A 57,410-nucleotide genomic window follows, 5' to 3' on the forward strand; every position below is an offset into this window, starting at 1 on the left:
TACCATGCCGCACTCTCTGGAATAGACCCAAAGTCAGCAATCACCACATCGGCATTCTCCACAGCTTGGGCAAGCAGATATTCAATCTCCTCTTCCAGATAATCCTGAACACTTAAATAATCAAAATTACCTGGCAGATAGGCGTAACCCTCCTGTTTAACCAATCCATCAAAATCCGCTGCCTGCAGCATTTTACCAGTCAACCGGGGACGAAGCCGGTCGAGGCTGATGGCCGTCTTACGGTCGAATCCGGGATCATACAGATCAAGTCCGAGCAGAATCACACGTTGTCCCGCAGCAGCAATCCGCCGGGCAAAGAGTTTGGCTATACTTGTACAGCCGATGCCTGGGCCAGAGCCGAAAAATCCGACAAGATTGCCGCTCCCTTCGCGCTCCTCCTCCAGAATGAAGCGAAGCTTGTCCACAATCGCCGAAGTGGTCGCCCGTGGCGGGATGAAGAAGATCCCCAGACTTTCACATAACATATGAATCGCCTGATAGCTCCTCACCCCCTTTTGCCGGTAAATATATAATATGGAGGAGCCCGGATATCCCTGCCGCAGTTCACTTAAGCCTGAAAAGGGCACCTGTTCGCTTGTAACCATCAGCAGTTGCCCTTGAGTCTGGGAAGGCTCAGGCAGGACATTTTGCGTAACTACCGTAAACCCCGCAAGCTTAATCTCATTGATGGTAAGCTGATCCATCCCATAACTGAATATTTTCATTTCATCCTCCTCCTTCCTTCTTACTCAACGCGCACAATCCACAGCTTTTTACCTTGCTCCAAATATTGCCCAAGCCGTTCACCGTCACTTTTTTTCAGCTTTAGTTCAGGTGTTGCCACTTTGCCGGTCGAGGTGAAGCGGTTGTTCGTGTTGCCGTTATCGGAATCCTGGACATCGTTGTTGTCCTCAGTTCTCACATAATTAACAGTCACACCGGTGAGAAACACCCTGCGCGGGGGTACGGAAGGCTCTGAGTCTTTGTCTCCTATCCCCGTTGTTGAACCAGCTGTTCCTGAGATTTCACTACTCGCAGCTGTTGATTCGTAGCCGCTTCGCCGGGCGGGGTTCGCCGTGTCCCCTTCGACCAGATAAATATCCACCTTGTCTCTGCTGCGCAGTGAACCGTTAATCGCATAGATCGCTTCCTTGGGAATCGGAAAAATCCCCTCGTCCTGCTGCGGCTCCAGATCACTGACATCCACAAGAGATGCCGTCAGAATACTTCCGTTCGTCAGATTCACATTAGTAATCTTGTGCTCCACCTGGCTGATATCCGTGATTACCCCTGAAGGAATGTCCTTGGTCTGGACAGAATCCAGATAAAGATCGCCTGGCTTAAGTTCATAATTTTTCGGCAAAAAGCTGTCTTGAGCCACTTTGATCTTCACTACAGTCTGCGACAGGACGTATGGCTTGAAGTAAAGATCGTAGCCAAGCAGACCACCGAAGCCAATAACCAAAATGAGAATAGCCAACAAATAATTGCGTCTTAACAAATGTCCCCGTTGTGAAGCCATACTTCTTACCCCCTTATTAATGCAATAGTGAACATGACAAAATACACTTTGGCATAGTGCGCCAAAATGTCGGTAAAATGCTTTTTCACCTGTGATAGTTGAGAAAAGTATTAGATTATCAATGTGGGGTTTCTAAGCTTGAGGTTAACTGCGGGAGTGAGTTCCCGGCCGGAGAAGGAATCCGGTGAACCGCAGACATTGCCCATATGCAGGCAAGGCTGCTGATATTCACCGGAGTAAAGCCATTAATTAAATACTACTGTCTTATTATGGTGGACAAGGATTCTGTCTTCGATATGCCATTTGACCGCCCGGGCCAGAACAACCCGCTCAATGGTGCGTCCGATACGTTTCAGTTCATTCACGTCATCACTATGGCTGACCCGCTGCACGTCCTGCTCAATAATCGGACCACCGTCCAGCTCTTCAGTAACATAGTGGGCGGTTGCGCCGATGATTTTGACCCCACGCTGATAGGCCTGTGCATAGGGCTTGCCCCCAACGAATGCAGGAAGGAACGAATGATGAATATTAATGATCCGGTGGCGGTAATGTTCTATGAACGACGGTGAGATAATCTGCATGTAACGCGCCAAAATAATCACGTCAATATCATCCCCGATGACCTCAAGCTGGCGTTGCTCCGCTTCCGCTTTGGTGTCTGCTGTGACCGGAATATGATGAAATGGGATGCCGAAGGATTCCACATAGGCCTGCATATCCGTGTGGTTGCTGACAACCAGTGCGATATCTGCATCGAGATCCCCTGCCTGCCACTGCCAGAGCAATTCCACCAGACAATGGTCCTCTTTGGACACAAAGATAGCCAGCCGCTTCTTGTGGCTAACACTAAAAATTTGCCAGTCCATCTTGAACCGTTCAGCAACCCCGCCGAAGATGGAACGCACCTCATCAATCCGCTCATCCAGCTTGGGCAGATCAAACTCCACTCTCATAAAAAACATTCCGCCATCCGGGTCCATGGTGTATTGATCCGATTGAACAATGTTTGCGCCATGCTGGTACAGAAAATGCGATACTGCGGCTACAATTCCCGGACCATCCGGACAGGAGATGAGCATGCGTGCCCGGTCCGGGTATTGTCCGCTTGACGAATGATCTCTTTTCACATGCAACTCCATAATTCTCTTTCCATCCTCTCATCTACGTTGCGTAATCTATAGGTTGACTTAAGCATTCACTAAGAGTTGCTTGCCTGCAAGCCAGGCAATAAGCCTCTGATTGATGGCTTCCTCGCTTAGCTGTGAAAATAACTGGGCCTCGGCAACCGTATCGTACAGACGTTCCAGCGGCTCACGCGGATCAGCCTTTTTGGCTTTGGCATCGTTCTTCAGCAATTCCCATACATTCAGCACATACTGGCGGGGATCAAGCTCCTGTTTGGCAAAAAAAGCTTGCAGCTGCTCAACCTCATTCAGAAACTCTGCTCCAAACCGTTCAGCTACATTCCCGCGCAGCAAGGCAATTTCCACTTCATACATTGGACGTAGTGTCTTCGGATCTTTTCCGATCCAAGGCGTCTCCAGAATGAATGGCAGACCTGCAAGAGCTTCGTGATGAACTACCTTGTTGATAGTCTCAAAGCCTATATATCCTGAGCCAATAGGAGTATGGCGGTCTTTGCCTGCCCCGCGCGGATTTTTACTGTCGTTAATATGGATGACACCCAGCCGATTCAGGCCAATGATCCGGTCAAATTGCTGAAGCACACCATCCAGGTCGCCGACAATATCGTATCCGGCATCATGAATGTGACAGGTATCCAGACAGATGGACAGCCGCTCGTTATGTGTGACTTTGTCGATAATCGAGGCGATTTCCTCGAAGCTGCGGCCCACCTCTGTTCCTTTACCGGCCATCGTTTCGAGTGCAATATGCACTTCCGTCTCGTTAGTACCGCCAAGCACCTCATTCAGGCCATCAGCAATCCGCTGCACGCCATATTCAGCATCCTTGTCTGTGTATGCTCCCGGATGGAGTACAATATGTTTCACCTCAAGCGCATGGGTACGGCGGATTTCCTCCTGCAGAAAATCAACAGCCAATTGAAACGTGCTTTCCTTATAGGAACCCAAGTTGATGATATAGGGGGCATGGACTACAATTTCTTCCACACCGTTCTCCTTCATCGCCAGCTTGCCCTCAGAGGGATACATCGATTCAATCGGTTTGCGGCGCGTGTTCTGCGGCGCACCTGTATATATCATAAATGAGGTCGATCCGTACTCATTGGCTTCATTGGCCGCACTCAGGAGACCCTTGTCCGCACAGGACACATGTGAACCTATTTTCAGCATGCTTTTTTCCCTCTTTCCTTCACGAATTAACCCTTATTCTACCGTGATCGGGAAAATAAATCTAGGCAAGCTCCATGTGTCTGCTTCCGCTTCGCAAAACTATGGAAATACGCTATACTTTAAATGAGAATGAAGTTTGTGACAATCATCATTGTCAAAGGCGGTGTAATCATGTCATTTAAATCAGGCTTAAGCTTGTTATCCGCAGCACCAAGCAATTGGTTTATGAACTCCATCGCATTTTGGACTTTTTTGCTGCTGGGCTGCATGTGCATCGGCGGCTATTTCATGTTCCGCAAATTCCTCAAAGTATTGCCCAAAGCCGATGGCAAATCTAAGCTGGACTGGCAAAATTATTGGGTCGAGCGCAGCCGTCCTCTGTGGAGCGACGAAATGAAGGCTTTCCTGGATCAGCTTGTCCAGCCTGTGCCGGGTCCCTTCCGCGATATCGCCAAGCACTCCATAGCTGCCGAGATCGGCAGGATCGCTGTGGAGAGTCAGGCGCCGGAAGTCACACGCGAGCATTGTATCAGAGGTTATATAGTAGCTACACCACGGCGCGACAACCGTTTTCTCATCAGCTTCCTTGAAAAGAACGGCATTGACTACTCTCCTTACCAGCATCTGATCAAGTAATTGAAGGAGCGATTGTATGAAATACGTAATCTGCGGCGGCAGCGGATTTATCGGACGCGAGCTTACTGAATACTGGCTGCAGGCCGGGCATCAGATCATCGTTGTCGGCCGCAAAAAGCCTGAATCCCAAACCGCTGCCCATCCAAGCCTTAGCTTCCTCACCTGGAACAATCTGACCTCAAATCCTGAGCTAGCTGAAGGTGCAGATGCTCTAGTCAATCTTGCCGGTTCCTCGCTCAGTCAGCGCTGGAGTCCAAGCGGCAAGAAGGCCATTATGCAGTCACGTCTTGAAACCGTTTCAGCGGTAGCCAAACTGTTGAATGCTCTGCAAAATAAGCCTGCGGTGGTTATCCAATCTTCAGCAGTAGCTATCTATGGCACATCACTGCAGGATACGTATGACGAGAACTCACCAGCCCATGTCATGGACTTTCCGTCCGAGGTTGTTAAGGCTTGGGAAGCGGCTGCGGACGAAGCTTATAAGAACGTAAGAGTGGTAAAGCTGCGCACAGGAGTAGTGCTGGGCAACGAAAGCGGCGCTTTCCCCAAAATGAAGCTGCCCTACATGCTCGGCTTCGGCGGTAAAATCGGCAGTGGACAGCAGTGGCTATCCTGGATTGATCTCACAGATATTGTCCGGTTGATCGATTTCTGCGTTCAAACTCCCGGAATTGAAGGTCCTGTTAATGCCACTACCCCGCACCCTGTTACCAATGAGGCTTTTGGCAAAATGATCGGCAAGGTTTACCATCGTCCGCACTGGTTCCCCATCCCGGCATTTCTGCTGAAGACTGCCGTCGGCGAGCTGTCGGAAATCTTACTGGAAGGGCAGAAGGTACTCCCTACCAAAGCCTTGGAACACGGATTTGTTTTTACTTACCCTGCCTTGCAATCTTCATTGGAACATCTGAAATCGGAATAAACGTCTGCTCCCCTCTCAAGCGGACCGGAAGGTGTAGCAACCTTTAACTATGGTAAACATTGCTCCCTCAGTCAGCGGATACTCCTTGTAGGGAATCATGGCCTCTCCTTGAAACATTGTTCCGTTTCTGGAATCCAGATCCTTCAGGATATACCCTCCTGCGCTCTTGGAAATCTCTGCATGCACTCTCGAGACCCCCTCGGATTTCTCTACATATTGGGCTACATCAGGGGACCGGCCAATAAGAAAGCTGGGACGGTTCAGTTCGATTTTCTCAGGAATTCCGCCTGCATTTTCCTGAATTCTTTCAAGATAGGGCGCTCCCCGCAGCCTTCCTTCCTGCTCCTGTTCCTTTTTAGAGGGATGCTCATGCTGCAGCAGTGCTGTAGCTTCTACAAACATTGCAGGCTTTGGAATAGGTGGTTGGATTAGACTACGTTCCGGCAATTCGGCTTTCATCACTGTATTTTGAAGGTCAGTGTGGGTAGCCGTATCCATATTCCGTGCCGGCAAGGGTACCCCTGGAGCAGCGGATCCATTGGGAGGAACTACAGTACTTCGGCCAAAATCCCATTCCAACTCTTTTGAATTCCTCCAGCCCTTAGCCGTAATTTCGCTCTCTACCCCTTCTTCTTCCTTCGAACCACCCAAAATCAGTCTTCTACTCCACACCAGCCAGCAGAATATACCTAATAGGAGTGTCATTAGTACACAGATGGCCATCCAAAGCGGTTTGGGATGATTCAAATATAGAAACTTCCACAGTACCGCATCAGCCAAAACACCGCCCAGCATCGCATAGGTTCTGTAGGCAGAGGAATCAGAAGCTGTATTGCTCTCAAGATCCCTATCATCCGGCTGCAACTGCAGCTGTTCCTCTTTGAGCTTAAGCCGCGGATAACCGCTCAGCCCTGAAGCCGGCTTGGGGGATTCTGCAGCCACATTTCCGAAGCTCAGATCCGGCCTGCGCAACTCAGCACCAACGGGAGCAATGCCATACACCGCGCCGCTTCTTCCCTGTATACTCCGTTCTGCAGCAGATACATGCACATCAGGCACACGGGTATTTGATGTGGGTCTGGCAGTATCCGTATGCCATTGTGTCCCTTCACCTTCTGTCAACAGCTCAGCCAGCAACTCCTTTAGTCCCCCCGGAGTGAAACCCTCTTCCCCACAATATTGCAGCAGCCTCTGAACCCCGTCACCAGACAGCTCTCTAACAGACGCCATAAGCGCCATAATCAATGTTTTTAGCGCACTCCCTGTATTTACCGAAACGTCTGCCGATTGGATAGGTAGGTAAGTGAGGTATACTTTGCCGCCTTGCAGCGGACCATCGATAAAAATATAGTCCTCATGCAGCGCATACTGCTCTGCCTGCAGCATGTACAGTCGCCCTTCCTCCATCCCTGAAGCAATCTGCAGCAGCAGTCCAAAAAAATCAGTCATGCCGAGCTTCTCACCCTTCAGTAGATGACTGAGCATTTTCCTGCGGGACAGCGAATATTCCAACGTTACCTCCAAATCTATTTCCCTGAGCTGCAGCCGCAGATGTTGGGGAATTCCGGAATTCATCAGCATCTGGGCCTGAACCATGTTGAGCTCAACCGGCTTCAGACCTCCGGGCTTGCTGAGCAGCATCGAGATGCCATCCTGCTGTACAAAATCACGGCTTAATCCAAACAATACCCCTCACCTCTTCATTATAAGTACAAATAAGCGCAGATGAAGCCTGGCATAACCGCCAGCATAAAAGGGAATTTCAACGCTTCCTTGCTGCCTATCTTCAATATCCGGGAATCCCGGAGCATGAGAAACCCGGCACTTCTGCTGATCATTCCCCTTACACGGCTCCCCGTTTCTCGCCTGGCGAGGACGATGATCCAACCAATCACTGCGCCGAACAGAACAGAATATACAGTGACCTGCAGCGTAAATAATATTCCAGTCCAGGCACCAATCCCTGCAAAAAGCTTTACGTCCCCGGCACCAACTGCCCCCAAGAGATGCATGATCAGCAGCAGTAACAACCCTGTACCTGCACCGCATATAGACATTAGAATTCCGTGACGTCCGGCAATCACCCCTTGTGCAATCAATCCGGCAATCAGCAGCGGAAGCGTAATCCAGTTCGGTATTCTCATGAAACGGATATCCATAAGGAGTGCTACTGTCAGGAATGGCAGGCAGCCCCAGAATGCCCATACCGTCATTATCCTTTCCCTTCTTCCACTTGATTTCTTTTCACCACAGTAAAAGTCGCCTCCAGAGAGGTTCCATCCTCCAGTTGAATAACAAAAGGCCAGGTTCCCGGTGTTGTGTTAACCCCGATTTTCCATTCCCACTCGAGATATCCGTTCTCATCCGCCTGCTTCGACCCCAGATATTTAGCGGTACTCTGGCCGCTTTTATAGAAGATAGACAAGCTCGCAGAAGCATTTGGCGGAATCTTGACCCGAATCATGCCCTGGTGATTCGCTATTCCAGGATTGGGTTTCTCCAGAATCACAATGTTACTATGCTCTTCTTCACCTTCTGCGCTGCCTTCATTCCCTACCGCATCTACATTCCCTATCCACAACCGTTCCACCGCACTGGCCTCAAGCACAATGCGCTGATTCAGAAAAGGAACCTTCATCGGCAGCGCATAGCTCATAACGAGTCCAAAGTATGGCTTCTCCCCCGTCTTCAGGTCCGGAACAATCACATTCGAAACATGTATGCGGTCATAATCCAGCCAGTCCGTTGAAAGATAAGGCTTTATTACAGGTTTGAGCGCCAGATCTAGCGCTGCTTCAGATGCCTCTGCCTGCAATTCCTGCAAAGGTTCCTCGCCCCGCTTCACGGCCGTGCTGACCCAATCCGCTATGGGCTGCGGCAGATCAGCCACATAGCTATCACTCCATTCTTCAAGTGAGAGCCGTGGGACGCTCCATTTATCCGGTGATGCGGCATCACCCGGAACCTCTCCTGATTCATCAGACCCGCTGACAGTATCTCCTTTCTCCCCCCATTTCTGCGCTGCCAATGCAGCAGGGTACATATGAGTCGAGATTACCTTAACTGTATCTGAAGCCGTGCTCTGCAGAGCCGTCGAATATAAGGTCATTTGCACGATGAAGATCAGGAACAGAACAAAGAGCAGAAACATAGGCAGGACCATTGCGGCTTCAACTACCATACTGCCTTCAGTTCCCGGATTTTCTTGTCTCCGATTCCTATATCCCACCTGGTTCAACCTCCCGCTAGTAAGAAAAATCAGCCTGCACATTCCGGAAATATAATTTGCCCTTCACTTCACCGGAAAGACCTGCGCTATAGTCCAGCAGCTTCACCACTCCCGGCAAAAACCATAACGGCATAGCCATTTTGATATTTGCTGCTGTGTATGTGAATTTCTCATCCGGATTACTTCCGGTATTCAGCCGGATTAAGGCGAGCATACGCGACAATTGAACATCACCGCCTCCATGCAGTACCAGAAACAAACGCAGGTAGTCCCGGTAGCTCAGTTTGACGGGTATGTACTTGGACAATGGAATTTCACCATTCGTGCATAACATCAGCATATCCTGTACAGCCTGCTCAACTCCGTACAGAAGTGCTGAAGCCAATATAAGCAAGGGATTGGCAAGTCCAGCGCATTCTGTGAATCCTTCCATAGTACGTATAGCCAGCCGTACTGCAAAAATCTCTCCGTAAGCCGCCGCTATATTCCCCGCAGGATTATAAAATCCATACAGAATATACTCTAGCTCCTGGGCATTTGGATCAAGCTGATCCGCCAGCATACCAGCGCTTTCATCTATAGAGCTTGAAGCCAGACCAGCCAGCCGGGAAATATCAAAGGGAGGAAAATACAGCGCTGAATACTCTGTCTGAAACAGTCTGTCCCTGGCCCCTTCCATCATATTGCCCATTGCACTGTAGAGACTGTCCACTTTGACCATCGCGGTGCTCCCGGCAGTATAGGGATTCTGATCGGACATTCCTGTCTCTGTTCCCTGGTCAGCTCCCGAGTTGAAAGCAATATTATCCTTGTAATACTCATGCAGGCTCTGATACCGCTTCATAGCTTCGCCAGCACTCGCGCCAAGCCCGCGGATCTGGTCCAGCAGCTTCATCGCATCGCTAAGCTTGCCTTTCGCTTCCTGCTCTATCTGCTTGCGCTGAGCATCATAGGTGCGATGGGCTTCAATTTGAGCACTTTCACCAGCAATGAGCGTCCCCGCGTTTCCATAATTGCTTATATAATTGCTTACCGCTTCTGAAGCGTTGAGAATACTGGCGTTCATACTGGAAATATCAGCATTCAGTCCAGAAGCTGAGCTCAAGCTGCCTGGTATAAGGGCCGCCTTCTCTACCACAGTCTGCGAAGCCGCCCGCTGTGCCGACAAGCTGTTATCCATCGTGCTGATCTCACTTGCCTTGAGGATAAGCGAATCCTCCTGCTCCCGCAGCTTTTTAATAGGATCTGCACTTAATTCAGCAGAAGTGTTCGGGATATCCCAATCACGTGCTGAGTCCTGAGCAGAATCCGGCCCACTGTTCCGGGACTGCTCAAGCAGGCTATTCATTTCACCATTCAGAGTTTTCACATTATCCAGTGCGGCTTCCGCTTCCTCTAAATAACGTACCTGTTTCTCCTGATAAGCAGCCTGTGTACCGGAAAAGCGGGCAAGCAGTTGACTGGATTGCTGTAGATATGACGCCAAAAGCCCCTGGTATCGTGCAGGCTTCTTCTCTTCACGATACAAATCGGCATTATATTTATCTACATAGTCTCCGTACATAGCTGGAATATCTGCTGCAGTGCCAATGTTGCCTATGGGAGCAGACAAGATACTTCCACCAGGCGGATTCATGATAAGCTCCTGTAGTGCTTGTCCACTCTCCCCTGCCTGCTTCCGCAATTTCATCATCTGATCCAATGCTTCCTCACGCTCATCGTACAACGGCTGCAGCTTGCCGAGTACTTTGGTTGTCCGTGAAGCTTCGCCCATGGCCGTCGACATGGGCTTGAACTTGCCGGCCAGCTCCAGGGCAAAATCAATCGGTGCCTTGTATTTCATCTCTTCCACAATCTGACGGCGGAAGATGTCATAGCTTCCAAGCGGACGGCTCCAGCTCAAGGAGGAGGAATCCAGACCCAAAGGCAGCAGATTAAAAGAATCGCCCCGTCCGCTCTCATACAGATTATCATTCAGCACACTGGCCAAAAGCTGATCACCATCATTGCCGCCATAGGCAAACAATCCGTACTTATCTTTCAGTTCGATATCATAAGAAGACATGACTGAGCGGACCGCAGCCCTGGCCAAACGCTCTTCCTGCACATTTACAGCGGCAATGCGCGCATAGTCGATCAGTACCGCGGTAAACAGAAAGACAAATGCCAGCACCATAATTAAAAAGATAGAGACTGAACCTTCAGATTTCCTGAACATACGCCCTACGACCTTCTTCAATCCATCTTCTCCTCCTTCCTTGCCGCTGTTGCTGCTCCCAGCCATTGATAATGGATCCCTGTATTTCAATACGGATCCTCGTGTTCAATGCAGCTTGTTCAGCATGACGGCAGCATTTTTCCTATCCATGCCTGTCCCTGACTTAGCGTTTTCCGTATTACCCTTAAATTTGGCCCCATAGTAACGCATAAGATCAATGGTCCGAATGAACTCTACAGGTTCGGCAACCACGGAACGGGCCTGCACCACCGGCACTGCCTTATCTGACAGAATCTCATCCAGCACAGGCAAATTCAGCATCCGCTTCAGCTCTGCGCTGACTTTACGCCCCGTAAGGCTATAAGCATAGTTCATCTCTCCTGGCATATTTTCCGGAATCATAGCAGATGCATGCGTTAGCTTGACCACAGGCAGTGCACCCTCTTCCCCGGCTGCAGGCAGCGTAATCGATGCTCCACCATTTGGTGCATCGATACCGAACAAAGAGGAGAGCAGATCATCGTCTCCAATGCGCCAATAGAGAGAGTCGTATTCGCCAATAGCGTAAGAACCTTTGGTTTCTTTGCGGCTGTTATCCCAATTGTAGGCGGCACGTTCCGTAGCGGCTGAAGCTACCTGCAGCAGCATCGACTTCTGATAGCTGTACAAGCAGAAGAACAGCAGCAGCATAGTGATGCACATAATGATCGGCAACAGTAGAGAGGCTTCAATCGTAAAGCTGCCCTCGTCTTTCCGGAGTGTGCTCACTCGAAAACTTCCTGGCTCTTTTCACCGGCTGTTTTAATCAAAGCTTCAACTACGTCCTGTATTTTGTCCTTAAAAAGAAGCACTACCGCAATCAACACAGCGATGATCATAATCATCTCCAATGTACCCAACCCTTCCTCATCCTTCCAAAAGCTCTTTGCAGCCTCCACCATCATTGAACTCATCATCAGCTTCCTCCTTTTACATTTTGAGCATCATGAACGCCGGTGTTCCCACCAGCACAATAACAATCAGAAAGATAACCACCATTGGAAAAACCAGTTTCGAGGAAGCCTGCTCCCCACGTGTCCGGCTGATAGATTTCCGTTTCTCCCAGAGTATCCGCGAAAGATCACGCAGCGACAGGACAAAATCCGCTCCGCCCCTGCGGTAATTAAGCAGTACCGTGGTAGTGAATAACGAGACTTCCTGCACCGCACAGCGTTTACTGAAATTCTCAAAAGCCTGCTGAAACGAATAGCCACTGTCCCACTCATCAGTCATTTTGTATAACTCCTTATAGAGCGGGTGTGTCATATCTCCTCTGCGGCTTTCCACACAACGGATGATTGCCCGCTGCACCGTCTCTCCTGCACCCACCAGAAGCACAATGCTGTTCAGCAGTTCCGGAAGCTCAAGCATGATATTCTGTTCCCGGAGCCGAACCTTCTTATGCAGGTCACTAACCTGGGCAACCGGTAATATAACCGCCAGTACCCCACCTAGTGCCACTCCGGTTGTCTCCCCGCTAAATAGCGTATACGCACATCCAGCTGTCAGGAACAGCCAACTATAAGTGATCATCTCTCCCATAAAAAGCAGTGTGCGCTCCGCGCTGTAACGGTTTCCGTAGGTCCGCTGAAGTGAACGTTGCATCCGGAACATGACAGTTGGAGCATGGCTTCCAAGCTTCCATCTGTCGATCAGCCAAAGGAACGGTTCACCAAGCCGCCGCAACCGCAGCCCTTCCATGGGAATGGCACGTAATCCCGCGTAGCGGTTGCCGCATTTCAGGCGGAGCAGGCCCCATCCGAGTGTCAATAACAGCATGATGGCTCCGCTTAGCCAAATCATTTATTTCACCTCCTTTACAGGGGAATATTCATGATTCTGGATGTCCACAGATAACATAAGAACAGCACCCCGAGAGCTAGCGTAGAAATAGCTATCCCTGCACCTGTATACATAGGCTCCATATAATCACCTGCTGTAAGACTCATGAAAATCACCATAATGAGCGGCGAAACCAATAGGGCCTTGGCCTCAAATTTCTTCTGGGCGATACTGACGGCAATATCCTGCTGAATATCCAGCTTCTCGCCGATGATGGTTGAAGTACGCCTCACGATCTCTACCAGGTCACCCCCAGTACGCTTACAGACAGAGAATACATCCGCGAACCGCTCAACATCTTCCATGCCGGCCCGTTTGCTAAAGTCATTCAACGCCTCTTCTACCGGCTGCCCGTACTCCATGCGTGTACAGATGATGTTGAGCTCAAAGATCATATCGCCGCCCCCTTCCGGGTCAAGCATGAGCAGGTCCTGCACTGCTTCACGAAATGCATTCTCAACCGAGCGGCCGGCGGACAGGGAAGAAGAAAGCGAGAACAGCATTTGCTTAAATTGCAGATTGAGTGCAGCACGGCGCCGCCGGTGCAGATAGTCACGCAGCAGCCGTGGAGCATATGCCCCACCTGGCACCAGCAGCAGTGACAGCAGCACATGGTGATAAAATAGATATCCGGTTGCCCATAGCAGCGTTCCGCCAGCCAGCATCGATGTGACTTTTTGCAATGAGGTTAATAGGTACAGCGTATAATCAGGAAGCTGTGTCTCCGCTCTGGTATCACGCTGTCTATTCGGTTTTTGTTTCAATGAGATCAAAGTGCTTTCTCCTTCTTGTAGATTCCAGCCATTCTGAGCTTGGCGGTATGCAGCATGGGATTCCCACTGGGAATCAGGCCCCCTTGTACCCGCCCGTTCTTCTCCCCTGTTTCACGGAATTCATATAGCGGACGCAGTACCACCTCGCCTTCCTGGACCCCGGTAACCTCACATATTTCCATCACCCGGCGTGATCGGTCACGCAGACGCGATAGATGCACGAAGATATCAATTGCGGAGCCAATCTGCTGCCGGACAACCGACACCGGCAAATCGGCTGCACTAAGTACCATCGTTTCCAGACGGCTGAGCATATCTTGCGCACTGTTGGAGTGCCCAGTACTGAGTGAGCCATCATGGCCTGTATTCATCGCCTGCAGCATATCGAGGCATTCTGCTCCCCGGACCTCGCCGACTACAATACGGTTAGGCCGCATCCGCAGCGAGGAGCGAATGAGATCACGGATGGTGATCTCGCCGCGTCCCTCCGTATTGGCGTTTCTCGTCTCCAGTGAGACGAGATTCGGCACGGTCACGATCTGCAGCTCCGCTGAATCCTCTATAGTGATCACGCGTTCCTGCGGCGGAATGAATTGTGACAAAGCATTCAGAAAAGTAGTTTTACCCGACCCTGTGCCGCCGCTGATAAAAATATTGTATTTGGCCACCACAAGCATCTGCAGCATTTCCGCTGCTTCCGCGCTTATGGCTTCCCGGCGGATCAGCTCGTTCATTGTCATCGGAGTTTCGGGAAACTTACGGATGGTCATCGCCGGTCCCTTGAGAGCTACCGGCGGCAGAACGATATTGACACGGGAACCATCCTTCAGCCGCGCATCAACAATTGGTGAGGAATCATTAACCACCCGGTTCACACCCGATACCACAGACTGGATAATATCCTCGAGCCGGCTTCTGGACTCAAAAGCCAGTGGCAGGCGCCGGATCTGCCCCTCCTCCTCAACAAAGATTTCATCATGACTGTTAATCATGATCTCGGTGATAGCCGGATTATCCACCAGCGGCTGCAGTACATCCAGCCCCCGGAAGGAATCAAACAGCTTCTTGACCAGGGCATGTTTCTCTTGTGCCGTCAAATACCGCAGGCTATCCCGCGCAAGAACCGTCCGCTCTATATAAGCGGTAAGCTCACGGTTGCCTACAGCAGAAGTCAGATCCAGTCCGGAACGAATCTCACTGCGCAGCGACCTGAACATTTCCTCATTCATATACATTCCCGGTAAAGACATGAGGCAGTGCCGGTTCAATGACTCCTGAGCATAGCTGCTGCACACCCGTCATGAATTGCGGGGAATTGAGACACAGCTCCCCATGGTGCTGCATACTCCAGGATGGAATATAAGGAAGCACAGTATCCATCTGTATCCCTTCAGGAAGAATCCCTGCGTTATGCGCATCAGCTGCAAGGTTCATGACAAACCTGCTTTTGGCAGCAACCTCCTGCAGAATTCCAGCGTGTGGATTACTGCAGTGCTTCAGCCACCCCGCAGTCTTATGCTGACTGGTCTTAGATCCCGTCACTACCCAGAGCAGAAGTCCGCATCTGTGGAGGACTGCCTGGGTTTGCTCCTCTTCAAGGGCTCCCGTATCAACAATGACAACATCATAGCGCCCTGACCCGGACAGCTGTTCCAGCACATCCAGCGTATCCTTGCGTGTCATTTGCAGCTTTTCCTTAAGATTCTCCACAGGTCTGAAGGCTTCACTCCTTAGACTCTCGTGCCGGATTACGTACCTTTCAAGCTCCAGCTCTGCCTTTACTTGACCTCCTTCCCCTTCATTCGACTTCAGTTCGTAGAGCAGCCGCTCCAGACCGGGGGCATTTCCATCCGGCATACGCAGATACAATCCGCTGCTATCCACACTCTCCAGATTCAGATAAAAAACAGACAATCCCAGCCCTCCAAGCTGCTTGGCCAAGTTGAGGGCAAGCGTCGTTTTGCCGCTGCTGCCACTGGCGGAAAGAACTCCAATCAGCAGCGTCTCCTCCTTGGGGATAGATGCCATTCTGCTGCGCTTCACATCACACAACTGGAGAATAGAGTCCAGCAGAGAGGGAAGCGATTGATACTTTGCAATCACCTGTCCGCCCGCCAGATTTCCGGAAGGTTTGCCGCGGACGTCCCCTACATCGCTGAGAACCGCCCACGGAACGGTATTCTTCCCCTCCACCAGCCAGGCCTCGATAAAAGAAGGATCGGCAACCACAGCATCCGGCACCTCCTCTCCGTTCATGTATTCCATAAACGTATCAAACCGGCTGAAAGCGCTGATCCGCAGCATCCCTCCATATTCACTATGGTGAATATAGTGCAGTAATGGCTCAATGTACTGGCTCTCCCGGACTGCGAGCACGATTCTTGCCGCCATACTTCCACTCTCCTTTCTGTATAAAGACGCAAAAAAAGCACCGCCAATAACCGTGGGATACGGTCATTGAACGGTGCTTCCGTTACAATTCCTATAATTTACAGCAATAGTAGCATATATATAAGAGCACAGCAATAGCTTTTTTTCCATTACTCCAAAATCCCATGAACTCCCATATCCAGTACTGGATATTCTCAAGTCCCCCGTCCCTATGTATAATACATAAGCTCATAATTTATCTAACACAAATCATAACAAAGGGGATTACCAACACATGAAGCTCGTACCCGGTTTTCTTGCAGTTCTGGCCTTATCCGGTGCCATCAGCGTATCTGCAGCAGCAGCGGCAGACCAACCTATTATCGTAACCATCGATCAGCAAAAGCTGAATCTAAGCACCAGTGCACCGGTCAAAGACCATGATGCCATCCTCGTTCCCATGCGCCCTATTTTTGCGAAGCTGGGACTCACCCTGGTATGGGATGCTAAGACAAGCACGATTACTGCCTCAAAAGAGGGCCTGACGATCATTCTGCAGCTTGGCAGCAAAAAAGCAAGTGTGAACGGAACGGTGAAGCAACTTACTACTGCACCCAAAATGATCAATAACGTCACCTATATCCCTCTCCGTTTCGTAGGCGAAGCGACAGGCAACAGTGTCACCTGGAACGCCAAAGCCAATACCGTAGAAATCAAAAGCAATCAGAGCAGTGCCGTGACAAAGGGAATCTCGGAGCTTTTTGATAAATACGTCAGCTATTCCAACAAAAATGATTTTGAGGGATTCCTGAGTCTGATTGATCCGAAGTCGCCGCTTGCCGCAGCCGCCCCTGCACTCAAAGAGCAGATGATAGCAACGGATACAACCACAGCGATTGTCTCAATGGATATTATCGATGTTCAGGCGAAGGAAGCGACAGTGGACGTAGTGGAAACAGCCGTTAGAAACAGCGGAGCCTTTACACCTGACAGCACCTCAGAGTACATTTATTCACTCTCCAAAAACACCGGCAGTTCCGACTGGCTCATCAACAATGTGCAGATTAAGGCGATTCAATATTCCCTGCCTGACGGAATCCTTGAAGCCAAAACGTCTGCCCCCGCTGCTGATGAAGATCAGATAAAAGCTGTGCTGCAAGCCAATACAGATTACTCCAACAAAGAAGACCTCAGCGGTATAATGTCTACAATAGACGAATCATCTCCGGCATATGAGCAGAGCGAACAGACCTATAAACAGCTTTTCGCCGCGTATGACTTGGAGTCTGCTGTAGAGTCTTCCAAAATCATTTATTACAATAATAACGAGGCCGCCATCTATGCTGTTCTAACCTCCAAAAAGCTGAAGGGTCCGCAGTTCACCGACTTCCGGGCTGAAACCGTGACAACCCTCAAGAAATCAGCAGATGGCAAATGGAAGCTGGTTGAGACTTACAATCTCAAGATGGAGCCGCTGACCAAGTAGACTAATTTAAAATTTCCTGATATAAAAAAACGCAGCAGACTCCTGCCGGGAGTATCTGCCGCGTTTTTTGTTTCTTCATAACCTCTCACAGAAACCGTTGCCGGATCTCCGGCGTCGGCACCAGGCACTGCTCATCCCTGCCGAACCAGCGGTAACGGTTCCTGGCTACCAATCTGTACAGGGCATTGCGCAGCGGCCGGGGGACAGCAATGAGCAGATAAGCAGCCGGCCATGGAAAACGCAGTCTGCGGGCAATCCGCAGCACAGCAGCCGATTCCGTATAGAAGATCCCATCCTCCAGCAGGACTACTGTGTTCAACTGCCCCGGCACAAGACCGCTGTCTTTCATCAACTCACGGGAAATTTCGCTCTGCAAAGGGGCAAACAGGAACCTGCCTTTGGGATCGCGCGGAATAATAAAGCGGACCACACCCTGACACAGATGGCAGACCCCGTCGATCAGCACAATAGACTTGTCTTCCATGGCTGCAGCTTGCTCTTTCTCCATGTTGCTCCCCCCTTCTCTCAGGAAAGTATACACTATGCGATATCCTGAAAAAAACAAAAACGCGGGATAAGCTCCCGCGCCGTCATGATCCGTCCGTTTAAGTTATTCTGCGATTGCCTTGTCGATCCATTCGTCCCCGATCATTTGCCCTTCGAAATCAGCTGTGAAAGCCTCCATGCATTTACAGATGAAGTCTTTGCGGCATACCGGACATGGTGTCTTAAGCAGGCGGCTGATGTTCGTCATTTTCCATTCCGGAAACCGATTGTAGAACGCGCGGCACTCCGTTCCATCAGCAAGCTTGATAATGAACTCGTACAATCCTTCCTTATCGTTGCTGCTGGCTTTGGTCACATTCGTAATATTCGGTCTGTAAGACATCTTCATCACCCATTATTTAAATTTTTGGTAGTTAAATAGTACACGCGACATTAACAGATACTTAGACATATTAAAGAATTTTAGGGTTGATGTCAACCAAAGCTGACTCTCTGGACTGGCATTTATACGTTTGTCTGATTCATCCCGACTCCATTTAGACATTATTTCCAGATAACCACTTGGATATCCCATTAGATATAGAGTCAGCGTCAAAAAACCGGACATCCCTGTCCGGTTCATATTAGATACACACGGTATGCAGTTAATGTTACAATTCCGACTCTTACAATGGTTACAACACGTTAAGTTCAACCTCAATATTGCCGCGGGTTGCCTTGGAGTAAGGGCAGAATGCATGCGCCTTCTCGGCCAGTTCTTCGGCCTTTTCACGTTCAATGCCGGGCAGACTCACATCCAATCTTACCGCCAGTTTGAAGCCTCCATCGCTCTCATCCTTGCCGATCAGCACATTGGAAGTCACAACTACATCCTGAAGCTTCACACCCTCTTTACGGGCAATATTCGCCAGCGCACTTTCATAACACGCACCATAGCCAGCAGCGAACAACTGCTCCGGATTGGTACCCATGCCCCCTGGTCCACCCAGTTCCTTCGGCATTTTCAGATCATGCTTGAGTGCACCATCCGAGGATTCTACTGAACCCTCACGTCCGCCCCGTACTGTAGCTGAAGCAGTGTATAAAGCCTTCATTTTTAATGCTGTCATCGTCCAATCGCTCCTTTTCAAGCCGATTTTTTACGTATGCATACTGATAACTTAAACAACAGACGCCATTTGAAACGAATATATATTATTGTCACCTCCATTCGGCTTGCTTCTTTCGATAAATAGTGTACAATTGAATTGTGATAAATCATTTTCGGGAGGAATTATCCATGAGTATTTATGAGTTTGAAGCGAACACCCTGCGAGGCCAGGAAGAATCCCTATCCAAGTACAAAGGCAAAGTGCTCCTCGTCGTCAATACAGCCAGTAAGTGCGGACTTACTCCCCAGTATAAAGGTCTCCAGGAAATGTACGATAAATTCAAAGACCGCGGGTTTGAAGTGCTTGGCTTCCCGAGCAATCAGTTCAACGAGCAGGAGCCGGGCGGAAGTGAAGATATCGCAGAGTTCTGCGAGATCAATTATGGTGTAACCTTCCCAATGTATGAAAAGATTGACGTGAAAGGCGACAAAGCTCATCCGTTGTTCAAATACCTCACCAAGGAAGCACCAGGCATACTGGGCTCGAAGAGCATCAAATGGAATTTCACCAAGTTCCTGGTTGACCAAGAGGGCCGGGTACTCAAGCGGTTCGCACCGCAGACTACGCCAGATCAGATTGAAGCGGATATCGCCAAGCTGCTTGGAAATTAATCACCTCATAAACGAAAGAGACTCTTCATTCAGGACGGAATGCCTGTGAGAAAAAGTCTCTTTTTTATGCGGACTATGTACTTTTCTTTAAGTAACAGCTAGTAGTGTAATGCCCAATAGAATACAAAAAAGCCCTTCTCACGAAGGGCTTTGCTGCGTTATGCAATGTTATGCGGTAGAGAGGACTCGAACCTCCACGGGTATACACCCACTACCCCCTCAAGATAGCGTGTCTGCCATTCCACCACTACCGCGCGGTGAATAAAACGGTAAAGCATTGTTTGAGGCCAACATTCAATATTATAAATCGATTTTTACGAAAAGTAAAGATGCCGTTATTAGGAATTTCCTCCCATTTCCTTTTGCTTGCGGTATTGGGTGAAGGCGATATATTCCTTAATGAAATTCTGCTCTTCAGGCAACAGATCATTACTTTGGCAATTCAGTTGCCGCATTTGTCCAAAAAAATACTCCTCCGAACCTTCACGCACCATTTCTGGTGGTTTATTGCCTAAGATCAGCCAATCCAGGCTCACATGAAAAAAAGCCCCAATCTCGATGAGCTTATGCGTCCCGGGTGTTGACTTCCCTCTTTTCCAATCTCCCATATTCCCAGTACTAATATTCAACTGTTCACAGAATGATTTCTTGGTGATCCCCTTCTGCTTAATCAAGTATTCAATTCGGTCGTAGATGGACTGCATATGCCAACCGCCTTCCACTATATTTGGACACACTTATTTGCGTAATTAATATTGTAAAATGACGTAAAAAAGTATATAATTAACTATTATTATTTCTTCTCCCATTATATCATACGGCTGGATAGTCGATAAGAGGTGAGATCCTTTTGAACAGTAAACGTCCCATAACCCCATACGGCTGGGCAATCAAACAGCGCCTGACAGAGCTGCACCTGGACCAGAAAAAGTTCTGCGAGATCTATGACATTCCGCCTTATCGCCTGTCCAACCTGATCCACGGCTCCCGTAGAGCTGAACGCTACCGGCGTCAGATTTCGGAGCTTTTGGGCTTGCCTCCATCTTAGCTGTTTCCTTCCGTGTGACTAACCTGTTCCTATACAAAAAAACCGCTCCTCATCAGATTTAATACCTGATTCAGGAGCGGTCTATTGTGACTGTATGCGGTAGAGAGGACTCGAACCTCCACGGGTATACACCCACTACCCCCTCAAGATAGCGTGTCTGCCATTCCACCACTACCGCATATGGTGACTCGTATGGGATTCGAACCCATGTTACCTCCGTGAAAGGGAGGTGTCTTAACCCCTTGACCAACGAGCCATGATTGATAACTTATGTGTTTGTCACAACAAAAATGAGTATATCAAACAGAACGGATTTTGACAAGAAGTTTTTTTCACATCAAATAGCGGGAGGCTCCTCAGTCTTCAACTCGTCCTCCCCGCTATTTTTCAGCTCCCATCCCAAAGATATCTGTCCGAGCATCTGCACTTAGATTCGTCCTCCGGCAGTAGCCAGCACCTCTATGCCATTAGCGGCTTCATAGCCTAGACTTTGTGCTACGGCCTGATTCGTTACATACCCGGCGGCCACGTTAATCCCTCTGGCTAAGGCAGCATTGTTCAACGCAGCAACATGAATGCCCAGATTAGCAATCTGTAAGGCATAGGGAATGGTCACATTGGTAAGCGCCAGTGTCGAGGTCCGGGCCACAGCCCCCGGCATATTAGCCACAGCATAATGGACAACCCCGTGCTTCACATAGGTCGGATGCTCATGAGTTGTGATCCGGTCAATCGTCTCTATCGAACCGCCCTGATCGACCGCCACATCCACAATGACTGAACCTTCCGCCATTTGCTGCACCATATACTCTTTTACCAGCTTGGGTGCCCGGGCACCCGGAATCAGTACTGCGCCAATCAGCAGATCCGCTTTGCGGACAGCTTGTTCAATATGATAAGAATCCGACATGATAGTAACCAGACGCCCGCCAAAAATATCATCAAGAGCCCGGAGCCGGTTCGCATTCACATCTAGTACGGTAACTCTTGCTCCCAACCCAAGTGCAACCTTGGCTGCATTCGTACCGACGATGCCCCCACCGACAATCACCACTTCGCCCGGCATAACACCGGGAACTCCACCAAGCAGCACACCTTTGCCGCCATGCGGTTTCTCTAGTAGCCCTGCTCCAATCTGAACCGCCATCCTTCCTGCTACTTCACTCATAGGAATGAGCAGCGGTAAGGAGCCATCCTCCAGCTGAATCGTCTCATACCCGACCGCTGTTACGCCACTCTCCACTAGGGTTGCGGTCAATCCGGCTTCGGGAGCCAGATGCAGATAGGTGAACAGGATCAAACCCTTGCGGAAATAAGCGTACTCTTCCGGTAGCGGCTCTTTCACTTTTATAATCATATCTGCCTTGCTCCACACTTCAGCCGCGGACTCCACGATTCTTGCACCCTTATTCAGATACTCACTATCATCAAAACCACTGCCCGAACCCGCCCACTGTTCAACGAACACCTCATGGCCTGCTCTGCGGAGCGCTTCCACTCCGGCTGGAGTAATTGCAACACGATTCTCATTGTTCTTGATTTCTTTGGGTACGCCGACAATCATTTTATCGCCTCCTTGGATGTGATGAGGTATAAACCTACACTGTATAGGATGCGAAAAGAAAGGCCCAAATGGAGCCTTTCTTTTCAAGAGATACTGTTTATTTTATCATATGCGCAAGCTAAGCTTAAGGATTAACCTTCGTTTCGAACGTTTGCTTGCCGTCAACGAATTTCAGTACAACTGCTGCTTTTACAGGATCATGCGTTTCGTTGAGCGTAATTTTGCCGGTCGCCAGCTGCAGGTCTTTGGTTGCCGCCAAAGCATCTTTGATCTTGGCAGGGTCTGCTTCTCCGGCACGGGTGATGGCATCGGCAACCAGCTTCAACGCGTCATAACCCAGAGCCGCCATACCGTCTGGCACTGCTCCGCCATTAGCCGCTTTGTAAGCATCCACGAAGCTGGTAACTTCAGTAGCTGTATCTTCCGGCGAGTAGTGATTGGACATGTAAGTGTCATTCAGAGCCTCTGCACCGGCGATTTCAGCCAGCTGTGGAGAATCCCAGCCATCTCCGCCCAGGAATGGAGCAGTGATCCCCATCTCACGTGCCTGCTTCAGAATTTTACCGACTTCTTCATAGTAGCCTGGCAGATAGATCACATCCGGGTTAGCGGCTTTGATACGGGTCAGCACGGCTTTGAAGTCCGAATCCTTCTGTTGATAAGACTCTTGGCTCAGCACTTCGCCGCCTTTGGCTTTGAAGGTTTCTTCGAAGAACTTCTGCAGACCTTTGGAATAGTCACTCGAAGTATCGGTGTAGATTACTGCAGTCTTGGCTTTCAGGGAATCCAGGGCGAAATTAGCCATAACCTGGCCTTGGAAAGGATCGATAAATGCAGCGCGGAATACCCATTCGTTCACTTTGGTGGTACGTTCATCCACAGTAACCTTCGGATTGGTGGCGCCCACTGCTACGAGTGGAATTTCTTTTTCGGTTACCACCGGAACGATACCCAGTGTGTTAGTCGATGTGGAGGCACCAATAATGGTTACAACTTTATCGTTAGAAATCAGTTTTTGCGCAACCTGCGTGGCTTCCTCGGACTTCGAGGCATTATCAGCTACTATCAGTTCCAGCTTCTTGCCCAGGATCCCGCCCGCGTCGTTAATCTGCTGTACAGCCAGCTTCGCGCCTTTTGATGCGGAGTCGCCGAAAGAAGCCTGGCCGCCTGTGAGTTCAAGGTCAGCACCGATTTTGATGGTGTCCCCGCCAGCGTTGCCGCTGTTTGCAGAGTTGCCGCTGTTTGCAGAGTTGCCGCTGTTCTCTGTGTTGTTGTTACCACAGCCCGATGCTAATACTGCTGTCAGTACTGCCGACAAAATAATGGCCCCAATTTTCTTCATAGTTTCTCCCAGCCTCCCGATTAATTGAATTTTTATATGATATTTCCGTGATGCCGCATTGTAAGGCCTGACAGACTTAGTGTCCGAGATAGGCCATCTTAATCTCTTCGGAATCCGCCAATTCCTTGGCGTCTCCTTCCAGCACCACTCTGCCCGTCTCCAGCACATAAGCGCGATGGGCAATTTTGAGGGCCTGATGAGCATTCTGCTCCACGAGCAGTACCGTTGTGCCGGCATCGTTGACTTCTTTGACAATTTTGAAAATATCCTGAACCAGAAGCGGTGCAAGCCCCATGGACGGTTCATCCAGCAATAGCAGCTTGGGGTGTCCCATTAAGGCGCGGCCCATAGCAAGCATCTGCTGCTCCCCACCGGATAAGGTTCCGGCCTGCTGCTTCTTGCGCTCCAGAAGTCTCGGGAAGGTGTTGTAGACTCTCTCGAAGTCAGCCGCCAGGCTCGTGGGACTCTGCAGGTATGCGCCAAGCTCCAGATTCTCCTCTACCGACATATTGGCGAATACACGCCGTCCTTCGGGACAATGAATAAGCCCTTGCTTCACAATCGCCTGAACACTCTGGTTCGTAATGGATTTATCCAGAAATTCAATAGCGCCTGTCTTAGGCTTAAGCAGGCCTGAAAGCGTCTTGAGCAGCGTCGACTTGCCGGCACCATTGGCACCGATTAGGGTGACAATCTCTCCTTGTTTCACTTCAATGCTTAGATCTTTCAGAGCATGAATGGCTCCGTAATAAACATTGATCCCCTGTACTTTGAGCATACCCTTACGCCTCCTGTCCCAAATACGCTTCGATGACCTTCGGATTGCTCCGAATCTCCGCAGGTGTGCCATTTGCAATCAGGATACCGCGGTCAAGCACATAAATCCGGTCGCAGACGCCCATAACAAGAGACATATCATGTTCAATCAGGAGAATCGTAAGATCAAATTCCTTGCGGATCCAGGCAATGAGGTTCATCAGATCACGGGTCTCATTCGGGTTCATACCAGCAGCCGGTTCGTCCAGCAGTAACAACTTTGGCCCGGCAGCCAGAGCACGTGCAATTTCAAGACGCCGCTGGTTCCCGTAACTGAGATTGCTGGCAACCTCGCCACTTTGCTCGGCCAGATTGAATATCTTCAGAATATCCATGGCTTTCTGTGTAATTTCATCCTCACCCTTGAAATGCTTCGGCAGCCGGAGCATCGAGGAGAATAACGAGTGTCTAGCATGCTGGTGAAAGGCTATTTTCACATTTTCCAGCACGGTCATGGATGTGAACAACCGGATGTTCTGAAACGTGCGGGCTGCCCCTTTATGATTAATCTTATAGGGCTTCATGCCGCCGATGGATTCGTTGTTAAGGATGATGCTGCCAGTGGAGGGAGGGTATACTCCGGTCAGCAGGTTGAACAATGTTGTTTTACCTGCACCATTCGGGCCGATCAGTCCGATAAGCTCGCCTTTGTCAATATGGAGGGAAACTTCACTAAGGGCTTTAAGTCCGCCAAAAGACCGGCTGGCCTCTTGAACATCAAGGAGCACTACTTTCGCTGATTGCGTCATTTGCCTTGGCCTCCTTTTTGCCGAAATTGCCCAGAGAGAATCTGGTTTTGCCAAGCAGGCCGCTAGGACGGAAGATCATCATCAGGATCAAAACAATAGAATAGATAATCATCCGCCACTCCGGGAATTCACGCAAGTAAGTGTAGAGCAGTGTAACAAAGACCGCTCCAACGATCGAACCGGCTGTGCTGCCAAGTCCCCCGAGAACGACCATAACGATGATTTCGAACGACTTCAGGAAGTTGAAACTGCCTGGAGTGATAACATAGAACGTATGGGCTGACAACCCGCCCGCCATACCGGCGAACAAAGCACCAATGGTAAAAGCGATAATCTTGTAACGGGTCGTATTGATCCCCATCGCCTCAGCAGCAATTTCATTCTCACGGATGGCGATACAAGCCCGGCCGTGCGTAGATCGGATGAAGTTGTTGATTACAACTACGGTGACCAAAGTGAACAGGAACAGCATGGTCCATGTGGTTTTGGCTGGAATACCGCTCAGTCCTGATGCACCGCCGACATACTCTGTATTCAGCATAATGATCCGGATAATTTCACCGAACCCAAGGGTGGCAATCGCCAGATAGTCACCATTCAGGCGCAGCGTCGGCATGCCGATCAACACACCGAACACCGCAGCAAGCAGACCACCGGCAATGATCGCCGGAACAAAGGGAACATTATAGTCAAGCGTCAGAATTGCAGACGTATAAGCCCCTACCGACATAAACCCGGCATGCCCAATGGAAAATTGTCCGGTAATCCCGGTAATCAGATTGAGGGAGACCGCCAGCATAATGTTCACACCGATCAAAAGCAGCATGGATCTCGTTACATCACCGAATACTCCCGTTGTTAAAAGAACTTGAACAATTCCGTAGAAGGCCAGGGCAACAATAATTCCCACCCAGAAATTTTTATTTAGCTTTTTCACGCTGATTCCCTCCTACACTTTCTCCCGGACATTCTTTCCAAACAGCCCAGATGGTTTAAAAATCAGGATCAGAATCAATACGGCAAAGGCCACACCATCACGCCAGGAGGAGAATCCGAGTGAGGAAATCTCCGTCTCCACCGTTCCGAGCAGCAATCCGCCAACCAGCGCTCCAGGAATACTTCCGATTCCTCCAAGTACTGCAGCAACAAAGGCCTTAAGCCCTGGCATCACACCCATCAGTGGATCGACGGAATTATAAGTCATACCGAAAATCACGCCAGCTGCAGCTGCAAGCGCCGATCCGATGGCAAAGGTTGCCGAAATGGTACGGTCTACGTTGATCCCCATCAATCGCGCCGCCTCCACATCGAACGATACCGCACGCATGGCTTTGCCGGTTTTGGTATAACGGACAATATACTGCAGGATAAGCATAAGAATTATCGTTGTTAGCAGAATCATCACTTGATTGGATTCCACTTGAATCGAAGATCCGAACAGCGTGTACTGTTTCTTATCCATGATATCCGGGAAGCCTTGGGCCTGAGGCCCGAGAATGAGCACTCCGGTATATTCGAGAAGAAACGATACCCCTATGGCAGTAATCAGCGCAGCAATGCGTGTGGATTTGCGCAGCGGTTTGTAGGCTAGGCGTTCAATCGTTATGCCAAGCAGCGCACTAATCGTCATCGAAATGACCAGCGACAGGAGCAGAACGACAATCGGAGGAAAACCTGCATCCGCCAAATATTTAGCACTGTACAGTCCGATAAACGACCCCACCATAAAGACATCCCCGTGAGCAAAATTGATCAGCTTGATAATACCGTATACCATGGTGTAACCAAGGGCGATCAGAGCGTAGATACTACCTACTGAAATCCCGTTAATTAATTGCTGAATGAAATACTCCATCGCCATCCCCTTTTCCGCGTATAATCTTAATCCCTTTCTCCAAGCTCACACGGTTTTTTCTTTTCGACCTCTTTGATGTTATTTATATTAACACAGGGTTATACCCCCGTCACTAATAAAAATGTAATGTAATAGAAAATTCAGATTTATATGTAAATTAACTTAACATATTTAGTTAGATATAGGTTACATTGAGTGCCGCAATGGAATATTTCGAAGGAAAGTGAAGAAAATCAGAGGTTTTTGAAGCAAGCAGCTTTTGGTAGCTTATTCCTTTTTCATAACAATACTTTGATTTTCCGAAAATAATATAACTTTTGTCTCTTTACAGCATCAATCCTTCAATTAACTAAAGGAGTAATGAGTTGCATCAACAGATTCTTCATCGGAGGAGAAAGGGTTTCGAAGCATTTTGTATGAATGTGAAAAACAAAAAAGAGCTTCCATCAGGAAGCTCTCTTACATGATATAGTTTATAAAGTTATGCAAGTGTATTCAGAACGGAGAGAGAGGGATACTCTCGCTTCGCGAAAGATTGCGATGTATTCCTTACGAAGCTTATGCTCCAACGAACCACTGAGGGTTCTCATCCCGAGCAGGGAAGTGTATTCAGAACGGAGAGAGAGGGATTCGAACCCTCGCACCGCTTACGCAGTCTAACCCCTTAGCAGAGGGTCCCCTTATAGCCACTTGGGTATCTCTCCAAGAAAATGGCTCCCCGAACAGGACTCGAACCTGTGACAACTCGATTAACAGTCGAGTGCTCTACCAACTGAGCTATCAGGGAACATTCACATGAACAAGAAATAATTTATCATGATTTTGTGGTCTAGTCAAGCTTATCGCATAACTTTGATATCGTTTTCACGTGCTGGATCAGCACCACTCTCCATCTCCCGGAATCTTGACCCGGTCCAGCAGTCCCTCCTGCTCCAGCCTAGCTCTAAGATGTTCACGGGTAACCCTACAATGGTTGATGGCCTCCATATGCACAGCAATCACAGCTGCCTCAGGCACATAGTTGCACAGATCCACAATATCTTGCTCATTCATCGTAATATGCCCTCCGTTCAGAAACTGCGCTCCTCCGCTATTTACGATGATAACTTCGGGTCTGTGCTCATCCAGGGCCTGCTTCACTTCATCGCACCAAATCGTGTCGCCTGCTATATACAAGACAGGTTCGCCTTCGGCGCGAAACACAAAACCGGACACCTTCCCCATAAGCTCTCCGATTTCTCCAGTGCCATGCCGGCCGCCTGTCCGCTTCAGGGTTGTGTTCTGGAAGTTTGAAATCTCATTGTCCCCAATCACGGATACATGCTCAAAACCCTGCCCCCTGAGCGTCTCTCCATCCCCATCCTGACATAGAACTGGAAGCTCATGCGGCAATAGAGACACTGCGGCTGTATCCCAATGATCCCGGTGCAAATGTGTGACTAGCACAGCATCAGGCGAAAGCCACTGCTGAACCGGCCCCGGCAAAGGTACCAAAGGGTTATTACGTGCGTTGGCAGTATTCGGAATAGGCGGATTCGCCTCTTGTTCACTAAACATGGGATCCACCAGAAACGAAGTACCGGCGTATTCCAACCAGAGGGCTGCGTTGCGGATAAGCTGAACTTTCATCAAAAAAACACCTCTTTCATCCATCCTGTCTTCTGCTACAATCTAAGTATAGACGCCTCTTCGGTCAGAATACATTGTGCGGCGAAAGAGATTGGGCAGTTCTGCTTTCACCCGGAAAGGAATTATCGTACAAATGGACGACTACACAATAGATGAAACAGATTACAGAATTCTACAATATATAATAGAAGATTCTCGGTTAACCCAGAAGGAAATTGGGGAGAAAATACACATGACAGGCCAGGCGGTAGGCGCGCGAATCCGCAGAATGCGGGAGCTGGACATTATAGAGGGCTATACCGTGCGATGGAATCCACAGAAGCTTGGAAAGAGCATTCACGCTTTGATCACTGTGTTCCTGAGTACGAACAAATCACATCCGCTTTTTCAACAATTTGCCTTGGGCCATGAGAGTGTGGCTGAGCTGCACCGGGTCAGCGGTGAAGGGTGTTACTGGATGCGCGTATACGCCAAAGATCAGGAGGAACTGGCAACCTTTCTGGACCAGCTGCTGGAGTTCGGCAACTATCGGGTAAATCTGGGAATGGGCAAGCTGAAGTAGAAGCATCAATTAATAGTTACCTGGAGGCCATAGATGAAAAACAAGATTGATTCACCCAAAATAACCGATGCGGATTCTCTGCTCTTACAGCAAATTGATACTCTGCTAACGAAGGAAGAAATCAGCCAGTGCCTTATCAGCGACTGTCTGATTGAATATCAGGAAGCGTCCAGGGTCTCGTTCGATAAAGTAGTTTTTCGAAATGTAACCATTACTGAGTCCACACTGCATGCCATTGAACTGACGGATGTGATATTTGAAAATTGCGATTTGTCTAATGTAAACTTCAGCGACGCTTTTGTGCACCGGACAGAATTCCGGAACTGTAAACTGACCGGAACGGATTTCAGCAGGGGACGATTTCAGAATGTACGCATGGTGGATTGTATCGGGGATTTTGCCAGCTTCCGGTTCGGTAAGTTGAAAGGAACGGCTTTTGCGAACTGCCGGCTGGTCAGCAGTGATTATTATCAGGCCAGTCTGAACCAAGTCGAATTCCTGGAATGCGAAATCGATCAGGCTACCTTCGCTGGCTGCAGGTTAAAAGATATCGATCTCAGCGACTGCAGCTTCTCCGGTCTGAATGTCGATATTGAAGATCTCGCAGGCTGTATTATTTCCGCAGAACAGGCAGCTTCCTTCGTAGGGCTTCTCGGCCTGATCATCAAGACCGATCCCGATATTTGATACTCCTATTTAGCTTTCCCTTGGCCTTCTTCCAGTGCAATCAGCTTAAGCTTGCCGGCACAAATGCCGCAGCGGTAGCGCTTCGGATCGGCCTTGCGTTTGCGCGGATACTCTGTAGAACAGGCAGTGCAGACAAGCTTATACCGGTAAGGCAACGGCTTACGAGCCTTCGCTCCGGGCAGGGTCTGGCAAAACCGGCTGCCGCCGACCACTGCGAGCAGTTTTTTGAAATCCGCATCCCGGTGCATATATCCCCGCTTCGCCAAGTGCAAATGATAATGGCACAACTCGTGTTTGATGATGCGCTCGGTCTCTTCCCTGCCGAATATCTCCAGCTGCATCGGGTTAATCTCGATATTGTGACTCTTCGTAAAATACCTTCCTCCCGTTGTGCTCAGCCGGCTGTTAAAGCTGGCCTTGTGCCGGAAAGGGACACCAAAGCTGTCTTGCGATACCTGCTCGATCCACTGTTGCAGTTCTTCATTGTTCATTCTAGTCATTGTCTCTCTCACAAGTCCTCTCCACAAGAAATTCTGATCTCTACTTGAATTGTAACTTGCCCATAGGCTACACTGTCAAGAAGGAAGACAAGTTCGGAGGGAGAATGACTTATGCCGAAAATGCGGTATGTAATTTTGCAGCAGCATCAGGAGTTGCTATTCGTAGAAATGCCGGAGGAATATGCGTATCAGCTGAGCGCCCTCAATCTTCGCCTCAATAAAGAAATAGATAAGCTAACCGCGGATGATATCCCGGATCTGCCGCTTGCTATAGCAGAATGCGATTCCCTGGAGCTACTGCGCGAGGAGCACTCACCGGAATCCGGACTGGCCTATATCAACCGGCTGGAGCGCGCTTTTTCATCCATTCAGGAGAGCAATTATCCGCTGATCTCATTATTGACTGAAATCCGCGCGCTTCAAGCCCAGCTTGAGCAGTGGTACGAAGAGGAAGAAGAAGGCGTACACTAGGAACCCGGGAAATCCGGTCCGCGGCCGCACCTTTGGGCGGCTTCTCCCATATGCTATCTTACGTTAGCATGCAGAGGAGGGGTACTCATGCCGCAGTGGCTCTGCCATCAGCTCATGAAGGCCTATTATAAAAAAGACCGGCGTCAGATTAAACTGCTGAACGAATGCTGGTTTTTTTACCGCAATTCCGCCGAATCCCGTGATTCTATTCAGCGTGAGTTATAGGTACATGGATGATTCAAACAAAACCCATCCCCAGAAGTTACGGGATGGGTTTTGACTTAGGAATGGCTTATCTGAAATCTTCTAGAACATCGGGAATACATATTTAACCAGGAAGAACAATATTCCAAAGATGATAATAATATAAGCGGCATATTTGATAAAGGTCGAAGCGACAAGGCTGGAATCCGATTTTTTATGCACCTCAGTGCGTTCCACTTCAACACTTCTATCTCTAGTATTCGGTTCCATCATCAATCTCTCCTTTCGAATCTCTTGTTGATAGCATCCATTACCCCACCTCTTTCCTGCTTGAAACAAACAGCCGCAGCCCCGGGTTCTCTCCATAATCACGGAGAACCGGAGTTGCGGCTTCATGTGGCACCTTGTATGTTTAGTTGAAACTACGGTTCGACGGCCAGGAGCCCTGCAACTTACGGACCAGCACAATCTGGCCGGTGTGATAGGAATCATGAAGAATCAGACTCATCACTTCTTCACCTGGAGCATGCCCGGAACCTCCCCATTCATATGCGCCTTCCTCCAGCGCCTCAATCACTTCCCGCAGCGAAGCGTGAATCTTCTTCAGCTTGGCTACCGCCTGCCCCCAAGCTTCTTCCCCGCTGTCTGCAACTGTAAAAGTGTCATCATTGCTCCCGGCGTCAGACGGGTTCGGCAACCCTTTTAGCTTATTCAGAAGACGCTCCTTGTAATAGGTTAGATGGTTGACCGTCTCCCAGATGGAGTTACCTGCAACTCCTTGCGGCTTCCAGATGGCCTGCTCGCTGGTCACACCTTCCAGTGCTGCGCTAAGCGGCGGCGCCCAATCCTCGATATCCATCACATAATCCCAATTTTCCAGCAAAACATCACTAATCTTATTCTGCATGTTTTACCTCCTATAACATCCATATAGTCTGTGTAGAGCTTGGCTTTCCTGAACATCTCCGCCCAAAAGGTAACGACTTAAATACACGTATAATGGTTACATTGAAAATGTAGCATATTCTCAGCCACGGATCAAGTAACTAGCAAATTTATATTTTAACTGTTACAATCAATGAAAAATGGATGGTCTGGAAGGATGGATCAGAGGTGCTGTGGGACGATTTCATTAACAGCTATTGGCGGGATTGGCGGACAAGCAACCGTGGCGGCGACAAGGATAGGCTGATGGATGAGGAATGGCTGGCTTCATGGCTTAAGCGTCATTCCCTTCAGGCAGAACTGCCGCTTAAGCCTGCAGAGCTGGATCAATTGCAGCAGCTAAGGAGCCTCCTGTGGGCAGGGGTGCAGAAGGTAGTCTATGAAGATACAGTAGACCGTGCTTTGCTGGAACAGCTAAATGGATATATGAACAAAGGGCCGGCCATTCGGCAGATCGTCTGGAATGATGCTGGCCTGGCGCACCTCTCTCTTGTGCCACAGCGTGCGGATTGGGCACAGGTGATGGCCGAGATTGCGTCATCTTTTGCCGCTGTGCTTATGGAGAAGGAACACTCACGCATCCGCGTATGCGAGAATCCTGATTGCCTATGGGTCTATTATGATGATACCCGTAACCGCTCGAAGCGCTATTGCGACGATAAAATGTGCGGTAATCTGATGAAGGTCCGTCGTTTCCGGGCACGTAAGAAGGCGGACGCCGGAGGCGACACCAGGACTGAATGACGTTAGGAACTGAACGTTCTAGGCTGCGCAGCCCAGATTCTTTGTCGGGGGAATCAGCGGCTATGTACACGGTGGATAAACCGGGGGGCATCCCTTTTGGCCTGGTATTTTCGCTGCATAGAGCCTGGTGTCCGCTTACTGAACGTTTTTGGAGGTTATGATGGATCCCGGCTCATTACAAGGACTAGTCCTCCCACATCCTCGTTACCCGGACAAGCTCCCCGTCCTCTAACTCCAGCCGGTAAATATCTGGCATCGTCGTGGATTGCCAAAATTCATATCCGTACCGCGTGTCAAAATCATTCAACATCAGGGTCATAATGTCACCATGTGTGCCGACAGCAAGTGTGCTTCCTTCATACTTTTCCAATAAAAGCTTAAGCTCTCCAGCAGCCCTGGCCTGCGCTTCGGCACTGGACTCACCACCTTCAAAAGCAGCTGTAAAATCCTGATACACGCTCCGTTTGGCCTCCACAAAGCTCACACCTGCTATATTCCCAATCGTCCGTTCCCGTAGCCCTTCAATCCGAACGATCTCCTTCTGCTTCTCATCAGCCAATGGCTGGATCGTCTGAATGGCCCGTTCATATGGACTGGAGACAAACAGATCTATTGATTCCTTTTGCAAAATAGATCTGACGCGTTCCGCATCGGCCTTTCCTTGTTCGGACAATCCTCTTTCCCGCTCTTGGCCTTCTGTATATAATGATTCCGCATGGCGGATCAAATAAATGGTTGTCGTCACTTTACAGCCTCCATAACAAGATCTATTCTGCCAGCACTACCTACTAATCTAGCGGTTTCCCTTGATTTAAATACTCACGCTCCAGCTCCGCCTCTATTTCCTCGTTGCTCAGACCCGTATCCCCTTCGTCCGTGATCCCCAGCTTTTCTTTGATCCGCTGCACATCTGAGTGAATCTCTTTGGTCCTGACATAGATGCTCATCACCATGCCAAACACGACTGCGAACAGCAGCAAAATACCATAAGAACCTAGAAAGACGGGTAAAATCACAGCAGCTATGATTGCAAAAAGCGTTGCCCATATGATCATCTGCACTCCTCCGCTTGTTAAGGTACCTCATTATATCGGCGAATTCCGGATAACATTCCAGCGTTCGCGTCTACCCCTGCAGCGCCTTGCGCACGCTTAGAATATATCTGGCCTGGTCAAGCGGATTCACGCCCCGGCGGGTGCGCTCGGCTCTGACGTCTGGAGGGCATTCCTCGTAGCCGGCAAAAAAAGAAGTGAATGTGCTGCGCCCCTTCGTGTAAGAGCTGAGACTCACCGGATAATCGAGCGAGGTTGCCAGCGGGAGTCGTCCTTCGATGATCATCCGCTCGCCCTGGAGGACTGGCGGTTCGAATGTGCCGCGCATCTGCACAAGGTCATTCATGACACGGCCGCCATTCTCTTCGGGGACGACGATGCGGACCTGGAGAATCGGTTCCAGCAGCTTGGTGCCAACCCGGTTCAGCCCGTCCATGATAGCCATAGGCGTAGCCACCGCAAAATCCAGCGGATGCGTATGCCACACATGATGCTGCCCTTCAGTCAGCGTTACTTTAAGGTCGGTAACCTCCCAGCCGTATAACCCCTGCATCAGTGCTTCCGGGACACGGCGGGCTGTTTCGTTCTGGTACTGCGGCAGCAGATCGGAGCTGCGGACCAGCGATTCATATTGGAGGCCGCTTCCCGGCGGACCTGGCTCAATAAGGAACCGCAAAATGGCCCAGCACGGCTTCGGCATCAGGTAAGCGACATAGCCTTCGCCCACACGGGCAGGCGTCTCCTTGTAGATGACGGACGGCTGGCCGAAGGTGACCTTCAGGCCGTAACGACTGTCCAGTACACTATCCAGAATCTCCAGCTGGATCGGTCCCATAACCTTAATATGCAGCTCCCGCTCCTCCTGCAGCCACTGGGTATCGAGCAGCGGATCTTCGTCAGCCAGTTCCTGGAAGGCTCCGATGACCTTATGCTCCTCTACATCTGCCTCCCAATGCACACGCACCGTAAGCAGCGGGACAGCCAGCTTGGCTTCCTGCGGAATCGCATCCGGAAGTCCGAGCACATCACCGATTCTGACCCCGGACAACCCATAGACTACGGCGATATCCCCGGCCTCCAGTGCGCCAACATCCTCCGTGCGCCCTCCTTCCACTTTGCGGATCTGTGTCACCTTGCCCTGAACATCCTGCGAATAATTCATCACCGTATCCCGGTTGCGGATTGTACCTTGATAGAGACGGACAAACGCCATACGGCCCATGCTTTTGTCACGCTGAATGTTGTACACAATGCCGGACACCGGCAATTCCGGATTTCCTCCGGCACGGGGAAAATAATCGGTCATCGCATCAAGCAGCTGCGTGATGCCAAGACCTTTGGCAGCTACACCGTAGACGAGCGGGAACAGCTTACCGGAGGTTGTCTTGGCGATCAGCTGTTTCTTCCAGGCTGTCATATCAAGCGGAGCACCTGACATATATACCTCCAGCAGCTCCTCGTCCCGTTCAGCCAGCGCTTCGAGCAGTTCCGTCCGTGCCGCAGGGCCAGCCTCTTCTGCCCATAAATCCACAGCACCGGCATATTCCTGTTCTTGACCGAAAGCCTGCTGGACCGGTAGGATATCACCGGAAAGATACGTTCGCGCCTGGGCCAGCACAGCTTCAGGGTCTGCGCTGACCCGGTCCATTTTGTTCATAAAAATCAGCGTCGGAATCCCCAGCTTGCGCAGCGCATTCCAGATCATCTCGCTCTGGGCCTGTACGCCTTCGACCGCCGACAGAATAAGTACGGCACAATCCATCACCCGTAAGCTCCGCTCCACCTCGGACAGGAAATCTACATGCCCCGGGGTATCGACCAGATTCATCTGCACACCCCGCCATTCGAACGATGCCAAGGCTGCACGCACAGAAATCCCCCGCTGGCGCTCCACATCCATGGAATCGGTCAACGCCGTTCCGCTATCCACACTACCCACAGCTTTAATACGGCCGCTCTCAAAAAGAATATGCTCCGTAGTAGTTGTCTTCCCCGCATCGACATGGGCAAAAATCCCCACATTGATCCGTTCCATTCCCTGCTGCTGAATCATCTATGTTCTCCTGTCAAGAGCTGAAATTATTGTAATAGCGCTATCATTCTTAAGTGTACAGCGAAGTGGCGCTTTTGTTCAATCCTGAACCAGCCGTCCCACTTCGACCCAACAGATTGGTTCATACCAGAGGCATAGGGTATTACTTACTGAAGCATGCTAGCAATCATTGGAGACGCAATACTTGGAGATCCTATCTGTAAAAGCGATGATGAGAACGAAGTGAAGTCTGCCCTACTTCAGCTTAGGAGAATGAATTTCATTTTTTTGGAGTGAATCTGCAACATTTCTCATGTTTCTGCCATCTAAGAGGATAAGAGGTGATGCACAATGAACAAACAACTTTTCCAGATGAGCGCGAAAAAAATGACTATAGCGTGCGGCATTCTGGCAGCAAGCCTATCTTTTGGAGTATCCGCTTTTGCTTTTTCCGATTTACATGGAGATCCTGCTGAGTCCAAAATCAACGCACTGCATCACAAAGGAGTTGTGAATGGAGTGACAACGGACAGATTTGCGCCCAAATCGAAGGTTACCTTTGCCCAAGGTATCCAGTTTATCGTAAACGGCCTGCAGTTGTCCCCGCAGCCATCGACCGGCAGCAGCACTGCTACAGCTAGTACCTACTTTGACAAAGTAAAAGATAAGGCCTGGTATGCTTCAGCGTTCCTGATTGCGAAGCAAAACGGCCTGACCCTGGACCCGTCGGTTGATCCGAATGCTGCGATGACACGCATCCAGTTCGCCCATCTGCTGACTCAGGCCTTGCAGAGCAAAGGAGATTTCCCGGTCACCCTGATGTATTCCAATATCTCGGATGGTGGCAAGCTGTCCAATGCAGAAATGAACAGCCTGCAGATTCTGGTGAATACCCATCTGGTGACCCTGGAGAAGAACAATACCTTCCGTCCCAATGATGCCGTGACCCGTTCTGAAGCCGCTGTCTGGATCTATGACGCTGCGGAGTTTGCCCGGACGGTGATCACTCCGGATGACAGCACCACGGCTCCTTCCCAGATGTATGAAGGATCGGTAAGCCTGGAAAAAGCCGGCGATGGCGTCAACAAAGCCACGGTAACCGTGAGCAATCTGCCGAACCCGGGGTATGGGCTGACCATTAACCGGATTGAATTCGGCCAGAACAAAACAGCGGTCATCTATTTCAGCGTAACCAAACCGGCACCAGGCAAAATGTACCCAATGGTTATCTCCAAGGGCACTGCCGTAACGTATCTGCCGGAAGGCTATACCGCAACAGCCCAGTCACTGACAGCCAATCCTTCTCCCTCTGGCTCAGATATTACACGCTGAGCATGCCTAAAAAAAGTCCGCATTCCCTCAAGGAATGCGGACTTTTGGGTGTGGAGAAGTGTATTCCTCCCGTTAACTTCGGAACTGTAAACGGTGACTACCATCGGTTTGAAAACGTTGTCCATGCGAGGTCCCCAGAGTCCTAGATACATCGGATCCGTGATGATAATATATAATTGGATTTGTAGCAATTCAATAGAAAGGGGCGATCTCATGAAAATAAGCCAGCTATCCAAAGCGACGGGGGTTAGCCCTAGATCGATCAGATATTACGAGAAGAAAAAGCTACTGACTGCAAGGCGTTTAGATAATGATTATCGAGAATTCGACGAGGCTGACGTCAAGCGAATCAAAACCATACAAATTTATTTAGAACTCGGTATGTCAACGAAGGAAATACTTGAAATTTTGGAGTGCCATGATAATTACGCTGTTTACGACAGCGATGAGTTCTGCGAGGAAATGCTCGCAGTCTATGAGGATAAACACTCAGAGATCGTCCATCAAATTCAAACGATGACTACTGTACAACGAAAACTGGAACAACGTATTGAACAAATGAGACTCCAGAAAACGATGCTAAGCACGGCGATCGGTTCCGCCGATCAAATAAGTAAGCGTTAAATTCATAAATATTGTATTGTGGGCAATCGTTCAAACCGAACCCGGATTCCGGATAAGCTCCACTAACCTTGAAAGACCATCGGTACCATGGCCTTCCGCAACACCGCGATTGATCAGCCCTTGAATTGGCGTCATAAGCTCGTTGCTGATTCCCAGCTCTCGGCAGACGTCGACGAAATTTGCAAAAGCCATCTGGTTGATAGTCAGGCTTGATACGTCCGTTTGATGATTTTCTGTATCAATCGCCTGTGCCATCAGGGGCAGCGAGGCCGACATGGCTTGGAGCCAAGGGACCACAAACCCCGTGAACGCTTCCGCTTTGATCTGTGCCGAACGGATCATGGCCGCAGCATGGAAGAAACCACCAAACATCCCATACATGGCGCTTAACAGCGCCAAATCATATAGAGGTGCTAAACCGGGGTCTTCGCCAAGATAATTCAAAGTCCCGAGCTCCTTCAGCGTCGGTTGGAAGGTTTGAAATACCTTTTCAGAGCCGCTGTACAGCACAAGTGCACCAGATGTGCCGATCATTTGTGGAACAGCCATGATTCCGCCGTCCAGATACTCAGCCCCCCGGGCCGCTACCCAAGCGGCTGTCTGACGGGCCCCCGCCGGGGTGCCGTTGGTGAGGTTTACGATTGCCCGGCCGGCCAACATCTTGCCCGCCTCCTTAAGAATCTCTTGTACAGCAACATAATCCAGCACGCAGATCACCACCATCGGACTCGCTGCAAAGGCTTCACTCACTGTGCTCGCGACCTTCGCCCCCTGTTTCATAAGCGCTTCAGCTTTGCCTACTGTACGATTCCAGACGGTCGTCTGACGTCCTTGCTTCAGGAACGCTTGGGCAAGAGCCGAACCCATCATACCTAAGCCGATAACGCTTACTGGCGGGTGGTCAACATTCGTTATGTTCCAATCATTTTCTTTCATTCGAATATCTCATCTCCTTTCCCCCTTATCTTAAAAGATTGACACTGTGTCAAAGTCAACTTCTATTTTTGATAAAAAATTTACGTGTGTATTTCGCTATACTAAACTGCCCTTTAGTTCAACAAAAGCAGCCGATCGTCATGATCGGCTGCCATCGTGTCATTATTCAGCTAACGTTCCCCGTTAGTTGAACCCTCCCGTAGAATGTAATACTTGGCCAGTAATCCACTCCCCATCATCGGTGGCTAAGAATGCGACCAGACGAGCTGCATCCTTAGGCAATCCTACTCTTCCTGTTACAAATTGCTTAGATAGCTGCTGTCGTAGGTCAGGAGTCATCCAGCCGGTGTCTGTGGGGCCAGGATTTATCGCATTTACGGTGATGCCTTTGGGTCCCACCTCTGCTGCAAAAGTGCGTGTGAAAGCATCAATTGCCCCTTTCGTCGTAGCATAAGATATTTCACCAGCCATGGGACCTAGTGATTGACCCGAGGTCATATTAATAATTCGGCCACCTGGCGATTGTGTAAATCGTCTAGCGAATTCCACACTAAGCATAGTTACCGCCCTAACATTAATTGCATAGTGTGCATCCAAAGACTCTGGGGTAATCGTGGTTAAGTCATCGTTAACCGAATAACAAGCATTATTGACAAGAATGGAAGGTGCTCCTAGCTTCTGCTCAACGTTATTTAATAAATCCACAAAACTTTCAGGTACAGATAGATCTATCCTTAGGTGTTCGCAACGAACGCCCATGGAACGTATTTCCTCACATAGTTGCTCTTGCTCCTCGCTATTACTACCCCATGACATCTGTTGGTCGTAACTAACCCAGTGTGTAAAAAATACATCAGCACCTAGATAGGCCAATTCTTTGCACACTGCCGCACCAATCCCTATGCTTCGACTTGCACCTGTTACTATTGCGATTCGACCTGTTAATTTGCCAGGTGTAGTATTCATAGGTTTATTCTCTCCTTTTTGTTTTGAAGTTAAATTAAACTGCGGTAATTGTTGTGCAAATCTGCCCTTTAGCGCAGAGAAGGCAGCCAATTTACTTGTCGGCTGCCTCATGTGTTGTTGAGCTATAGTTTCCCCGTTAGTTCAATCCTGAACGCTTATTCAGAACTAAAGCCATGCAGGTTATAAATAGAATCCCACCAAGTCCTAATAGAATGCTTCCACTCCACTTAATTTGTTCTATAAACCCTTGCAACATGATATTGTACTGTTCTGTATCCATACTGCCCTGCATTTTCTCAATCATATATTCACTCACTTTTTCAGTACCCCATACAACAGAGTTATTTAATTGTATATAACCCACGATTATTACGACTACTGAGATAGCTAGTAAAAATTGCACAATGACTTTATTAAATGTGTTCAACACTAACGCCCCCATAAAATGGATATTTCACCATGCATCCATGTATACGAGTTAGAGGCTACAAAGTTGCGCTATCCTGCCCGTTAACGTATTAAACGGTTGCTTGCGCAACCTTTCAAGAACGTTTCCTGTTTTCTTCTGACAGTATAAAAAAAGACGCAGCCACGGGTTGATTGGCATGCGTCTATTTACAATACATCCGCTATTTTCAGCGGTGTATCTCTTTTACAGTACAAGCCTGACTACCTGCGTCCCTCTTCCCGTCAAGGTGTCCATTGATCATGAACGATACCAACCAGCGCGTGATCCTGCCCCATCTTCTCGAATACCAGGCGCAGGCTGCGCCAGTCCATTCCTTCATGTGCGGGATCAATACCCGCAATATGATATTCCACGAAGTCGTAACGATCCTTGGGATAGACCTCATTAATATTATTCAGCGTCGTCCCTTGTCCCAATCCTTTGTTGAGCGCGGTTTCGGCCTTATTCAAGAAGTCCGCATCATATACAAAGCGCTTGAAGTACTCCGCAAAGGTTAGCTTTATTATTTCCCCTGTTCCGGCGTATTCACGCCATACATAAGGCTTGGGGTCTTTCATCAGACCCTTCAGCTGATCCCGGGTAAATACCAGGTCGGTTGCTGTATCAACATAAGCGTAAGGTGAGAACCGGACGCCTTTGTCCGGGTGAGCCCAGGATGCTATAGTCTCCATATTTCCTGCCTTCAGGGCTCTTACCACCGTTACAGCCGCTTCCTCGGCGGTAGGCGGCATTCCTTCCTCGGGGGCATCCGAAGCCTGCGGCTGCTGACTTTCTGCCGGTTCCGAAGAGAGTGGGGATGCGGACGGGGATGCGGACGGGGATGCGGAAGGCGTTGCGGCCTGCGTTGGGGACGGTGATGCATCCGCCGACGGGGACACCTGGGCCTGCTCAGGTGCCAGTGTAGCATCCGGACCGGCTTCAGGTGCTGCATTACACGCTGATAAGACTAATAGAACAGCGGCTAGCGCAGAGCGTCCGAATATTCGCACAGTATTCTTCTTCATGAATTCCCTCCTCATGCTGCTATGGTTCTGTTTATAAAGACGTATTTAAATGGAAAAAGTTGCAAGTGCAGATGCACAACTCGCTGAAAGGTTCAGCACGAAAGATATATTAAGTATTATTACCCGTTCCGCGAGGGAGGACAGCCTTTTCGATAAAAGAGGTACCGACAAGCTGATTGTCACTGGTTATAGAGTTGTCTTCTGAATCATCAGGGGGCCCATATGGATGATCGGACGAATATTGTACAGCGAACCAAAAGAAAACCTTCTAGATCTCACAGGCAATATCTGTGAGGTCCAGAAGGTTGTGATCAATAGTAGACATAACGCGCTAAATGCGGCTTTCCAAGCAGAAGTCTACAGCTCTATAGCTCTACAGCTCTATGTAATATCTGGTTTCTTCGCTCTCTGTACGGAAACCGGCAGAATGATACAGAGCCTGGGCGGAGCGGTTATCGGTTCCGGTTACCAACGATGCGGTTTCAAGCCCATGACCTTTCAAATATTTCAAGGCTTCACTGAGCAAAAATCGGGCAATCCCCCGTCTTCTCCAGGCTTCCCGGACAAACACATCTTCAACAATGCCACCCTCGTCTTCCTGCCAGGCCATCACACTGCCAACTATCGTTCCTGCTTCACGCACGGTGATGGCGGTCCATAGCGGATGCCCGCGATGCTCGGCAAGACGATTTGCTCCAATCGGAGCATCCGGCCACACCTCAGCTTCCAGCTGCATATACTGTGTCTGCTCCTCGGGGGTTTCCATACGCCAATGCATGAACTCCAGTCCATCAGGGAGCGGCAGCTCCACAACAGGCTCAGTCAAGTGACGCTTCAGGGTATATAAGCTGTGTAAATACTGATACTCCTGCTGCTGCTGAAAATAACGGTTGTAGCTCTCTTCCACCACGTAGTTTCCAACACATAGTATGGTTCCATGGCTGCCCGGCAACGTCGCCTTGAGCTCATAGGCCCGGGCCAGCAAACACTCATGCACGCTATTCAGCAGCTCCACATCGTCTTCCCTGCCCGGCCAAACCCGCAAATTAATGAAGATCTTGTGCTTGCTCTCCGGCACACATTCGGGTGCGATAATATTAAATACCGCAATCTGCCCTTTGGCAACCATCTGTTGTCCTTCAAAAGCACAAAACACATTCGGATAGTTCTCTTCTTCCCCTACCCACCAGAACATCACAGGACCCCCTGAGGTTACCGCCTGGTATAATTCTCCCAGCGCCGGCATGTCATCCTGGTTAAAGTTCCGAATCACATATTCATTCAATAATGTCCCCTGCCTTCTTCTAGATTATTCCAAATTATAGCATGGTAAAAAAAGTACAGACAGCTAAAAAATGAATATACCTATTCAGTACCAAGAGCTGGCAGGTTTTCTCTAGTGAAGCTTGCATTATTATAGTAGTTCCTGCAGGGACGCCTCCGTGTGGATTTGAGAGTAAAAAAGCCATCGGCTTCGAATTCCGAAGCCGATGGCTGGCTGTACCGTTTACTTCGCGCCTCCGGTATTGTCACGCGGCGGACGCATGGTCAGGCTGACACGGCCTTTTTTCAGGTCGACACCCATTACCCATACGGTAACGTTGTCTCCAATGGAGACCACATCCATTGGATGCTTCACAAAGCTCCCGCTCAGCTGGGAAATATGCACCAGCCCGTCGTTCTTAATGCCAATATCGACAAAGGCGCCGAAATCGATTACGTTACGTACGGTTCCCTGCATCTCCATGCCGGGAACCAGATCCTCGATCTTCAGCACATCCGTGCGGAAGATCGGCAGCGGCAGCTCCTCACGCGGATCGCGGCCCGGACGCTGCAGGCTCTCCAGGATGTCGCGCAGCGTAGGCACGCCGACTTCAAGCTTCACGGCCAGCTCGGCGGCATCCTGCGATTCAAGCTGGGAAGCGACCTCCTTGCTGCCAAGCGAGGAGACTTCGAGCCCCAGCTCGCGGAACAGACGGTCCACCACCGGATAGGATTCCGGGTGAATGGGCGTCCGGTCCAGCGTATTGTCACCGCCGGGAATGCGCAGGAATCCGATGCACTGCTCATAGGACTTGGCACCAAGGCGCGGCACCTTCTGCAGCTGCTTGCGTGTGGTGAACTTACCGTTCTCCTCACGGAATTTCACAATATTCTTGGCAATCGTCGCATTGATCCCTGCGACATAAGACAGCAGGGAAGCGGAAGCGGTATTCACGTCAACACCGACATGGTTAACTGCCGATTCCACCACTCCCTTAAGACTCTCCTCCAGATGCTTCTGGGAGACGTCATGCTGATACTGCCCCACACCAATCGCCTTCGGATCGATCTTCACCAGCTCCGCGAGCGGGTCCTGCACGCGGCGGGCGATGGAGGCGGCGCTGCGCTCCGCCACATCCAGATCCGGGAACTCCTCCTGCGCCAGCTTGGAGGCGGAATACACACTGGCTCCGGCCTCATTGACAATGAGGTACGCCAGCTCCGGATCGCCGATCTCTGCGATGACCTCGGCGGTGAACTGCTCCGTCTCCCGCGAGCCGGTGCCGTTGCCGATCACTATGAGCTGTATGCCATATTTGGCAATCAGCTCTTTGAACTTCGCCGCCGCCTCTTTCTTCTTGTTGTTCGGCGGCGTCGGATAAGTGACTGCCACCTCCAGCAGCTTGCCGGTGTCATCCACCACGGCCAGCTTGCAGCCGGTACGGTAGGCCGGGTCGACGCCGAGAACGTTTCGACCCTTCACCGGCGGCTGCAGCAGAAGGCTGCGCAGATTTCCGGAGAAGATGGAAATCGCTTGCGTCTCCCCCTTTTCCGTCATCTCCCCGCGCACCTCGCGCTCCACGGAAGGTGCGAGCAGCCGCTTGTAGGCATCCTCGGTCACTGCTTCCAGCAGGTCTTTGACCGGTGACGGCCCCTTAATCAGCTTCCGCTGGATAAAAGCATGAATCTTGTCGGCAGTCACCTCTATACCGACTTTCAGCACATTCTCCCGCTCGCCGCGGTTGATAGCGAGAATGCGGTGTGGCGGCATTTTATGTACCGGTTCACGGTAATTATAGTAATTCTCGTAGACGCTCTCCTGCTCTGCATCCTTTGCTTCCGAGACCAGCATGCCTTGACTGGCTGTATACTGGCGGACCCAGGAACGGATTGCGGGATCATCGGCAATGTTCTCCGCTATGATATCCATCGCGCCCTGGAGCGCCAGCTCGGCACTTTCCACACCTTTGTCCACATCTATATATTTCGCAGCTTCCTCTAAGGGGTTACCCTGGCGGCGCTGCTCCATAATCCAGTCAGCCAGCGGTTCCAGTCCTTTTTCCTTCGCGACACTGGCTCGCGTCTTGCGTTTCTGGCGGAACGGGCGGTACAGATCCTCCACTTCCTGCAGCTTCACTGCCTTGAGAATCTGTTCCTGTAGCTCCTTCGTCAGCTTGCCCTGCTCCTCAATGGCGCGGAGGACATCCTTCTTACGATCCCCCAGATTGCGCAGATAACTCAGCCGTTCTTCAATATCACGCAGCACGTTCTCGTCCAGCTCGCCGGTCATTTCCTTACGATACCGGGCGATAAAAGGGATCGTATTCCCTTCATCCAGCAGCCCCACCGTTGTTCGCACCTGCTTCACACTGATGCCAAGCTCTTTGGCAATCGCCTGCGTGATCGTTTCCTGCTCCTGGCGGGCCAGCGCTTCTTCAGCCGCCGGACCCCCTTGATTTGTATCCACTGTCAATGAAATCCCTCTTTCCGTACACGATCTGTGTTCATATGATCTCCCTGAAATAGTATCACAGATTAGCCCCGCGCCAAAATGCAGGAGAAGCCCATGCCCGTTATTTTCCTTGGAGACCCGGGCGGCTCATCCGTTTTCTTGAAGTAAGCGACATTAAAAAGCAGAGTACGAGTACAAGCGCAGCCACCGCGTAGGGAAAGTTAATATCCAGGTCAAACAGGACGCCTGCTACAATCGGTCCGGCAATATTGCCGAGACTGGTATAGGCAGAATTCATGCCCATCACGAAGCCCTGCTGTGATTCCACAGCCATTTTGGAGAGCTGTGTGCCGACAGCAGGACGCAAAATATCCATGGCCAGAAACACAATGAAGGTTACAGTGACGATCGCCCAGTAGCCCTGAACAAACAAGGTCAGAAAGATGAACAGCCCTGAGGCCAGCAGAGAGGCCGAAATGACCTTGTTTTCACCAAAACGCTTCAAAATCCAACTGAAGGCCGTAACCTGAATAACAGCTCCCGAAATCGAACCAAAGGTGAGGACAAAAGCGATATCCTTCGGCGTGAACCCGAACTTGCGGTCCACAAACAATCCGAATACCGTCTCATAATTAGCAAGTCCGAAGGAAAGCACGAAAACAATCAGCAAACCGAAAAAATAGGGTTCCCGGTAGGAACGCACCAGTTGGGAAACAAGGCGGTCTTTACTCCCCTCCATGGACCCGGCTGCGGCAAGCTGCTCGGTTGAACGGGACTCCGGCAGTACAAAGAAGGTCACTACTGCCACGAAGGCCGCTGCCGCAGCAGCGGCGAAGAAAGGGACACGAAGGCCAAGCTCAGCCAGGTACCCACCCAGACCCGGTCCGATAATAAAACCAGTGGTAATAGCGGCATTAATCAGCCCCATGCCTTTAGCCCGTTCCTCCATGGAGGTCGTATCCGCCACATAGGCCATAACTGCAGGCATGATCAGGGCTGCTCCGGCGCCTCCCAGCATTCTGGACACAAACAGCAGCCAGCTGGACTCGGCAAGACCAAACAGCAGCTCCGACAGCGCGAACACAACCAAGCCGCAGACTATAATTTTTTTGCGCCCCACTCTGTCGGAGAGCCCGCCGGCCCAAGGCGAGAGTATCAGCTGGGTTAGAGAAAAGGCAGCCACCAGCAAGCCAACTACACTGCCTCCAATATGCAGCTCATTCATGTAAGTCGGCATAATGGGAACAACTAATCCGATCCCTGTAAAGGCCAGAAATATATTCAACATCAGGAGCAGCATCGCGCCCCGGTTTCTAAGTAATAATGTCATTTGCGTATCCTCCGTATTTCCGAACCCATTCGTGATATCTCTGGTGTTCCCGTAAGTAAATCATAAGAAAATCACCCAACGGGTGAATACCGCGTAGTGCCCATATCTTAGCGTGCACGCATACCTTGCAGAAGCAGTCTGATAGCTTCCCGGTAATACTGCATGATATCCTCTGGCGCCTTAGCAGAGGCCATGATCTCACTGACTCTGCCGACCCCTTCCAGCAAGCCGCTCACTACAATTACATAATGGTTCAGATTGCCTTTCACCAGGTACCCGGAGTCCATCCCTTCTTGCAGAAGACTGCGGCAGGCCTCCGAGGCGGATTCATAGAGCCGTGCAAGACGCTCTTGCACCTCTTCCGAGAGGGAATGAGATCTGGCATATTCCTCAAGCGCCCGGATCAGCGGATTCTGGAAATCATTCGCATAATGCTCGCCAAGTGCGTAGAACCGCTCCTCGACACTACTTATGTGGCTCTTCTTCTGTGTCCACTGGAGCAGCCATTGCTCCGTATCCTCTTCCACAACGTACAGGAAAAGCTCATCCTTGCTGGGAAAATGATGATACAGGCTCCCTTTGCTGACTTGGGCCGCTGAGCACACCTCGTTCATGGTTACAGCTCCGTACCCTTTTTGCGCAAACAGCTGTGAAGCCTTCTGCACAATGCGTTTCTTCGTCTCTTCTCCGTCAGAACGTCCTTTAATCCTGATTACCTCCTTCTAGACCGACCGTACGGTCTAATTATATCACAGAGCTGCCTCAAAGGTGAAAAATGGCTGCTCCTTAAGTGCCTGGAGGCCTATAGAGTCAAAGAGGCACACCCGGTTATCCCGAGTGTGCCTCTTACTGCATTAACGGTCATCTATAGTCTGCCTGATTAAAAATCAATCAGTCCCAGGCTGATTTGCAGCGAATCATCCACCAATTTCATAGTTTCGTCATCCAGGTGGGTGATCTTATCGGTCAAGCGTTGTTTGTCAATGGTCCGGACCTGCTCCAGCAAAATGACAGAATCCCTGTCAAAACCGTGAGCAGCCGCATCTATTTCCACATGAGTCGGCAGTTTAGCCTTCTGAATCTGGGCAGTGATGGCTGCCACAATGACTGTCGGACTGAAGCGATTGCCGATGTCGTTCTGAATGACCAGTACCGGCCTTACTCCGCCTTGTTCTGAACCCACCACCGGCGAAAGGTCGGCAAAAAAAACGTCGCCGCGTTTAACGATCAATATCTACACCCCGCTTACTAAGCGGCCTAGAGTACTGTCTGCATCTTCCTCCGCGAGAAACGCCTCGCATGCCATGGTCAAATTGATTTTAGCCATTTCCATATAGCCACGCTGCATCGAATCGCGTATGGTCCGTTTCCTCCGTTCGCTTAGATACAGCTTCATGGCCTGCCTGATCAATTCACTCCGGTTGGAGTTCTCCAATTGGACGATCCCATCCACTTCCTGCAAGAGATGATCGGGCAAGCTGATCATGATTCTTTTGGTGTTCTGCAAATTGGCCACCTTCTCTTCCACCCCCACAAACCTTCTGCCCTTGTGTTCCAGTGTTACAATATACAAGGAATTTTATACAAGGAATATATGCCGCCAGTATATCAAGTATGCTGCATTCCATTATAAACTACAAATGGCGGTTCGTATAGACCATAAGTCACACTAGTCAACACGACCTACTCCTTCTATATCAGTTCCAGTATGAGTAACACGGTAAGGCCATTAAGAATGATGCAAGGGGTTTACCAGGTTAGGAGCAGCGCCTTCGCGTATGAACACACGCGGCACCCGGTGGGCCAGCATACAGATTACCTCGTAGTGAATCGTTCCAAGATGGAGTGCCAGTTCATCTGCCGTGATCGACACGGCGCCCTGGCGGCCGATGAGAACAACCTCTTCGCCAGCTTTGATTTGTTTCGCTTCTTCAGCGAAAGATTTGAGCGTTACCATACACTGGTCCATGCAGATGGTACCGACGACAGGAACGCGGCGTCCGCGTATTAGCACCTCCGCTTTGCCTGTTAGCATGCGGGAATATCCGTCAGCATACCCCACAGGAAGCGTTGCAATGATCTCTTCGCTGTCTGTGAAGTATCGGGTGCCGTAGCTGATGCCCCAATCGGGCGGCAGGGTTTTGACATACACCGCCTGCGTCTTCAGCGTCATTACCGGGTGTAAAGCCACCAGCTCGCGGTTCACCTCTGTAGAGGGGTAGAAACCGTACAAGCTTATGCCTACACGCACCATGTTTCTGGATAAAAGAGGTGTATCAATGGCCGTAGCGCTATTGCCCGTATGTATGATCGGGATGTGAATGTTTCTGTCCCGAAGCGTTTCGGCCACGCTCATGAACCGTCGGTGCTGCAACAGTGTATAGCTTTTGTCTTCTTCATCTGCTTTGGCAAAATGTGTGAACATTCCCTCCAGCTCCGCCTGCGCTACAGCATGCACTTCAGCGATGAAATCGGGCGCGTCAGCCGGTAAAAGTCCCAGCCTTCCCATCCCGCTGTCAATCTTGATGTGCACCTTCAGCCGGTGCTCCGGTATAGCAGGAAGCTGTCTTATTGCCTCCAGCACCTCCGGTGTGAATAGTGTTACGGTTACATGGTTCTTCCAGGCAACGGCTATTCCTTCCGGTGAGGTGTAGCCGAGTACGAGAATAGGAATTAGTATTCCCGCTTCACGCAGCTCCAATGCCTCATCCAGAAAAGCTACACTTACATAGTCCGCTCCGAGTCGCTCCAGCTCCCGCGCCACTTCCACCGCTCCATGGCCGTACGCATTACCTTTGACGCATCCCATGAATTTGGTCTCCGCTGGAAGAACCTTACGGAAAGCCTCATAATTGGCACGCAGATCATCGAGATTAATCTCAGCTACTGTAGGTCGATAGCTTGCTTGCACTTCAAGGTCACCTTCTAACATTGTAGTAAAACATCTCTGCAGCATCTCATTAATGTATGTCTTACTTCAATGGTAATGCTAATGGAAGGCGGCTGTCAATGTAACAGGAACTATCTTAGTGCAGAACCTTGCCGGACTGTCCTCGTCTAATCAGACCTCTGGAAACGGTCGCGACGTCCTTCTAAGAACGGTAACCGTTTCAGCGAGAAATAATAAAAAAAAGCGGACACTGCATGTAGAGGAAAGACTCCCACAATACGCAGTATCCGCCTACTCCTATTTACTTACCCGTTTGTTCCTCCATAGAAGCGGCAATCTGCATCATTTCGCTAACCGGAAGATTTGCACTGGTAATCCGGTACTCGATACCATCGCTCATCCAGGTAAGTGTCTGCTGTTCATCACCGCTGAGGAGACCTGCTGTGAAGCCCAGATCAATCACACTGCCCGGAGCCAGCGAGACGGCACGGTCCAGCGGACGCGATTCCATAATCGTATACTGGTAGGTTCCGTCATAACGGATTAGTACTGAATGATCTTTGCTGTCCTCCAATTTATTGGAGTCCTTAAGCTGGACACCTGCAGGAATATATCCCGGTTCAATGATACCGAAATCTCCGAGTTCGGCGGTAACCGGCTGCCCTGATGGATCACTATTCTCCGGTACAGCCAACGGATTGCCGTTCTCGTCAACTTCCGCCACTGTGCTCTCCGATGGCGTGCCGGTGGCCATATTCTTTTGCATATCAAAAGAATCCTTCGTGAATTCCGGATCAAACTTGAAGCTGTCGAATTTCACGTTCACGACAACCTTGGCTTCGGAATCAGAGACCTGAACCTGCTTCGGCTCATAGGTTTTCTTGGCTAGCCAAATCTTCTGGCGGACCAGTGCGCTGCTCTGATAATTGGCCGCTACCTCGAACACATAATTGTCTCCATCCTCCACAAACTGGCGGTTGTTATCAGAGACAATTCCCCGGACCAGTGTCTGGTACAGGTAGACCTGACCTTGGTTGTCCGGCCAGTCACTCTGGAAGCGGAAGCTTTTTCCAAGACTTGGTGTCAGTACGAATACGCCCTCATCATTGCGCAGCACGATTTGCGTAACATCCTTCTGGACGTTCGACAGGCTGATCCGATAGTAAGAAGGATTCTTATACCAGACCTCCACTTTATACTCCTGTGGCTGCTCGCCGGTGTACAGCGTCATCGTGCCTGAACCCTGGTAAGCCCCCTGCTTGCTCTCCAATTTATCAGACACACTGTTCAAATCCTTGACCACGGAAGCGGCATCCTTCTTCCCGCACCCCGCAAGCACCAGGGTCACGCTCATAATGATAGCGAGTACCCATGTTATCCGGCGCATGACATCATCCCCTTAACCTGTTTTGAAAAGCATTGATTAGTACATGTCTATGAGGGACTTGCCTACAATATGCTGACAGGCATGACAAGCATGAGGGATAATCGCGGACAACCGGACTTCAATCTAAAAAACCCGCGCTAGGCGCGGGCTTCATGATACTCTTCTCCTCAGATTAGCCGGGCGATCTTCTCAATCTCTACGGCTGATGCAGCCAGCTGCTGCATGGAGGCGGTAATTTCCTCTGTCGCTGCAGCCTGACGCTCACTTTGCGCCAGACAATCCATCAGCGTGGCATCCATCTGGTTAATATTCTTCTTGATCATCTGCAGGATACCGGCGATGTCCTTCGCGGACGATGCGCTGGATACGGACATCTTCCGGATCTCCTGCGCGACAATGCCGAATCCCCGCCCATGCTCGGCTGCATGTGCCGCTTCAATAGAAGCATTAAGGCCCAGCAGGTTGGAGTTGTCTGCTACCTTCTGGATGAAATCCAGAATCTCGTCTGTCTTCTGAAGCTCCTCTACAACCCTCTGGCCCAGCACCTTCAAATCGCTTACTGTGCTCGCCAAATCTGTGGCGGTTCCGGCAATCTCCTCCGAAGTGGAACTGATCTCTTCTGAGGTCACCGCCAGTGAGTTCGCCGCAGAGCTCAAGGTTTCCTGATTGCCAAGGCTGATTCCTATCGTGAACACTCCAACAACTGCCCCGTCCCTGTCCCTGATCGGCATAGAGGAGGATTTGAAGGGCCATCCGTAGACTTCCTTCGGTATGTTTGCGCTGACTGCTTCCCCTGTCTCCAGCGCCATCCGTATTCCCCCGCTTGGCGGAACCGGAGTGCCCTCTTGGATGCGGATATCCAGTTCCGTCCCCGGAAGATAATAGATGAACTTATCCAAATCGGCCAATGCGAACATTACATCAAGTGGAAATAGCTGCTGCACCAGCGGCAATGATATTTTCAAAGATTCCAGTAAAGGTTCGATATCTGTTTCACTTTGGTTTTTCATGACTACAACAGCTCCTGTGGAAATATTTTTGATCATTATAGCACAGTAAAAAATAACGTTATATTAGATATTACCTTGAATTCCATAGATATGGCTTCCATCCAGATCGGTTCAGAGAACATCAGATATTTTAATTTTTATATCATTTTTTTTACATAAATACTTGTTACAACTAGATTGTAGCGACAAGCGGTATATCCAGAAAATCAGAAAGGGAATATGTAAAATATTATCATTAAATTAAAACAAATTTTGAACCGATAATGTAACGAAGCCATTTACAAGTTACATCAAACACAGAGGAGAATGAACAGATGGGGAACAGCGACAAAGGATTCAAAAACAAAATATTCAAAAACAAAGCATCCAATAAAATAGGCAATATGTCTCTAAAAGTTAAACTTCCCGTATTATTAAGCTTGCTGGTTGCTGTCGTTCTCTTGGCGACTTCAGTAACGGTATATCTATTCTCATCGGATCTGCTGCTCCGGAAAAGCAGGGATGAAATTAATGCCAATGGCGACCGCATAGGTGAAGGACTGTGGACTGCGATGCAGCTGCAGGAGCAGACCTCTTATGTAATTTCTGTGCATAATACCTTCAAGCAGCTACTAGAGCTTAGAAGCCAAGGAACCTTGTCCGATCAAGCCTTTTTTTCTTCAGAGAATCCCTACTTCAATAAGGCAAATTCGATTCTGCAAGACACGCTGAAAGGAGCAAATGGCAGTGACTCCTTGCTCGTACTCGACTCCCAGGGGACTATCGTGGCAGGAACAAAAACCGAGAATATAGGACAATCCAGATCGGACCGTGAATATTTCTCCAAAACGATTAAAGGAGAAGCATTTATCAGCGATGCGATTCAATCCAAAAGCAGCAACAAATTATTGTTGGTCTTCGCCCAGCCGATCAAAACAGATGACGGTAAGACGCTAGGCGTTCTGGCAATGACTGTAGACAGCAGCTTCTTCCTCGAAAAGCTGGGCAATATTAAGATTAACGGACAAGGCCAAATAGAGGTTATAAGCCGAAGCGGAATTGTATTGTACAACTCGACCGATCCTAAAAGGATAGGGAAAAGCGTCGGTAACAATCCGGGGATCAAAATATTACTGGATATTCGCGCAACCAAGGAGCTGGATACCCGGTCGGTCGAATATGGCAACCAGTATTTGCGGTTCAATAAAATCCCAAAGGCCGATCTGTCCGTTTCAGTGATCGACTCTTATGAGGACATCAAACGTCCCATTCAGGATATGCTGATGAAAATATTCATTGTAACCGTAATCGCCCTGCTGGTTGCGATTGGGTTCGGATTACTGTTATCCCGCTCCATCACGAGACCTGTTGGCAAGTTGACCTCGCTGTTCAAAACTTTGGCGGATGGCGATTTGACCGTGACGGCAGATGGCAAGTATAAAAGTGAGTTCAAGGACTTGGCAGACAGCTTCAATGTTATGGTCCGGCAAAATAAAGAACTCATCACCAATATGAACCAATCGATTACAGTGCTCAATACAAGCACCAATGAGCTTGAGAAGACCTCCAAGCAGACCGCCCGTTCCATTAATGAAACCTCCGTCACCTCAACGGGAATAGCCCAGGCGATGGAGCTGCAGTCCAATGACACGGAGCATATCGTTGATAAGTTCTCTGAATTCAGCAAGAAAGTTGCTGCAATGAACGACAACGCGCAATCGGTCAGACAGCGAGCAGAAGAAATCGTCGAAGTCTTCCAGATCAGCAATCAGGTCGTCGAGGGTCTGATCCAGATCAGCGACAAGAATGAACAGGAAGTCCAGAAAATCTCCGCTATCACTGTCAAACTTCAGGACAGCTCTAACAGCATCAGCAATATTACAGGAGCCATCAATCAGATTGCGACTCAGACCAATCTGCTCGCGCTTAATGCCTCGATTGAAGCGGCAAGAGCCGGAGAGCATGGAAGAGGCTTTGCAGTAGTGGCATCCGAGATCCGCAAGCTCGCTGAGCAAAGCTCGAAGCAATCGAACGAAATCTACGAGATTATCCAACAAAACCTTGCCTTTGTGGAAGAAAATAATGATAGTGTGATCCAGATCAATACGATTTCCGCCGAACAGGATGAACTCGTAGGACAGACTCAACAAGCTTTCCAGACCATTTTGGACAAAATCACAGATATCACGGTTCAAATTAAAAACATGGCCGATGAAATGGCCCATATGCAGAAAGACAAGGATGACGTTCTCGATTCGGCCCAAAGCCTCTCCGCTACCGGAGAAGAAGTATCCGCATCGGTGGAAGAAGTTACAGCTACTATGATGGAGCAGTCCTCTACCGTTGAACAGTTGGCAGAGATGGTAGGAACGATTGATCAGCTTACGAAAAACCTGGCAGAAGCAGCTTCTAAATTCCGGGTAGAGTAACCCCGAACAACCAGACCCTCTCTAAATAATAAAAAGTGACCCGCAAGAATGACACTCTGACAAAGTGATCTGCCCTGCGGGTCTTTTGTGTGTGGACTTGCCGGCTGGAGAAGTCGTGCTTATCCGGGTACACCAGTAAAAAAGAGATGACTCCTGGACAAATCCAGAAGTCATCTCTTACAAGTACAATAATCTTTTATACCGAAAATTTGGCTATACTATCCTGCAGTTCTTGGGCCAGCTCGGAGAGGAGTCTGGAAGCAGCCGCTATCTCTTCCACGCTGGCTAATTGTTCCTGAGCAGAAGCCGAGACGTCGTGCGCCCCCTCTGATGATAATGCGGTCATCTGGTTAATCTGCTCAAAGGCAATGACCAATTCGTGTGTTTCGTGAGACATCCCTTGGGAAGAATCCGATACACTCTTGATCTGTTCGTTGATCTCTTGTATGGAAGCTTCAATTTCCGTAAAGGATTGCCCTGCGGTACGGACAGCATGTATCCCCAGCTCAACTTCCTTCTCTCCCTGTACGACCATTTCAATGGTCTGGCTGGTCTCCAATTGAATCGAACGAATAACATCCGATACCCGCTTCCCGGATTCAGCCGTCTTCTCAGCAAGCTTGCGCACTTCACTGGCCACCACAGCAAAACCCCGTCCATGCTCACCTGCTCTCGCCGCTTCAATTGCTGCGTTCAGGGACAACAGATTGGTCTGGTTGGCAATATCCGTAATAATCGCAATGATATCTCCGATTTCTTTGGAGCTTTCGCCCAAAGCACTTACCACCTTCGAGACATCACCCACGTTCGCCGATACAGCTGACATTTGCCGGATGGCTGTTTCAACCGCCTGAATCCCTTCCGATACCAAGCTGGAAGCCATATCCACCGATTCTTTGACATGGACGGAGCGCTCGGCGATTTGTGCAGCCTCTCCATCCATCTTCTGAACGAGCGCAACGCTGGCTTCAATACTATTCACCTGTGTCTGAGTACCTTCAGCCACCCGCTCCGTAATCATCGCTACATGCTCTGTCGCCTGACCGGTCTGCTCGGCACTGGCAGTCAGCTCCTCGGAAGAAGCCGCCACCTGTTCTGCATTCGAACCGACTTCCTGAATCAGCACACGCAGATGATTAGCCATATTGTTGAAGGCCACTGACAATTGACCAATCTCATCTTTATTTTTGATATCAACCGATGTATTCCGCAAATCGCCATCCGCAATCTGGACCGCCATCTTCTGAAGTTTGAGGATTGGATTCGATATCATTCTGCTGATCAGAATAGAGGCAATCGCCCCCAGCACCAGGGCTGCACCCGTCAGGGCAAGCACCAGCAGCTTAATCCGGGATACTTCATCAAACGTATTATTAGCTTCGACGGTAAGATCATCCACCTGAAGCTGAACCAGCCGTTCTGCAGTGCTGCTGAATTTATTCAGTACAGGACCCTGTGATTCAAGTATTTTCAAATACGTCTCCGGATCATTCTGCTTCTTACTGTCTATGACCTTCATTGCGGTAATACTATAGCGTTCCTGCAAGAGATCAAGACCGGCAAGAATTTGCTTGTCTTCGCGATCGTTGATTAACAGCTTCAACTTTTCCAGAATGGTAACAAAGCTTGTACGAGCCTCGTTAAACACAGTGATGTTATTCTCGTCCCCGTTGACCAGATAGCTGTTCAGACTGGATTTCTCCGACTCTACATCAATCCTTAAATCTTTGAGCAGCTGAACGGATTGGGATTTATTCGTAAGCAGATGAGTATAGGATCTGTTCACCTTCGAGAGGTAGGCATAACTGCTGACAGATACAACGAGCAAGAGAATTAGGACCAATCCAAAGCCGCTGTAGAGCTTTTTTCTTATCGTAAATGTGCCTAGTAGTCTGCTCATTTCTCTGACTCCTCCTTGGTTCCCTGCAGGGTGCTGTTAGCCTGTATCCGATATTGCTTAGCCCCGTCTTCGGGAGTGGTGGTGCCTTCAATAACGTGACTCAATATTAACTGAATCGCATTTTTCAAAACCCCAGCATTTCCGGGTGAAGGAGGATCGATCGGCGTGGAATGGGTCTTCAGATAATCAAGCAGTTCGTACTGCTGTTTGCCCACTTCATCTGCTTTGGCGGATAGACCTGCAGAGATCGCTTTAGATACCGGGACTCCGCGTTCCCCCTTAAGAATATTATTGGCCTCTACATTATTCACAAAGAAATCAATGAATTTGACGGCTTCCTCCGGATATTTCGAATAGGAAGAGGCCATTAAGAACATGGAAGGTTTGATGAATCTGCCTTCTGCCTCCTTGGATATTTGCGGAAAAGGCAACAGGTGGATTGCATGTCCGGCAATTTTGCTAAGTGCACTGGTATTGTTGCTGAACGCAAAGTAAAATGCCGACTTGCCGGTAATTAAAGGATGATTCTCATCAATCGGCCAATCCTTCAATGAATCCTTGCTCAGCAAGCCTTCGTCCACCCATTTTTTATAGAGGGCAAAATAATCAGCCAGTATCTTATCGTCATCATATCCAAGCCCGCTTCCGTCAGCATTATACATCTTAACCCCGCGGCTTCTCAGATAGAAATTGACATTAAACATGTTGCCTAAAGGATAGAAGTCGGGTGTCGTGATTTCTTCTTTCAGCTGCACAAGCGTTGCATGAAGATCATCAATCGTGTAGTCCTTCGTTGGGACTGTAATCCCGGCTTCCTGGAAGAACTCGGGGTCGTACAGCACTGCTTCTGAATTCATTCCTATATTAATGGCATACAGTTGTTTATCCTTCATCCCTGGAGCCAGTGTGTCCGGTAAAATATCCGATGTGGACAGAACTTTCTGCTTGATGTAAGGATTAAGCGGCTCTATCAAACCCCGGTTAATATAGTTGAAAATAAATTCATAATCTCCCTGAATGATATCTGCCGTGTTCTGGTCAGCTGTTTCCATAGCTAATTGAGTAGCTACCTCATCATTGACCGAATAATCCTCTGTAATGATTTTGACATTTGGATGACTCTTCATGTACAGATCAATGACCTTGAGGGTATCTTCTTTGCGCTGCTGCTTCCCCCACCATATGAATTTCAAAGTCACTTTCTGGTCTGCTGTTTTCACTTCGGTGTCTTTTGCAGAACCCGTGCAGCCCGTTAGTGCAGATAGTACTAAAAGACTAGTCAACACCCATAATAACCCTCGAAATTTCTTTTTTTTCAAAAAAACCTGCCCCTTTTTGTCGAAATTTGTTTAAAATTTAGATTTTTTGTAGATTTTTATCTGTGTATTTTATATATCGGATAAGCCATCCTGTTAATGAATAAGTTTCGAGTGAGTAGTTCAAAAGTTCTAGTCTGGATTGTTGTAATTACTTTGCTGGTCCTCTCCATAAAAAAGACTGCTCCCAGGCGCTGATGTGATTCAGCTTGGAGAGCAGTTTTATAACAAAATAGGCTTTATCTTTGATGACTTACGCTTGTTTTTTCTCAGTTAAATAGTACAAGAAAGCCAGTACC

General features: G+C 49.6%; 60 protein-coding genes and 5 tRNA genes (2 of these 65 cut by a window edge). 13 read left to right on the plus strand and 52 right to left on the minus strand.

All coding sequences use genetic code 11. The annotated features are described in order from the left end of the window. The 4 genes from AC0MA3_RS10335 to AC0MA3_RS10350 all read right to left on the minus strand — a co-directional run. On the minus strand, positions 1-725 hold the 5' portion of the coding sequence (locus AC0MA3_RS10335; protein WP_474656095.1) for a CpaE/TadZ family protein. Its footprint begins 340 nt before the window's first position; only the first 725 of its 1,065 coding nucleotides appear in the window; its start codon is at positions 723-725; the stop codon falls past the left edge of the window. Positions 726-745: 20 nt separating this feature from the next. Beyond that, on the minus strand, positions 746-1,522 hold the full coding sequence (locus AC0MA3_RS10340) for a CpaB family protein (RefSeq protein ID WP_474656096.1): 777 nt from the start codon (positions 1,520-1,522) through the stop codon (positions 746-748). Positions 1,523-1,767: 245 nt separating this feature from the next. Next, the gene (gene purU, locus AC0MA3_RS10345) at positions 1,768-2,664 is read right to left on the minus strand and encodes a formyltetrahydrofolate deformylase (RefSeq protein ID WP_379155015.1); all 897 of its coding nucleotides are present in this window, start codon (positions 2,662-2,664) and stop codon (positions 1,768-1,770) included. A 48-nt stretch (positions 2,665-2,712) separates the two neighbouring features. Continuing rightward, positions 2,713-3,840: a deoxyribonuclease IV gene (locus AC0MA3_RS10350; protein WP_474656097.1), complete on the minus strand. Its 1,128-nt coding sequence runs from the start codon at positions 3,838-3,840 to the stop codon at positions 2,713-2,715. A gap of 171 nt (positions 3,841-4,011) precedes the next feature. Between AC0MA3_RS10350 and AC0MA3_RS10355 the strand changes: the two genes are divergently transcribed. Together AC0MA3_RS10355 and AC0MA3_RS10360 are read left to right on the plus strand one after the other, a co-directional pair. Then, a complete protein-coding gene (locus tag AC0MA3_RS10355; RefSeq protein ID WP_379155877.1) occupies positions 4,012-4,476 on the plus strand; it encodes a DUF2621 domain-containing protein in 465 nt (154 codons plus the stop codon). 16 nt (positions 4,477-4,492) lie between these two features. Further along, complete coding sequence (locus AC0MA3_RS10360; protein WP_474656098.1) at positions 4,493-5,398, plus strand: TIGR01777 family oxidoreductase; 906 nt, start codon at positions 4,493-4,495, stop codon at positions 5,396-5,398. 15 nt (positions 5,399-5,413) lie between these two features. Here AC0MA3_RS10360 and AC0MA3_RS10365 read toward each other — a convergent pair whose 3' ends face one another. The 10 genes from AC0MA3_RS10365 to AC0MA3_RS10410 form a co-directional block, all read right to left on the minus strand. Continuing rightward, positions 5,414-7,084 (minus strand): DUF6382 domain-containing protein, encoded by a 1,671-nt coding sequence (locus AC0MA3_RS10365; protein WP_474656099.1) that lies wholly within the window; start codon positions 7,082-7,084, stop codon positions 5,414-5,416. Positions 7,085-7,101: 17 nt separating this feature from the next. Next, positions 7,102-7,611, minus strand: a complete 510-nt coding sequence (locus AC0MA3_RS10370) for an A24 family peptidase (RefSeq protein ID WP_474656100.1) — start codon at positions 7,609-7,611, stop codon at positions 7,102-7,104. Then, complete coding sequence (locus tag AC0MA3_RS10375) at positions 7,611-8,627, minus strand: pilus assembly protein (protein WP_474656101.1); 1,017 nt, start codon at positions 8,625-8,627, stop codon at positions 7,611-7,613. The genes AC0MA3_RS10370 and AC0MA3_RS10375 overlap by 1 nt, the downstream gene beginning before the upstream one ends. Positions 8,628-8,643: 16 nt before the next feature. After that, the gene (locus AC0MA3_RS10380) at positions 8,644-10,866 is read right to left on the minus strand and encodes a hypothetical protein (RefSeq protein ID WP_474656102.1); all 2,223 of its coding nucleotides are present in this window, start codon (positions 10,864-10,866) and stop codon (positions 8,644-8,646) included. Positions 10,867-10,950: 84 nt separating this feature from the next. Beyond that, a complete protein-coding gene (locus AC0MA3_RS10385; RefSeq protein WP_474656103.1) occupies positions 10,951-11,613 on the minus strand; it encodes a TadE/TadG family type IV pilus assembly protein in 663 nt (220 codons plus the stop codon). Then, a complete protein-coding gene (locus AC0MA3_RS10390; RefSeq protein ID WP_474656104.1) occupies positions 11,610-11,801 on the minus strand; it encodes a Flp1 family type IVb pilin in 192 nt (63 codons plus the stop codon). The genes AC0MA3_RS10385 and AC0MA3_RS10390 overlap by 4 nt, the downstream gene beginning before the upstream one ends. Positions 11,802-11,814: 13 nt before the next feature. Next, the gene (locus AC0MA3_RS10395; RefSeq protein WP_474656105.1) at positions 11,815-12,687 is read right to left on the minus strand and encodes a type II secretion system F family protein; all 873 of its coding nucleotides are present in this window, start codon (positions 12,685-12,687) and stop codon (positions 11,815-11,817) included. A gap of 14 nt (positions 12,688-12,701) precedes the next feature. Next, a complete protein-coding gene (locus tag AC0MA3_RS10400; protein WP_474656106.1) occupies positions 12,702-13,499 on the minus strand; it encodes a type II secretion system F family protein in 798 nt (265 codons plus the stop codon). After that, positions 13,496-14,728, minus strand: a complete 1,233-nt coding sequence (locus tag AC0MA3_RS10405; protein WP_474656107.1) for a CpaF family protein — start codon at positions 14,726-14,728, stop codon at positions 13,496-13,498. The genes AC0MA3_RS10400 and AC0MA3_RS10405 overlap by 4 nt, the downstream gene beginning before the upstream one ends. Continuing rightward, entirely contained in the window at positions 14,721-15,890 is a 1,170-nt protein-coding gene (locus AC0MA3_RS10410) for a CpaE/TadZ family protein (protein WP_474656108.1), read from the minus strand. The genes AC0MA3_RS10405 and AC0MA3_RS10410 overlap by 8 nt, the downstream gene beginning before the upstream one ends. A gap of 274 nt (positions 15,891-16,164) precedes the next feature. Here AC0MA3_RS10410 and AC0MA3_RS10415 point away from each other — a divergent pair, with 274 nt between their 5' ends. Next, a complete protein-coding gene (locus tag AC0MA3_RS10415) occupies positions 16,165-17,355 on the plus strand; it encodes a copper amine oxidase N-terminal domain-containing protein (protein ID WP_474656109.1) in 1,191 nt (396 codons plus the stop codon). An 85-nt stretch (positions 17,356-17,440) separates the two neighbouring features. On the opposite strand, the gene AC0MA3_RS10420 is transcribed toward AC0MA3_RS10415, so the two are convergent. The 3 genes from AC0MA3_RS10420 to AC0MA3_RS10430 form a co-directional block, all read right to left on the minus strand. Next, positions 17,441-17,863 carry a thiol-disulfide oxidoreductase DCC family protein gene (locus tag AC0MA3_RS10420; RefSeq protein WP_474656110.1) on the minus strand — a complete coding sequence of 141 codons (423 nt, stop codon included), beginning with the start codon at positions 17,861-17,863 and terminating at the stop codon, positions 17,441-17,443. A 102-nt stretch (positions 17,864-17,965) separates the two neighbouring features. Then, a complete protein-coding gene (locus AC0MA3_RS10425) occupies positions 17,966-18,244 on the minus strand; it encodes a hypothetical protein (RefSeq protein WP_379154971.1) in 279 nt (92 codons plus the stop codon). A 292-nt stretch (positions 18,245-18,536) separates the two neighbouring features. Beyond that, the gene (locus tag AC0MA3_RS10430) at positions 18,537-18,956 is read right to left on the minus strand and encodes an organic hydroperoxide resistance protein (RefSeq protein WP_474656253.1); all 420 of its coding nucleotides are present in this window, start codon (positions 18,954-18,956) and stop codon (positions 18,537-18,539) included. Between the two features lie 185 nt (positions 18,957-19,141). Between AC0MA3_RS10430 and AC0MA3_RS10435 the strand changes: the two genes are divergently transcribed. Then, complete coding sequence (locus AC0MA3_RS10435) at positions 19,142-19,624, plus strand: glutathione peroxidase (protein WP_379154969.1); 483 nt, start codon at positions 19,142-19,144, stop codon at positions 19,622-19,624. A 171-nt stretch (positions 19,625-19,795) separates the two neighbouring features. On the opposite strand, the gene AC0MA3_RS10440 is transcribed toward AC0MA3_RS10435, so the two are convergent. Together AC0MA3_RS10440 and AC0MA3_RS10445 are read right to left on the minus strand one after the other, a co-directional pair. Then, positions 19,796-19,878 (minus strand) — tRNA-Leu (locus AC0MA3_RS10440). An 84-nt stretch (positions 19,879-19,962) separates the two neighbouring features. Further along, positions 19,963-20,328: a helix-turn-helix domain-containing protein gene (locus tag AC0MA3_RS10445; RefSeq protein ID WP_474656111.1), complete on the minus strand. Its 366-nt coding sequence runs from the start codon at positions 20,326-20,328 to the stop codon at positions 19,963-19,965. A 146-nt stretch (positions 20,329-20,474) separates the two neighbouring features. Between AC0MA3_RS10445 and AC0MA3_RS10450 the strand changes: the two genes are divergently transcribed. Then, the gene (locus tag AC0MA3_RS10450) at positions 20,475-20,672 is read left to right on the plus strand and encodes an XRE family transcriptional regulator (protein WP_379154963.1); all 198 of its coding nucleotides are present in this window, start codon (positions 20,475-20,477) and stop codon (positions 20,670-20,672) included. 95 nt (positions 20,673-20,767) lie between these two features. On the opposite strand, the gene AC0MA3_RS10455 is transcribed toward AC0MA3_RS10450, so the two are convergent. From AC0MA3_RS10455 to AC0MA3_RS10505, 11 genes are all read right to left on the minus strand, one after another. Then, a tRNA-Leu gene (locus tag AC0MA3_RS10455) sits at positions 20,768-20,850 on the minus strand. 3 nt (positions 20,851-20,853) lie between these two features. Beyond that, positions 20,854-20,928 (minus strand) — tRNA-Glu (locus AC0MA3_RS10460). Between the two features lie 171 nt (positions 20,929-21,099). Beyond that, positions 21,100-22,236 (minus strand): alanine dehydrogenase, encoded by a 1,137-nt coding sequence (gene ald / locus AC0MA3_RS10465; protein ID WP_474656112.1) that lies wholly within the window; start codon positions 22,234-22,236, stop codon positions 21,100-21,102. 124 nt (positions 22,237-22,360) lie between these two features. Further along, positions 22,361-23,578, minus strand: coding sequence for an ABC transporter substrate-binding protein (locus AC0MA3_RS10470; RefSeq protein WP_474656113.1), 1,218 nt, complete (start codon positions 23,576-23,578; stop codon positions 22,361-22,363). Between the two features lie 76 nt (positions 23,579-23,654). Continuing rightward, positions 23,655-24,356, minus strand: coding sequence for an ABC transporter ATP-binding protein (locus AC0MA3_RS10475; RefSeq protein ID WP_474656114.1), 702 nt, complete (start codon positions 24,354-24,356; stop codon positions 23,655-23,657). Between the two features lie 4 nt (positions 24,357-24,360). Next, positions 24,361-25,143, minus strand: a complete 783-nt coding sequence (locus AC0MA3_RS10480) for an ABC transporter ATP-binding protein (RefSeq protein WP_474656115.1) — start codon at positions 25,141-25,143, stop codon at positions 24,361-24,363. Continuing rightward, a complete protein-coding gene (locus AC0MA3_RS10485; RefSeq protein ID WP_474656116.1) occupies positions 25,112-26,080 on the minus strand; it encodes a branched-chain amino acid ABC transporter permease in 969 nt (322 codons plus the stop codon). Before AC0MA3_RS10485 ends, AC0MA3_RS10480 begins: the two co-directional genes overlap by 32 nt. A 12-nt stretch (positions 26,081-26,092) precedes the next feature. Continuing rightward, positions 26,093-26,998, minus strand: coding sequence for a branched-chain amino acid ABC transporter permease (locus AC0MA3_RS10490; RefSeq protein WP_474656117.1), 906 nt, complete (start codon positions 26,996-26,998; stop codon positions 26,093-26,095). A 615-nt stretch (positions 26,999-27,613) separates the two neighbouring features. Continuing rightward, positions 27,614-27,702 (minus strand) — tRNA-Ser (locus AC0MA3_RS10495). Positions 27,703-27,709: 7 nt separating this feature from the next. Continuing rightward, a tRNA-Asn gene (locus tag AC0MA3_RS10500) sits at positions 27,710-27,785 on the minus strand. A gap of 89 nt (positions 27,786-27,874) precedes the next feature. Then, a complete protein-coding gene (locus AC0MA3_RS10505) occupies positions 27,875-28,627 on the minus strand; it encodes an MBL fold metallo-hydrolase (RefSeq protein ID WP_474656118.1) in 753 nt (250 codons plus the stop codon). A gap of 133 nt (positions 28,628-28,760) precedes the next feature. On the opposite strand from AC0MA3_RS10505, the gene AC0MA3_RS10510 reads away from it, so the two are divergent. Further along, positions 28,761-29,189: an Lrp/AsnC family transcriptional regulator gene (locus AC0MA3_RS10510; protein WP_474656119.1), complete on the plus strand. Its 429-nt coding sequence runs from the start codon at positions 28,761-28,763 to the stop codon at positions 29,187-29,189. Positions 29,190-29,222: 33 nt separating this feature from the next. Further along, on the plus strand, positions 29,223-29,876 hold the full coding sequence (locus AC0MA3_RS10515; protein WP_474656120.1) for a pentapeptide repeat-containing protein: 654 nt from the start codon (positions 29,223-29,225) through the stop codon (positions 29,874-29,876). 5 nt (positions 29,877-29,881) lie between these two features. Here the strand turns inward: AC0MA3_RS10515 and AC0MA3_RS10520 are convergent, their stop codons facing one another. After that, positions 29,882-30,367, minus strand: a complete 486-nt coding sequence (locus AC0MA3_RS10520) for a SprT family protein (RefSeq protein WP_474656254.1) — start codon at positions 30,365-30,367, stop codon at positions 29,882-29,884. 120 nt (positions 30,368-30,487) lie between these two features. On the opposite strand from AC0MA3_RS10520, the gene AC0MA3_RS10525 reads away from it, so the two are divergent. Then, positions 30,488-30,847 carry a hydrolase/acyltransferase gene (locus tag AC0MA3_RS10525; RefSeq protein WP_474656121.1) on the plus strand — a complete coding sequence of 120 codons (360 nt, stop codon included), beginning with the start codon at positions 30,488-30,490 and terminating at the stop codon, positions 30,845-30,847. Between the two features lie 87 nt (positions 30,848-30,934). Continuing rightward, positions 30,935-31,072, plus strand: coding sequence for a cortex morphogenetic protein CmpA (cmpA, locus tag AC0MA3_RS10530; RefSeq protein ID WP_379154928.1), 138 nt, complete (start codon positions 30,935-30,937; stop codon positions 31,070-31,072). Between the two features lie 81 nt (positions 31,073-31,153). Here the strand turns inward: cmpA and AC0MA3_RS10535 are convergent, their stop codons facing one another. Together AC0MA3_RS10535 and AC0MA3_RS10540 are read right to left on the minus strand one after the other, a co-directional pair. Then, positions 31,154-31,321, minus strand: coding sequence for a hypothetical protein (locus AC0MA3_RS10535; protein ID WP_379154925.1), 168 nt, complete (start codon positions 31,319-31,321; stop codon positions 31,154-31,156). A 142-nt stretch (positions 31,322-31,463) separates the two neighbouring features. Continuing rightward, positions 31,464-31,958 carry a DinB family protein gene (locus tag AC0MA3_RS10540; protein ID WP_474656122.1) on the minus strand — a complete coding sequence of 165 codons (495 nt, stop codon included), beginning with the start codon at positions 31,956-31,958 and terminating at the stop codon, positions 31,464-31,466. 206 nt (positions 31,959-32,164) lie between these two features. Here AC0MA3_RS10540 and AC0MA3_RS10545 point away from each other — a divergent pair, with 206 nt between their 5' ends. Next, positions 32,165-32,740, plus strand: coding sequence for a CGNR zinc finger domain-containing protein (locus AC0MA3_RS10545; RefSeq protein ID WP_474656123.1), 576 nt, complete (start codon positions 32,165-32,167; stop codon positions 32,738-32,740). 184 nt (positions 32,741-32,924) lie between these two features. Here AC0MA3_RS10545 and AC0MA3_RS10550 read toward each other — a convergent pair whose 3' ends face one another. The 3 genes from AC0MA3_RS10550 to AC0MA3_RS10560 form a co-directional block, all read right to left on the minus strand. Beyond that, complete coding sequence (locus tag AC0MA3_RS10550) at positions 32,925-33,485, minus strand: histidine phosphatase family protein (protein WP_474656124.1); 561 nt, start codon at positions 33,483-33,485, stop codon at positions 32,925-32,927. A 43-nt stretch (positions 33,486-33,528) separates the two neighbouring features. Continuing rightward, positions 33,529-33,795: a hypothetical protein gene (locus AC0MA3_RS10555; protein ID WP_379154913.1), complete on the minus strand. Its 267-nt coding sequence runs from the start codon at positions 33,793-33,795 to the stop codon at positions 33,529-33,531. Positions 33,796-33,865: 70 nt separating this feature from the next. After that, a complete protein-coding gene (locus AC0MA3_RS10560) occupies positions 33,866-35,845 on the minus strand; it encodes a GTP-binding protein (RefSeq protein WP_474656125.1) in 1,980 nt (659 codons plus the stop codon). 330 nt (positions 35,846-36,175) lie between these two features. On the opposite strand from AC0MA3_RS10560, the gene AC0MA3_RS10565 reads away from it, so the two are divergent. Further along, positions 36,176-37,156, plus strand: coding sequence for an S-layer homology domain-containing protein (locus tag AC0MA3_RS10565; RefSeq protein WP_474656126.1), 981 nt, complete (start codon positions 36,176-36,178; stop codon positions 37,154-37,156). Between the two features lie 213 nt (positions 37,157-37,369). Next, entirely contained in the window at positions 37,370-37,780 is a 411-nt protein-coding gene (locus AC0MA3_RS10570; protein ID WP_474656127.1) for a MerR family transcriptional regulator, read from the plus strand. Between the two features lie 30 nt (positions 37,781-37,810). Here the strand turns inward: AC0MA3_RS10570 and AC0MA3_RS10575 are convergent, their stop codons facing one another. The 13 genes from AC0MA3_RS10575 to AC0MA3_RS10635 all read right to left on the minus strand — a co-directional run bounded on the left by AC0MA3_RS10575 (position 37,811) and on the right by AC0MA3_RS10635 (position 51,487). Further along, the gene (locus AC0MA3_RS10575) at positions 37,811-38,716 is read right to left on the minus strand and encodes an NAD(P)-dependent oxidoreductase (protein WP_474656128.1); all 906 of its coding nucleotides are present in this window, start codon (positions 38,714-38,716) and stop codon (positions 37,811-37,813) included. A 183-nt stretch (positions 38,717-38,899) separates the two neighbouring features. Further along, positions 38,900-39,682 (minus strand): SDR family oxidoreductase, encoded by a 783-nt coding sequence (locus tag AC0MA3_RS10580; protein ID WP_474656129.1) that lies wholly within the window; start codon positions 39,680-39,682, stop codon positions 38,900-38,902. 136 nt (positions 39,683-39,818) lie between these two features. Then, a complete protein-coding gene (locus AC0MA3_RS10585; protein WP_474656130.1) occupies positions 39,819-40,109 on the minus strand; it encodes a hypothetical protein in 291 nt (96 codons plus the stop codon). A 263-nt stretch (positions 40,110-40,372) separates the two neighbouring features. After that, entirely contained in the window at positions 40,373-41,155 is a 783-nt protein-coding gene (locus tag AC0MA3_RS10590) for a hypothetical protein (protein WP_474656131.1), read from the minus strand. Between the two features lie 373 nt (positions 41,156-41,528). Then, the gene (locus tag AC0MA3_RS10595; RefSeq protein WP_474656132.1) at positions 41,529-42,440 is read right to left on the minus strand and encodes a GNAT family N-acetyltransferase; all 912 of its coding nucleotides are present in this window, start codon (positions 42,438-42,440) and stop codon (positions 41,529-41,531) included. 222 nt (positions 42,441-42,662) lie between these two features. Further along, entirely contained in the window at positions 42,663-44,846 is a 2,184-nt protein-coding gene (locus AC0MA3_RS10600; RefSeq protein ID WP_474656255.1) for a Tex family protein, read from the minus strand. 145 nt (positions 44,847-44,991) lie between these two features. Beyond that, positions 44,992-46,200, minus strand: coding sequence for an MFS transporter (locus AC0MA3_RS10605; protein ID WP_474656133.1), 1,209 nt, complete (start codon positions 46,198-46,200; stop codon positions 44,992-44,994). A gap of 107 nt (positions 46,201-46,307) precedes the next feature. After that, the gene (locus AC0MA3_RS10610; RefSeq protein ID WP_474656134.1) at positions 46,308-46,865 is read right to left on the minus strand and encodes a TetR/AcrR family transcriptional regulator; all 558 of its coding nucleotides are present in this window, start codon (positions 46,863-46,865) and stop codon (positions 46,308-46,310) included. A 215-nt stretch (positions 46,866-47,080) separates the two neighbouring features. Further along, positions 47,081-47,431, minus strand: a complete 351-nt coding sequence (locus AC0MA3_RS10615; RefSeq protein WP_019913013.1) for a type II toxin-antitoxin system PemK/MazF family toxin — start codon at positions 47,429-47,431, stop codon at positions 47,081-47,083. A gap of 3 nt (positions 47,432-47,434) precedes the next feature. Next, on the minus strand, positions 47,435-47,716 hold the full coding sequence (locus AC0MA3_RS10620; RefSeq protein ID WP_025708964.1) for a CopG family ribbon-helix-helix protein: 282 nt from the start codon (positions 47,714-47,716) through the stop codon (positions 47,435-47,437). A gap of 213 nt (positions 47,717-47,929) precedes the next feature. Beyond that, the gene (gene alr / locus AC0MA3_RS10625) at positions 47,930-49,111 is read right to left on the minus strand and encodes an alanine racemase (protein ID WP_474656135.1); all 1,182 of its coding nucleotides are present in this window, start codon (positions 49,109-49,111) and stop codon (positions 47,930-47,932) included. A gap of 280 nt (positions 49,112-49,391) precedes the next feature. Beyond that, on the minus strand, positions 49,392-50,477 hold the full coding sequence (locus tag AC0MA3_RS10630; protein WP_474656136.1) for a LolA family protein: 1,086 nt from the start codon (positions 50,475-50,477) through the stop codon (positions 49,392-49,394). 167 nt (positions 50,478-50,644) lie between these two features. Continuing rightward, the gene (locus AC0MA3_RS10635) at positions 50,645-51,487 is read right to left on the minus strand and encodes a methyl-accepting chemotaxis protein (RefSeq protein ID WP_379154883.1); all 843 of its coding nucleotides are present in this window, start codon (positions 51,485-51,487) and stop codon (positions 50,645-50,647) included. Positions 51,488-51,801: 314 nt separating this feature from the next. On the opposite strand from AC0MA3_RS10635, the gene AC0MA3_RS10640 reads away from it, so the two are divergent. After that, complete coding sequence (locus AC0MA3_RS10640) at positions 51,802-53,895, plus strand: methyl-accepting chemotaxis protein (protein ID WP_474656137.1); 2,094 nt, start codon at positions 51,802-51,804, stop codon at positions 53,893-53,895. Between the two features lie 196 nt (positions 53,896-54,091). Here AC0MA3_RS10640 and AC0MA3_RS10645 read toward each other — a convergent pair whose 3' ends face one another. The 3 genes from AC0MA3_RS10645 to AC0MA3_RS10655 form a co-directional block, all read right to left on the minus strand. After that, positions 54,092-55,795: a methyl-accepting chemotaxis protein gene (locus tag AC0MA3_RS10645; RefSeq protein ID WP_379154877.1), complete on the minus strand. Its 1,704-nt coding sequence runs from the start codon at positions 55,793-55,795 to the stop codon at positions 54,092-54,094. Further along, positions 55,792-57,114: an ABC transporter substrate-binding protein gene (locus AC0MA3_RS10650; protein WP_474656138.1), complete on the minus strand. Its 1,323-nt coding sequence runs from the start codon at positions 57,112-57,114 to the stop codon at positions 55,792-55,794. The genes AC0MA3_RS10645 and AC0MA3_RS10650 overlap by 4 nt, the downstream gene beginning before the upstream one ends. 250 nt (positions 57,115-57,364) lie before the next feature. Further along, a protein-coding gene (locus tag AC0MA3_RS10655; RefSeq protein WP_379155861.1) for an MFS transporter crosses the window boundary here: on the minus strand, positions 57,365-57,410 show its 3' portion. 1,157 nt of this gene lie beyond the right edge of the window; the window shows 46 of its 1,203 coding nt (coding positions 1,158-1,203); its start codon lies beyond the right edge, outside the window; its stop codon occupies positions 57,365-57,367.

It is taken from the genome of Paenibacillus sp. LS-5, from assembly GCF_056121505.1.

Excerpts from the sequence above, each read along its gene's own strand:
- AC0MA3_RS10340 (WP_474656096.1), bottom strand. The coding sequence starts at position 1,522 with ATGGCTTCACAACGGGGACATTTGTTAAGACGCAATTATTTGTTGGCT.
- purU (WP_379155015.1), bottom strand. The coding sequence starts at position 2,664 with ATGGAGTTGCATGTGAAAAGAGATCATTCGTCAAGCGGACAATACCCG.
- AC0MA3_RS10350 (WP_474656097.1), bottom strand. The coding sequence starts at position 3,840 with ATGCTGAAAATAGGTTCACATGTGTCCTGTGCGGACAAGGGTCTCCTG.
- AC0MA3_RS10355 (WP_379155877.1), top strand. The coding sequence starts at position 4,012 with ATGTCATTTAAATCAGGCTTAAGCTTGTTATCCGCAGCACCAAGCAAT.
- AC0MA3_RS10360 (WP_474656098.1), top strand. The coding sequence starts at position 4,493 with ATGAAATACGTAATCTGCGGCGGCAGCGGATTTATCGGACGCGAGCTT.
- AC0MA3_RS10370 (WP_474656100.1), bottom strand. The coding sequence starts at position 7,611 with ATGACGGTATGGGCATTCTGGGGCTGCCTGCCATTCCTGACAGTAGCA.
- AC0MA3_RS10390 (WP_474656104.1), bottom strand. The coding sequence starts at position 11,801 with ATGATGAGTTCAATGATGGTGGAGGCTGCAAAGAGCTTTTGGAAGGAT.
- AC0MA3_RS10395 (WP_474656105.1), bottom strand. The coding sequence starts at position 12,687 with ATGATTTGGCTAAGCGGAGCCATCATGCTGTTATTGACACTCGGATGG.
- AC0MA3_RS10405 (WP_474656107.1), bottom strand. The coding sequence starts at position 14,728 with ATGAATGAGGAAATGTTCAGGTCGCTGCGCAGTGAGATTCGTTCCGGA.
- AC0MA3_RS10410 (WP_474656108.1), bottom strand. The coding sequence starts at position 15,890 with ATGGCGGCAAGAATCGTGCTCGCAGTCCGGGAGAGCCAGTACATTGAG.
- AC0MA3_RS10415 (WP_474656109.1), top strand. The coding sequence starts at position 16,165 with ATGAAGCTCGTACCCGGTTTTCTTGCAGTTCTGGCCTTATCCGGTGCC.
- AC0MA3_RS10420 (WP_474656110.1), bottom strand. The coding sequence starts at position 17,863 with ATGGAGAAAGAGCAAGCTGCAGCCATGGAAGACAAGTCTATTGTGCTG.
- AC0MA3_RS10425 (WP_379154971.1), bottom strand. The coding sequence starts at position 18,244 with ATGTCTTACAGACCGAATATTACGAATGTGACCAAAGCCAGCAGCAAC.
- AC0MA3_RS10430 (WP_474656253.1), bottom strand. The coding sequence starts at position 18,956 with ATGAAGGCTTTATACACTGCTTCAGCTACAGTACGGGGCGGACGTGAG.
- AC0MA3_RS10435 (WP_379154969.1), top strand. The coding sequence starts at position 19,142 with ATGAGTATTTATGAGTTTGAAGCGAACACCCTGCGAGGCCAGGAAGAA.
- AC0MA3_RS10445 (WP_474656111.1), bottom strand. The coding sequence starts at position 20,328 with ATGCAGTCCATCTACGACCGAATTGAATACTTGATTAAGCAGAAGGGG.
- ald (WP_474656112.1), bottom strand. The coding sequence starts at position 22,236 with ATGATTGTCGGCGTACCCAAAGAAATCAAGAACAATGAGAATCGTGTT.
- AC0MA3_RS10470 (WP_474656113.1), bottom strand. The coding sequence starts at position 23,578 with ATGAAGAAAATTGGGGCCATTATTTTGTCGGCAGTACTGACAGCAGTA.
- AC0MA3_RS10475 (WP_474656114.1), bottom strand. The coding sequence starts at position 24,356 with ATGCTCAAAGTACAGGGGATCAATGTTTATTACGGAGCCATTCATGCT.
- AC0MA3_RS10480 (WP_474656115.1), bottom strand. The coding sequence starts at position 25,143 with ATGACGCAATCAGCGAAAGTAGTGCTCCTTGATGTTCAAGAGGCCAGC.
- AC0MA3_RS10490 (WP_474656117.1), bottom strand. The coding sequence starts at position 26,998 with ATGGAGTATTTCATTCAGCAATTAATTAACGGGATTTCAGTAGGTAGT.
- AC0MA3_RS10505 (WP_474656118.1), bottom strand. The coding sequence starts at position 28,627 with ATGAAAGTTCAGCTTATCCGCAACGCAGCCCTCTGGTTGGAATACGCC.
- AC0MA3_RS10510 (WP_474656119.1), top strand. The coding sequence starts at position 28,761 with ATGGACGACTACACAATAGATGAAACAGATTACAGAATTCTACAATAT.
- AC0MA3_RS10515 (WP_474656120.1), top strand. The coding sequence starts at position 29,223 with ATGAAAAACAAGATTGATTCACCCAAAATAACCGATGCGGATTCTCTG.
- AC0MA3_RS10520 (WP_474656254.1), bottom strand. The coding sequence starts at position 30,367 with ATGAACAATGAAGAACTGCAACAGTGGATCGAGCAGGTATCGCAAGAC.
- AC0MA3_RS10525 (WP_474656121.1), top strand. The coding sequence starts at position 30,488 with ATGCCGAAAATGCGGTATGTAATTTTGCAGCAGCATCAGGAGTTGCTA.
- cmpA (WP_379154928.1), top strand. The coding sequence starts at position 30,935 with ATGCCGCAGTGGCTCTGCCATCAGCTCATGAAGGCCTATTATAAAAAA.
- AC0MA3_RS10535 (WP_379154925.1), bottom strand. The coding sequence starts at position 31,321 with ATGGAACCGAATACTAGAGATAGAAGTGTTGAAGTGGAACGCACTGAG.
- AC0MA3_RS10540 (WP_474656122.1), bottom strand. The coding sequence starts at position 31,958 with ATGCAGAATAAGATTAGTGATGTTTTGCTGGAAAATTGGGATTATGTG.
- AC0MA3_RS10555 (WP_379154913.1), bottom strand. The coding sequence starts at position 33,795 with ATGATCATATGGGCAACGCTTTTTGCAATCATAGCTGCTGTGATTTTA.
- AC0MA3_RS10560 (WP_474656125.1), bottom strand. The coding sequence starts at position 35,845 with ATGATTCAGCAGCAGGGAATGGAACGGATCAATGTGGGGATTTTTGCC.
- AC0MA3_RS10565 (WP_474656126.1), top strand. The coding sequence starts at position 36,176 with ATGAACAAACAACTTTTCCAGATGAGCGCGAAAAAAATGACTATAGCG.
- AC0MA3_RS10570 (WP_474656127.1), top strand. The coding sequence starts at position 37,370 with ATGAAAATAAGCCAGCTATCCAAAGCGACGGGGGTTAGCCCTAGATCG.
- AC0MA3_RS10575 (WP_474656128.1), bottom strand. The coding sequence starts at position 38,716 with ATGAAAGAAAATGATTGGAACATAACGAATGTTGACCACCCGCCAGTA.
- AC0MA3_RS10580 (WP_474656129.1), bottom strand. The coding sequence starts at position 39,682 with ATGAATACTACACCTGGCAAATTAACAGGTCGAATCGCAATAGTAACA.
- AC0MA3_RS10590 (WP_474656131.1), bottom strand. The coding sequence starts at position 41,155 with ATGAAGAAGAATACTGTGCGAATATTCGGACGCTCTGCGCTAGCCGCT.
- AC0MA3_RS10605 (WP_474656133.1), bottom strand. The coding sequence starts at position 46,200 with ATGACATTATTACTTAGAAACCGGGGCGCGATGCTGCTCCTGATGTTG.
- AC0MA3_RS10630 (WP_474656136.1), bottom strand. The coding sequence starts at position 50,477 with ATGCGCCGGATAACATGGGTACTCGCTATCATTATGAGCGTGACCCTG.
- AC0MA3_RS10635 (WP_379154883.1), bottom strand. The coding sequence starts at position 51,487 with ATGAAAAACCAAAGTGAAACAGATATCGAACCTTTACTGGAATCTTTG.
- AC0MA3_RS10640 (WP_474656137.1), top strand. The coding sequence starts at position 51,802 with ATGGGGAACAGCGACAAAGGATTCAAAAACAAAATATTCAAAAACAAA.
- AC0MA3_RS10645 (WP_379154877.1), bottom strand. The coding sequence starts at position 55,795 with ATGAGCAGACTACTAGGCACATTTACGATAAGAAAAAAGCTCTACAGC.